Source organism: Aquimarina ulvae, assembly GCF_053613295.3.
The window spans coordinates 230687-288357 of the sequence record NZ_JBSIBP030000004.1 but is presented as its reverse complement, the minus strand read 5'-3'; the positions used below and the strand labels follow the sequence as shown (position 1 = coordinate 288357).

The window sequence follows — 57671 nt, the reverse complement described above, 5'->3', positions numbered from 1 at the left end:
AGCTACTCCTCCTTCAGTAGCAGCTGTAAAGGTTTTAAAAAAGGTATATATAATAATAGGAATAGAGATTATAAGGCTTATAATGTATAATAATATCATAATCACCAGATACGTAGCAAAAGTGATCCAGAATTCACTCTTAATAATTTCAAAACTTTCAGATAATGAATCTCCTATACTTTTATTTCTAAATATCATTATTGCAAAAATAAGATTCATAGGAATGAAAAAATATAAGACAGGAAGAATGCATAAGAATAGGGATGTAGTAACGATGATAAAGCCAACTAGACCAAGGCCAATAATTTTACTGAACTGATCTTTAAATTCGGTCACAACTTTTTGTTCCGAAATGGCCCCACCATTGTCAATATATTCTTTTATTAAAATCATCGTTGCCCCAAAAAAAGAAGAATAAAAAACTCCTGACGTAATAAAAACTAATAAATATGAAAAGAGAATATTTCCAGAACTAAATATGTTAGAATTATAGAAATCAAAGTTGTCAAAAATACTTGAAGCTGCATAGCCCTGATACCCTACGGCTATCAATAATAAAACAAAAGGTATTAAGCAAGTTTTTACCAGTACAGAAAATATGGATTTAAAATTGGTTCTTAAAAAAGCAAATGTATCTGTAAGAATTTCTCCTAATTCTCTTTTCTTTTTAAACTCTATGTAATTATTGTTCATCTGTAGAAATTGATTTTTTATATAGTTGTCTGGGGTATAATACGTAATAGAATAAAATTAGACCTAATGAGCTGGCAATGATCAAAATGGCTAACCAATCCGGCATTTCGGTATGTCGGGTCACAAAACCTTCTAAGAATCCTGCGATAATAAAGAACGGAATCGTGCTTATTACTATTTTCAACCCAGCTTTGACTCCTCTCACAAACGATGTTAGCCGTGTATACGTTTCTGGAAATAAAATGGAGTTACCTACCACTAATCCTGCACATCCCGCAATAATAATAACAGATATTTCAATAGTTCCGTGTATCCAAATAGTTCTGGCACTTTCCCATAGAAGCCCTTTTTCATAAAAGAAATATTGAAACGATCCTAACATGATAAAATTTTGCATCAGCATAAAAATAGTACCTATACCGAGCATAACACCAAATACAAAACAATACAATGCAACTTTTATATTATTAAGAGTAATCCCTAGGAACATATTGGTTTCTTCCATTTTTTTATAAACTGCCATAGGATCACTATTCTCAATATTTTCTAAGGTCATGTTGACGTATCCATCGCCCAGGATTGATCTTACAAAGGCTCCATCGGTTGCAGAAGAATACGCTCCTATTGCTGTAAAAAGAGCAGCAATTAAAAATGTGATCAACAGTTGCCGTTGATATTTATAAAATTCTAAAGGAAATTCTTTAACCCAAAAGGAATAAAACCTGTTTTTCTTTTCCTTTTTTGTCTTATAAATTTTTTGATGTGCATTCGAAGCTAATCCATTTAAATAGTTAAGTGTTTGACTATTAGGATAAAAAGTTCTTGCGTAGCTTAAATGATCGGTAATCTCTATATACAAGCTAGAGAGCTCATCTGGAGTTATTTGTGCATTATTCAGCAGAACACTTTCAAATTTTAACCATTTATCTTTATTTTGCTTCACAAAAGCCGCCTCACGCATGGATCAAAAATTAGGAGCTTCAAAGAAACATAATTAATGGATAATTTTCAAATAGAAACTGCTCAAAATGTGAGTATTCAGCAAAATGCTGCTGGAATAGGTGAACGGATCTTAGCATATTTAATCGATTTGCTGATTATAATAGCTTATTTTATTATAGTATTGTTTGCTATAGGTGCGTTGGATTTGGATGTAGGAGATGAATGGGCTTTCTGGTTGATGGTAGGACTTCCTCCTTTTCTTTATTTTTTATTATGGGAAACTTTTTGGGATGGTAAAACTCCCGGAAAAGCAGCGGTAAAAATCAAGGTAGTACGTGTGGATGGGTCCAGACCAGCTTTTTCAGGATATCTTATTAGGTGGTTATTGCGGTTGATTGACATTACGTTAGCATCAGGCGGAATTGCCGTTGTAGCTATTCTTTTTAAAGGAACGGGACAACGGCTAGGGGATATGGCAGCTGGAACAACCGTAATCAGTGAAAAACAAAAGGTACGATTTCATCAAACAATTTTGGTAGATATTCCAGATGATTATAAACCAGTATATCCTCAGGTAACTGTGTTTAGTGACGAAGAAATTCGTAAAATCAAAGGAATATATCAGGATGCACGAAGAAACGGAAACCACAATGTTATATTACAACTTTCTAATAAGGTAAGCAGTATCATGCAGGTTGTACCTCAGGAAAAACCGATTCAATTCGTGGCGAAGATATTAGAAGATTATAATTATTATACACAAAAGTAATTTCTTGTTAATTTAACGTGGATGCTCGGTATGCTTTTTTCTTCTATCGAATTCACAAAAACTTATTTTGTTTTTTGGGGTAACAATTTTTTATTGTGATTGATATGATAGTATAAATCATAAATCATAATAACATGAAAACTAAAAGTTTTAAGCATTTACAATTACGTAAAGAAACAATCTCACAATTAAAAGGAGGATTGGCACACCCTATGGGAGAATACAAAGACAGAGTAAAATGGTACGTGGGTACCCATAATACGTGTCAATGTGAAACCATAGCAGATCCTTGCTAGGATAAGGTATCATGGCTGTCTAAAAACATACAATAAGTTTTATAAACAGCCATGATCATCTTTATAAGCAGGTATTCGAATTCCCTCTTACTTGATCACTTCTGCTTTTATAAATATATTTTCTTTTGGCCATTCACTGCCATCTACCGGAACATTAGAAATTTTATCGGCAACATTCATCCCTTTTACTACTTTGCCAAAAATAGTGTGTTCTCCATCCAAGTGATGTGCTCCTTGTTTTGCGATAACTATAAAGAATTCAAATGGTGTGGAACGATTTGAAGGATTATCAACCCATTGTTTAGAAAGGGCTACAAAACCACGATCATGTTTGAGTCCATCAATGGGTTCCTGAGGTAAGGTATAGTCACCAATATCGTGTCTCTTTTGAGCCATTTGAGTACGGTCACTGTTGCCTCCCTGAATAACAAATCCTTTAGCCACACGGTAAAAAAAGGTCTCATCAAAATACTTTTGTTTGACTAGATAAATAAAATTTGCACGATGTATTGGTGCTTCTTCAAAGAGTTTGATATGAATATCCCCAAATTTGGTGCTTATGCGAACCATAGTTTCAGGATTTTCTTTACCATATTTCAGTAAAAACTCCTTCATATTTTTATTGGTAAGCTTAAAAAGCTTTTTATCAAACACTTTGGGAACCCCATTTTTTTCTTCTATCGTATCCTTTAGGATGGTATCACCTTGACTTTTAGTATTTTTCTCAGAAATGTGTTTTTCGTTTGTAAGAACCTGCTGTTTAGTTTTTTTAGATTGTGTATCTTCACAACTACAAAACACAACAAAAACAATACAACTATATATAAAAACTACTCTGGTAAATGACATTCGAAACATTTAAAAGTTTGATTCCAAAAATACAGAAAATGTCTGTACCTGGAGCATCTTCTCATTTTATTATGGCTCCCGAAATAAGAAAACAAGAGCTTTATAAAATAAAGATAGAAGAGAGAAATCCTAGGAATGCAGCTGTATTGATGCTTTTTTACCCTAAAGAAAATGGTACCTATCTGGCGCTAATTTTACGGCCTACTTACGAGGGAGTCCATTCTGGGCAGGTAGCATTGCCTGGTGGAAAGGTAGAAACGTTCGACAAAAGCTATAAGTGTGCAGCATTACGAGAGACCTGGGAAGAGATAGGAGTGAAGCCAGATACAATTGATGTGCTAAAAGAGCTTACCAAAGTATATGTACCACCGTCTAATTTTTGGGTACATCCTTTTATAGGGTGTACGTATACGCTTCCTCATTTTATACGTCAGGAGGAAGAAGTAGAGAAAGTAATAGAAGTTTCGATAGATCACCTGCTGGATGAACGTAACGTAGTTTCTAAAAAATTGTCAACCTCTTATGCGAAAAATATTGAAGTACCTTCCTTTGAATTAAATGATTATGTGGTTTGGGGAGCTACAGCAATGATGCTTAGTGAACTTAAAGTGCTGTTAAAAGAAGCTTTCGCCTCATGATTTTGTATATTTGACTCTTGTTTTTTCGAAATTTTCACAAGATTTTATCTAATGTTTTATCGATTATTTAATCATTTGTTATTATTTTCATTGATATTCAGATTTTTAGATTAATAATACCTAGTGACTTTACGAATTGATGTATAACAAATTAATTAAACCAGAACTTATTTATGGGATTGTTTAAAAGAAATCCTTTTGGTCATATACTATTCTTTAAAAAATGGCTTATTCGTATTATGGGTGCTATGACGCATCGTAGATATAGAGGCTTTAACGAACTACAAATAGAAGGGAGTGAAATTTTTAAGGAACTTCCGGATAACAATGTTCTTTTTGTGTCTAACCACCAGACATATTTTGCAGATGTGGTAGCAATGTTTCATGTATTTAATGCGAGTTTAAGTGGTCGTACAGACTCCATCAAAAATATTGGATACTTATGGAACCCTAAGCTAAATCTTTATTATGTAGCTGCAAAAGAGACCATGAATGCAGGTTTGTTAGCCAGAGTATTAGCATATGCAGGAGCGATTACCGTGGAGCGTACGTGGAGAGATAAAGGACAAGATGTAAATCGCCAGGTAAAAATGAGTGATATTACAAACATTAAGCGTGCCTTAGAAGACGGATGGGTAATTACATTTCCGCAGGGAACCACAAAACCGTTTAAACCTATTCGAAAAGGGACAGCGCATATTATCAAACAGTATAAGCCAATTGTGGTACCTATTGTTATTGATGGTTTTAGAAGATCATTTGATAAGAAAGGTATTCGAATTAAAAAAAGAAATATTCTACAGTCTATGGTCATCAAAGAACCGTTGGAGATTGATTATGATAATGATTCTACAGATGAGGTGGTTGCTAAACTAGAGTTTGCTATCGAACAACACCCTTCCTTTTTAAAAGTAATTCCACAAAATGAACTGGAAGCAGAGGAGGAGTTGAATCAAAAAAGACGATGGGAGTATTAGAGTTTAAAAGATATCAATAACAGCTAAAGCCAGGAATTACAACTATATTTCCTGGCTTTTTTATGTGAACTCAATTTGGTGTTAAAGCAACATTACATGATCTGGCAATATCCCCAATGACAGAAGAATTTCTCATGCTCAAATGCGGGTATACCATTTAAAGCACTACAATCCGCATGGCTGTTACATTGCATACCCGTGTTACCTCCATTAATTATTTTTTGCTCTTTTTTATGTAAAACCTGAGCTCCTTTTAATTGCATTAATTTTTTCATGATATTAGAAAATTAATTGATTTACGTATGCAGCAAACATTTTAAGACAGTTGCTGACTTCTGTCTATAGTTTTTTTATCAAAATTCGGTCAGTTCGAGTATCTTGATCTTGTATCGGGATGTATCGGGAACAAGGAATATTTGATGAAAAGGTGATTCTCGATACATTTCGCCTTAGGTCGAAGCACTCGAATGGACGCTTTTTTATAATTTAGTTAAAAGCACATACAGAAAGTGTAACTACATTACCGTTAATCTCTCGATCTACACCACAACTACCAGAACAGCAATCGCTATCCTCTATACATCGCCTGGTAATGTTTTGACATCCATAAGTACCACCGTGAATGAATTTTTGAGATTCTTTTTTGAGTACCGTTACTCCATTTACATAAAGAATTTTTTGAATCATTGTAGTATGTTTTAAATTAAGAAACATGTTGAAAAAAGAGGTTACTAGAAAGCTTTAAACGTAAGAAGTTGTATGTCTGAGCCTGTCCAAGACAATTTGAAAATCAAAATATTAAAAACTTCGACAGGCTTAGTTTGACAATAAGCGCTTATTTTCTAGAGAGCTCCAAAAAGCTATGCTAGTCTATCTGTTCAAAACAACGTCCAAAAGAACAACGTCCACTACAAAGACTAAGACATAGATCTCCGTAGTACGTTCCGGCTTTGATGGTTTGTTTTTCTTTTTTGTTTAATGTTGTTACCCCTTTTAATTTTAAAATGTTATTAAGCATGATGATAAGTTTTAATTACCTACTCTATACTAAGGTTTTCGGTTTCCCCTTGATCAAAATCAATCGTTATTGCTGTTTTGATGCTGATACTAAAGTAGAAGGTAATTAGAAGTATTAAAAGTAGAGATTGACCATTTTAAACAAATTAGTCATAAAAAAAACCTGCAGAATTTGCAGGTTTACTGAGCATATAAAAGTTTGTAAACTTATTTAATTTCATAACAAACATTAGCATTATCCTCGTGTCCTTCTATGGGCTCTGGTTTGGTCTCTGTAAAAACACTAGTTCCTCCTTCTATTTTTTTCATCATACCGGTGCTAATCCTTGCTATGGTTAATTTTTTAAGACTAATGTTTTGTGTTTTGTTTTTTTTCATGGTAAGCTAATTTTGTGATTTTGTTAGTGTTATTCTGAATACTGAAGTTCATCAGTATCAATGAAAATGTATTTCGATAGAAATATATTTGATTTTAGGGTTTTATGATAATTACATATGGCTAAATTGTTCAAAATAGCTATGTCTTATGTAATAAGTTCTGAGTCTGCTTGCTGTTTTTCAAGGCTTTTGATATAATAAGAAGGGTTGATGCCGGTTTTTGCTTTAAAATGCTTCACTAGTGAATAACTACTCTTATATCCAACCTCCGAAGCAATCGATTGAATAGCATAAGATCTAAATTTTTTATCATTCTTTAACCGTTGCAGTACATACTCAATTCGAAGATCATTGATATAATCCGTAAAGTTTTTTTCTTTATGAATATTTATGATTTTGGATAAATAGGTGGCGTTGGTTTTTAATTTTTTTGCCATTGCTCTTAGATTACATTCTGATTTTAGAAAGTATTCCTGCATTTCTAATTTTTCCAGCCCTTTGATAATATTCTGTACTTTATCTTCATCTATACTGAGTTCATAAGTAGATTCTTTTTTGATTGTTGTGGTTTGCTTAGTAGATTCTAAAAGATTGATTTCATTTAGGAGCGTATTGAACAACCTCTTATTATATCGTTGTTTTTTAATGTACATAAAAACTATAGCGATTAACGCTACGGAGATGGATATTAGAATCCAAAATATGTTTCTTTGGATTTTCTTGTCTTCTATTTTTTCCGCTCTAAAGTTGGCTATTTTTGCTTGAAGTTTACTAGTTTCTTTTTCGTGAATAACATCTACCGTTTGATCTTTGTCTTTTTGGTAGGATGCATTCAGTTCTGCATATTTACTATGCCAGAAATTAGCTTTTTGATATTCTTTTTTTTCTTGATAACAGTTGGCAAGTAACAGATGCGAGCGAATTGCTGGAGGTTTAAACAGGTCATTTTGTTCAAAGTTGTTAATACTACCAACCAAAATATCAATTGCTTTATGATATAGGCCTTGCTCATAATAACAACTGCCTATAAAATAATTGGATTTGATTTTAGGGTATGTCCTGTTTTTAATTTTCTCATTAGCAAGAATATCCTTTGCTTTTAATAAATAATTCAGAGATGCATCATATTGTTTTTGATAATAGTATACCATTCCTTTTTTGATATATAGATCCAAAATGCCTTCTTGAAAGCCAATAGATTTACTTATAGCCAATCCTTTATCTGTATAGTATAATACAGAGTCGTACTGTTCCTTATCTATATAAACTTCACTGGTTACGATTAAAATACTTACATGATTTCTTTGATTATAATATTTAGTCTTAGGAATAGCTTTTAACGAACGAAGTGCGACTTCTAATGCTTTGTCTAATCGATTCATTCTTTTTAGAAGAATGACGAACCCAGAATTAGCAATAATTTCTTTTTCTACATTTCCTATTCTTTCATTTATATCCATTGCTTTGGAGCAAGCATCAAAAGCATCTTTGTTTTTACCATTTCGTAGGTGTATATGACTTATTTTAGCATAAACAAAAGATAATACAGAATCATTCTGTAATTTTTTAGCGATCTGTTTTGCTTTGTTATAATACAGCAGGCTTTTTTCGTAATCTTCTGTGTTATAATAGTCTCTAGCTTGTTCTATATAATCTAAAGCATAATTTATGTTATTTTCTTGAGCAGAAAAATAGGTTGGACTTAGCAAAAGAATACATAAAGATAAAAGATGGGGCAAACGTATTAAAAATATGTTTTGAATTGTCATTGCGATTGATCTGTGTACGATCAAAAGTAAGTAATCCTTTTATTTCAGCACAAAAAATGAGGTAAGTTTACATTATTCAAGCCACTCTTTAAAATCTTTTACTCGTTCTCTGGCTACAATAATATCCTGCTCATTAAAGTGATGAAGCTTGATCTGTAATCGCGAATTGGTATATGAAATAATGTCCTTAATCGCATTGATGTTAATAGAAAACTTTCGGTTAACACGATAGAATTGTTGTGGATTTAACTCATCTTCTAGGGATTCTAAGGTCGTATCAATAAGGTAATTTCGGTTTTCGTTGGTATGTAGATACGTTCCTTTATTTTCAGAATAAAAACATTCAATATCTTCTACTGAGAAAATTTTGAGATGTTGTCCTACTCTTGCTGTAAAACGTTTTTTGTATATACGATCCATAGGATTGACCAATAATTTTTTGATATCTTCAAAATCTACTTGTAGAGATGCAGAAGTTGGTATTTGGTCTTTATATTTTTTTATTGCAGCTTCTAGTTCCTCATCGTCTATAGGTTTCAATAGATAGTCGATGCTGTTTAGTTTAAAAGCCTTTAGCGCATATTCGTCGTATGCAGTCGTGAAAATAATAGCACTTTTGATTGTGATGGTATCAAATATTTCAAAAGACAAGCCGTCGCTTAATTGAATATCCAAAAATATGAGATCCGGGTGTTTATTAGTAGTAAACCATTCTATCGATTCACCTACAGAATGAAGCATCATATTTACTTTTATATCCAGATCGTTGAGCATACGACTCAATCTTCTGGCAGCAGGTTTTTCGTCTTCGATTATTATTACATTCATATCTTTTGTTTGCTATTAGGTTTTGGACTGGTTAGATTGTTAGATGGAAAAGGTTATAAGAAACAAGAAGAGATTAAGGATATGAATCTACCGTTCTTATAATCCACTAATTGAACTTACTCCCAAAGCTGTTTCTCTTTATCTTCTTCGTCCATATACTTTCTGATTCTACGTTCTTCCCAATCTTTATCAAACATCGGGTTGATTCTCAAGGCTTTTACTGCGTGGAAAGCTAATCCGATTCCCCACCCAAAAGCTGCCCACAAGAACCAGGCGTAGCTCCATTGATTTACATAATAATTGAGACCTGCAAGAAATCCAATAATTATGACATACGAAAACAGGTTATTATAAAATTTCTTTAGTTCGTCTACACGTTCTTTTGCACGTTCGTATCTTTTTTGTTCTTCAAAATCTTTCATGATGATTGGTTTTATATTGTTCGTTATTGATTGATCTATAATACATCTAGTGTATCATCCTCGTCCATTAGTTTTTTGATTTTACGTTGCTCCCAGTTTTTACCAAAAAAGAAATTCCGTTTAAAAACTTTTAATCCGTGAAATAATAATCCGATTCCCCAAAGCACAGGAGTAATGTGCAAATGCCATTGCCCCCAGTTTTTAAATCCCTGATTTTGAAAATTGGTATTGATAAAAAGTACGATCAAATTAATAACCATATAAAAGGTGAGATGTGTATAAAATCCTCTTTCATCGGCTACTCTTTTTTTAGCTTTGTTATATTCTTTTCCTTTTTCAAAATCTTTCATAACGAATCGTTTTTGATAGTTATTTTCTTGAATTCTAGCCTACACCCGAATCTATTTCTTTCGTAGTAAACTGTATTGAATTTGAAGGATGATCAAAACAAATCCACTGTATCGTCCTTCTCCATAATTTCTTTGATTTTTCGTTTTTCCCATTGCTTGCTAAAAATGATATTCGGGTTAAAAACCTTTACCCAATGAAAAAACAAACCAATTCCCCAAAAAAATGGAGTGATATATAAATTCCATTGTAACCAGTTGTTAAATCCCTCATCTATAAAATCAGAGTTTATAAATAGCAAAAAAATATTTACAATTACATAAGCTGTCAGGTGACTATAAAATCCTTTTTCTTCCTGAACACGTTTCTTTGCGTGTCTATAGTTGTTTTGTTGTTCTAAATTTTCCATTTTTTTTATTATTTTAAAGGTCGTTCTCTTTATTCATGAATTCTTTGATTTTTCGTTCTTCCCATTTTTTGAAAAGTGTAAATTTATTCCCTTTTCTAAATGTCCATAACCCGTGAAATAATAATGGAATTCCCCATAGCACCGGAGTGCTTATCAGATTCAATACAAGGTAATTGTCATAGATATAATCTTTTAGATGTAAGATCACTACAAAAATTATGATATTTATCGCTATGTATACTCCTAGGTGCGTATAAAAAGCGCGCTCTTCTACAACTCTTTTTTTAGCTCTTCTATATGTTTTTAGTTTTTCTGAATTTTCCATTGTTATGTTTTTAGAGATCATCATGCTTATTCATGAACTCTTTAATTTTTTGTTCTTCCCATTTTTTGCTAAAAATAGATCTGTTACACAGTTTTCCTAATCCATTTTTTTCTCTATATGTCCATAGTCCGTGTCCCAGTAAACCTATTCCCCATATTAATGGAGTACTGATTAAATTCCAGGGTAGAAAATTAGTATATCCTTCGTCTTGTATATAATCATCTAATTCTATTTTAAAAATTAGAATGATAATATTCATAACTATATACACTGCTATGTGTGTATAAAAAGATTTTTCTTCTGCTACTCGTTTTTTAGCGCTTTTATAAGCTTTTCTTTTCTCAAGATCATTCATACTTCCCGCTGTTAGATTCACTCATATACTTTCTGATTTTTTTCTTTTCCCAATCTTTACCAAATATGGGGTGACGATCAAAGGCTTCTCCATAATGAAAGATAAGTCCTAATCCCCATCCCGCCATCGGAAAGATTACCCAAGGAAGCTCAAAGCCAGTAGTTTTATAGTTGATGAATATTAAAAATGGTATAACAATACAGTAGGCGGTTAAACTACCGTAAAACTCTTTCATTTTCTTTACACGGTCTTTGGCTCTTTTATATTTAAAATCTTTTGCGATTTCTATGTTTTGTGATGTTGTCATATCGATTGATGTTATTCTTTTTGTTAGTATAGGCAGCTTCGCAATAAAAGTGTTTTCTGTTTTAAACACAGCAAACTCTCGTTTGGTTAGCAATCCGTATCGTTGTTTTACATTTCCTAATCCAACACCGCTACTTTGCCGGATGACCTCTTTGGGCTGTAAGTTATTTTCTACAATCAGAAAACCTTCGTCTTCATATATTTTAATGTGCAATGGTCGGTTGGGCATCACCACATTATGTTTGATGGTGTTTTCTAATAATATCTGCAAAGACAGCGGCACTACTTTTGCTTCAGGATTAGATGATTGCTCAGGTAGTTCAAAAATAATGCTGTCCTCAAACCTTAATTTTAATAAGGTCATGTATGTTTTAGCAAATTTTAATTCTTCATCTATTGTAACCAATTCTTTATCTTTTTGTTCTAAAACATATCGGTATACTTTAGATAAAGAAGTAGTGAACTTCTGAGCCATTCTTGGATTTTCATCTATTAATGATGTCAAAACATTAAGGCTGTTGAACAAAAAGTGAGGATCCAGCTGATTTTTGAGGGCAGCAAATTTAGCGGAAGCGGTTCCTGCAATTATTTTTTGTTCGGTAACCTTTTTTTCCTGCAGTGCTTTATAGAAATACATTGCGTGGAAAAATAAAGAGATCACTGATGTAAATAATAACGGGAATAAATAATCCCTAAAAGATTGATCTGCTAAAAACTCTTCAACAGTTTGTTTTTCTAAAATAATTACAGAGGCAATAAATTCACAAATCGCAAATCCTATCATTGTAATAATGATCGAGCCTCCTGCTCCTACAATGATTCTTTTTGTTCCCTTATTTTTCCATTCAAATTTATAATTGATAAATCTGAAATACACCGTGTTTATATAACACAAGAAGAAACAATACATAAAGTTAATTGCCCACCAGCTAGCGGTAAAGACGCCTTCGAATGTAAACCCGCTAGTTAATAGATTTAGTACAGCAATTACTAACGAAATTACTAAGGAAACGATAACGATAAACTTTATGTCTTTTAGGGTATTCATATATGCTCAATATCTTGTTATTTATGACTTACAATTTTGTTGTATTCTTGCTATTTGATCTTTTCCCCAATGAGGGTAGAATGGTATGTTAGCAGGTTCTTTTTCAAAGTACAAGATAGCTTTTTCTATTTCAGGACAAAAGGCTTTTGGGTCTTTACCCCAGAATTTTGCAGCTCCCATTTGCCATTCTGCGTGATATAATGTAGCTCTTGGGTTTTCGGGTTCGAGTATTTTAGCTTTTTGATATAGTTCTTCCACTTTAGTAGAATGCGTCATTCCATACTTAGCACCGTCATAAACTACATATGCAGTATTTAACATCGCTTCCATAATCAGGATTTCTGCATTGTCTTTAGAAAAGGTTTTGGCTTCGTTCAGGTAATTCTGTGCTTTTGTCAGCCGGGATTCAATCTCCTCTGCATCTTTACTGCTAAAAGTTTTTACAATATGTATTTGTGCGGCATAGTAATAGGGCAACCAGTTGTCTTTTTCGGCTTTTCCAATACGTTCAAATAAATTGGCAGCTTCGTCATTTTTTTGGTTTCCCCAAAGCTCAAAAGCATTGCTCATTCCTTTCTCGTAAGTTGTTTGCGCGTGTATTGCAGTGAGGGTAAACATGCTAAGAATGATAATTATTGTTTTCATTTGTTATGGTTTTTAAAGTTATGATTAGTTGTTATCAGTGTGACAGCACTTCGACAGGCTCAGTGTGACAATTATTTTTGTTTTACAGTGTAAAGATCCTTTAATACTGTGCATTTTGGAAGTATATCTTACCGAATTGTAGTTTATGTAGGATGAATTGTGTTAAAGCTTTATAGATTGTATTACTACATTTTCTGAAACTAAAAATTTAGCATCTTTCCAACTTGGTGGGCCAAATTTTCCTTTAGTATTGTTGCTTGTTCCATAAGGCTCTTTTGGTATCTTAAAAAAGTTGGTATCCAGCTTCTTATTATCATTTTCATCGTGATATAAGGAGATGGCATATTCTCCGGGCGGAATATCTTCTAATGTAGTTTGTAATATCCCTTTTTTGGCTTTTATAGCAACTGATCTGAATATCTTTTCATAGAAATTATGTTCACTATCATAGAGAGCAACCCTAATAGTTCCCTCTGCCGATTGTATATCTGTAATATGAATTTCTATAGTACTGACTTGGTTTTGAGCATGCATTCCGAAAACAGAAAAAAGAGTCAATGTGACGAATGAAATGTACTGTCTTGTTTTCATAAGTTGTTGTTTTTTAAAATAATATAAAATTTGCGATGTCTATAAAAGATGGTGATTTGTTTTAATTAGTAATATTTTTATAATTATATGATTACTTGTATACTGTTGAAACGTTTTAATAGTGAATTGTAGGTTATGAAGGATGAGTTGAGTTACAAATTATCCAATTGATTATCGGTTTTATTTTCACTAATCGTCCAGAAGAACCCCACAATAAAGAATTGGTCTGCAGTTGGTCTGATAGCACGTCTGGCAAAATCACCATTAACAGTAGGCGTGTTAGTGTATTGATAATTAAAGATATTATCAGAATCAAGAACATTAGATACGGATACAAAGAGTATTTTTTGTGGACTGATCAAATATGCCCAACTTACATTCAAAGAATTGAAATTTTTGGTCTTTTCACCTAAAAAGGTAATTGTATTAGGATTCGTATATGGACGACCGGATGCAAAATTATAGGTAGCACTGATCAATGATTTCCAATCTTTAGCCCAGTATTTTCCAACTACTGATAGATTATGTTTTGCGGCAAAATTTGGAGTAGCACGTTCTGGATAATTTCTATAATTTCTCTTTGTATCCAAATATGAGTAACTCGCCCAATATTCGAAATTCTTAATGGATTTATTATCTCTCCAATAAAGATCCAATCCAGCTGCGTATCCATCTCCATTGTTGTTGTAAAAACTGTCAAATTCTGGTAAATCGGTGTCAAATTTGACTAAACTGTTATAGCTTTTATAATATCCCTCTGCTCGTAAGGTTCTTCCATCATTTTGGTATAAATAGTTAAGAATATAATGTGATGATTTTTCTGGATCTAATGAATTATTATGTTTAAGGACATCTTGCTGAGGTGTTTGGTAAAAATCTCCATACGCTAACGAAATTTGAGATTTATCGGCTATTTTATAGGCTAAAGAAGCCCTTGGAGATATCTTAGTAACATCAAGTAAAGCATTGTGAGTACCTCGTAATCCAACCTGCATTGCTAATTTTTTATTGAAGAATACATTAACTTCAGAAAAAGCAGCAGTACTGTTATTTTTAAAACTACTCTGAAAATTCCCAAAGGATTGAGCATTTGCTTCTTCTTTAAAATTACCAAGAAATTGTTCTGCACCAAAACTCAGCTTAAAACGATTACTGAATCTCTTTCTTAGTTTTACCTTTAGATGTGCTGCATTATCATCATTAGCAACGTTAGTTCTTTCAATTTTTATGTCATTGTGATCATTGGCAAAACTTGCTCCAGTAGCTAATGTCCAATCATTCCCTATATCACCTTTGTAGGATGCGTTGAGATATAGATTCCTGTTTTTAAGACCAAAATTAATACCTTCGGGCATATTGATATCTTCTTGTATCAATTGAAAATCAGTATAATTTAATCCTCCGTATAATTTAAATAATCCTTTACTAAATTGATGCCTGTATACAGCTTCTCCGGATAAAGACTCAAACGGTTTGATCCAATCAACACGTTGAGAGATAATTTCCTGATAAGGTTTTAAGTTTAAATAGAATGCATTAATACTCAGCGAATTATTTTTCCATTTTTGTGTATTTCCTACACCTGCACCCACACTGATAAAGGAAAGGTCGGTTTTTTCTTGTTCAGGTTCATCAATGGTATTTAACAGTAAAACACTGGATAGTGCATCTCCATACTCTGCCGAGTATCCACCGGTAGAAAAATTAGTTCCTTTAAACAAGAAAGGGGAGAAGCGACCACGTGTTGGAATATTATTTGCAGTGGCTGCAAAAGGTTGAAAAACACGCAGTCCATCAATATATACATTGGCTTCATTGGCATCACCTCCTCGTACAAATAGCCTGCCGTCTTCTGCTACAGTAGAAGTGCCAGGTAGTGTTTGAAAAGCTCCAATATAATCACCAGCAGCACCTGCAGTGGTTACGATATCTAACGGAGTCAATACGGAGGCTTTGCTATTATCACCTGCAGAGAATGTACCTGCATTGAGAATCACACTACCCAATGAATTGACATCCTCTTTTAAAGCTATTCTTACATCTTTCATTGCTGTTACCGCAGTGTGTAATGAATAGGTTTCAAAAGAAAGAAAAGAAATAACTAGTGTTTGGTCACCAGTTTCAGATGTAGAAAAGCTAAAAGTTCCATCATCAGCAGAAGAAGCGCCATCATAAGTTCCTTCCAGATAAATATTAGCACCTGGAATCGGAACACCCGATGGTTCGGTAACAATTCCTGAAACTGTTGTTTGTGCGTTTAAGAATGAGATAGTAATTAATAGAAGCGTGGTTAGTATTGGTTTCATTTGGTTGTTTTTGATTGATGGCTCAAAATTGAGACAAACAATCAGAGGATAAAATTGAATACTACCGAACTGTAGAAAAAACAGGATGGATTGTGATTAAAGAAGTAGATCTAAAAAATAAACTAAGAAATTAGTTGAATGATTCAACTAATTTCTTAGTTTTATAGCTCTTAATTAGAAGTCAAAAAATGAAACCGCTACTACTGCCTTTAATTATGCTATATTTTTCTGTTGCCAAATCGCAACAGATGACTGTGTTTTACAAAGAAAAAAGAAAGCCTGCTCAGGTATCAACCAGACATGCACAGCCAGATATGGCAGAACTCAATATTTTTATGGCAGAAATTGCCAAAATTAAAGCATCAATAAAAGCAGATAAGGACAGGGATTCACTAGATTATTACAGGAAAAAGATACAAGAACAAGCTAATAAAATATCGTCTCACGTTCGAAATAATCCTCCCAAACCTTTAGATATTCCTGAATATGATTTTATAACGGTGTTAAAAATTGGCGATAAAGAATCGCTATATTACCCTCAAGAAAAAGTAGGTAACGATACTATTTCAGAAACGCGAACTAATAAAAGGGGGCTCGAATTTAAAAGAGAGCGTATTAATTATAATGATTCTGAGATTATTTACATAGACCAATCACAGAAAACAAAGGTTAGCTCAATAAAGGTTCATGAATTTGATAAGAAGGGTAGAGGATTTTTGATAGAAGAAGCATTAGAAAACTTACAATGGTCATTAAGAGAGGAAACTAAACAAATTGATAACTATGTATGCCATAAAGCGATATTGCAAAACTCAGATAAAAAAGTGGTTGCTTGGTATACAAAAGAATTTAACACTAGTGCAGGTCCGAAGGGTTATCATGGATTACCAGGACTCATACTAGAACTTAAAGAGGGTAAAAAAACAGTAAGCTTTCATAAGATTAATTTGCTTTCCGCTCAATCAATGGATATTAACCCACCGACAGAAGGAGAAAAAATAACTCGACAAGAGCTTAATGATTTACCATCAAAATTATTTAATCAGTATTAGTTTTCTTACGAGTATTACACACGTTCTACCGTGTTTTCTTCTTTATTTTTAAAAGACCGAACAATAAGTCTGGCAGCTTTGTCATAGTTAATATAGTTGTACGTCCAGTTAAAAAAAGTTACCAAACGATTTCTAAATCCCACTAAAAACCACAGATGGATAAACATCCATATAAACCAGGCAAAAAAACCTCCAAATCTAAATTTTCTGATGTCTACGACAGCTTTATTACGACCAATTGTGGCCATAGATCCTTTATCAAAGTATTTAAATGGAATCATTGGTTTACCCTGAAGGTGTCGTTTCAGGTTTTTTACCAGATGATTTCCCTGTTGTATGGCTGGTTGCGCTACCATTGGATGTCCTTTTGGATACTCTTCCGTTTTCATCAATGCAATATCTCCTAATGCATAAATATGATCGTATCCTTCGATTTGGTTAAGGGTATTTACTTTATACCGATTAGCTCTTGGTATTAAGGCATCAGCTTGTAGTCCCGCTATGGGAGCACCAGTAACTCCTGCCGACCAAATAAAAGTAGCAGTTTTTAACGTCAAATTTGTATTGGTCGAGACAAGATTGGCTTCATAATTTGTTACCTGAGTGTTTATATGAATATGAACCCCCATTTTCTCCAAGAATTCTGAAGCTTTTTCTGATGCATTTTTACTCATTGGTGGCAAAACCCTGTCAGCACCTTCTATTAAATGAATTTCCATCTCGCTAAAATCCATATCTGGATAGTCACGTGGCAGTACATTAAGTTTTAATTCTGCAATTCCTCCGGCTAATTCTACTCCGGTTGGACCGGCACCTGCTAGAACAAAACGCAACAACTCTTTTCTTTTTTCTGGTTCTGTTGTAATAACAGCCTCTTCCAGGTTTTCTAATAACAAACTTCGCAAATTCAATGCTTGTGGTAGATTTTTCATCCGCATAGCATTTTTTTCTATAGTTTCATTTCCGAAGAAATTAGTCCGTGCTCCTGTTGCAATTACCAGATAGTCATAAGTAATGTTGCCAATGGGCGTGTGCACCTCTTTGTTCGATGGATCAATAGATGTCACTTCTGTCATTCTAAAGTATGCATTTTTACCTCGTTTTATAATTTTTCGAAGTGGATAGGCAATAGAATCCGGTTCTAATGAAGCGGTAGAAACTTGATATAATAAAGGTTGAAATGTGTGATAGTTATGTCTGTCTAATAATACAAGTTGCACATTTTCTTTTGCCATTTTTCTGGCTAGTGCAACTCCCGCAAAACCACCACCGATGATCACTAATCTTGGCAAATTAGTATAAGGAATGTTCATAAATAAAATGTTGTTTTACAAAGATAAAAATGATACTACCATTTTAGACGATATATATATGTTTTTATTAGAGATAATTATTTTTTGGTATCGAATCAAATGGAAACTTCTGGTTATCAAGGGCTAAAGCTTATGTTTCTTAAAAGAAGTTTAAAACTGATAGAAAATTTAATTTTTAATGTGTAACAGATTTGTTTTATTGTCTACATATAAGTGTAACTGACCGAAGTGGATAAAGAATTAGAACATAGTTTTGTAACAAATCTTGAGCAGAATCAAAATATTGTGCACAAAGTCTGTAGGATATATACCAATGATGCAGAGTCACATAATGATTTGTTTCAGGAGATAACAATACAGTTATGGAAAGCGTATCCTAAGTTTAGAGGAGATTCTAAATTTAGTACGTGGATGTATCGAGTATCTTTAAATACGGCGATTACGCTATATCGTAAATCTAAAAGAAGTATTAAAACTACTGATTTTGATACGATAGATTTTAAAATTAAAGCAGAAGAGTATGACGATGAGGTAGAGCAACAGCTTAAGTTAATGTACGCAGCAGTAAAACAATTGAATGATATAGAGAAGGCGTTAGTTTTCTTATATCTGGAAGACAAATCATATAAAGAAATTGCAGAGACGATGGGAATCTCTGAAGTAAATGCAAGAGTGAAGATGAATCGAGTGAAAACAAAATTGAAAAAAATATTAAACCCATAATCATGGATGGATTAGAATTATTAAAAAAAGACTGGAAGAACCAAGAAGAAGGGCTTCCTAAGTTATCTTATAACGAAATCTATAAGATGATCCTAAAGAAATCATCGTCGATAGTAAAATGGATTTTTATCATAAGTATATTGGAGTTTATCTTATGGACATCAATAGACGTTATAATTAGATTGACTGGCAACTATAACGAGTTTGAAGCTTTAGGGATGCAAAATTTCTCTATAGTGTCTTACATTATATCCTATGGAGTCTTTATATATTTTATTATTCGCTTTTACCAGAACTACAAAAAAATTAAAACTACAGATTCTGCAAAAGTGTTAATGCAAAATATTCTAAAAACAAGAAAAACCGTAAAATACTTTGTATGGGTTAACCTAAGTGTTGTAGCCATATTAGTAATTTCTACTACGCTTTATATGTTGTTTTTTACTGACGGATTTGTGAATAGTGCAGATGATAAAGAGGTTCCTATATGGGCTATTTTACTAAGTATTATTATGGTAACACTAGTTTTCATTGCGCTGTTAGCACTAATATACAGATTGGTATATGGTATCTTAACAAGACGACTTAAAAGAAATTATAAAGAGCTGCAAAAACTGGAAATATAATGGAAAGCATGCAGTAATCCCTGTTCATTAGTTACCAGATTGGGTATTTTCTATTTATTATCATTAAAAGCAGATGGCAATAATTGCGGAATGAACTTTATTAATAAAGGCATTAATAAACTTCCTCCTGGCAAAATAAATATAGCCAGAGAAGGTATAGTTTTACAAACATCCAGTAATTGTTGCTTTACTTTTTGCTTTTCTTCTTTAGATAAGTCTCTGACCGCAGACTGTCCCAACAAAATCATTAAATCTTTGCTTTCAGAGATTTCCTTAATAAGTCGCTTCCTGTTCCTAAGAATTAATACACTAACAGTTCTCGAAGTTTGCTTATAAAAGTGATGCGCTGGATTTGAATAATTAAAAAATGAAATTTCTTCTTTATGTTCTTTTACAAATGATTGTACAGAATACAGAGATTCCATCACCCGTGGATTGGATACGTTGAGTTCTGCGCCTAATGCACGAATAAAACCCTGTTCTCCCATATCTATTTCTTTATCATTCCATAAGGCCAGACTGGTGAGATCAAGAATATACCTTTTTTCTAACTCATCAGTATACTGTTCTAGATCAATCTGATCAAAACTGGCATCTTCATCTGTGTTAATTTTCGTATAGCGGACAGAAGAAGCAAACAGTTTGACAAGTAATTCATCATGATTATCTTTTTCAATTTTAGAGTTCAAAGCAAGAAAAACAATATTGGTTAAGCTCTCTTCTAGTGCCGTAGCATACGCAATAGGATTTTTATCGTGGATTAGAAAATGTTCAAAGGCTAATACGTCTATAAATAATAATGCATTGGTTAATAAATGACTAAAATTCTTCTTAAAAATAGATTCATTGGTTTGGATACGCGTATGTAAGATCTTTTCTAACTTTTCACTCGTACTAGTTGTCAATACCTGAATAAAAGAAAAGAAAGATCTTTTTGTATCCAGATATTCGTAAAATTCAATTAGTGCTTTTATACAATCCTTTGGATCTCCATTATCTATGGTTTCGTAATAAGTAACCACCAGTGCTGTAAAAAGGTTAATTTTGGTTTTCTCTTCCTCGGAATAAATAATTTCTGATTGTTGTTTTAGTGCAATATCAATTGACGTTCCATATATAAAACCAATTTCTCTCAGTTTTGGATAGAGCATATCCAAGGAAAATCGAGAAATAACTTCGACATCAAAATCTCTTAGAAACTTATCTATCCAACCAGCGGCTGATGGATTCATTAGGTTGTCTGTTTATGGCAAAGTTAAATCTTAAAAATGATATATCACATTTGATCTGTTATAAAATGTATTTTTCGTTTCTATAGAAATAACATTTCTGATAAAAAAATTAAATCGTAATAAAAAAACTAAAATTTCCCCGTAACTTATGATTGACGCTTTGAATTTTTTATTAACATTTTTTTAACATCATACCGAAAACCATACTATTCTGATTTTCGTAAGTATGATCGTAAACATTAAAATCAAGTAAAATGAACAAGATTAAAAAAACAAGTTTATTTATTATCGGAGGGCTTTTTGGCCTAGGAGTTGTCCTTATGGCAGCAGACCATTTAGACGCGCCTGCTGTCGCGGGAACAACCGCAGATATTACAGATTTTTACGCTTTCGAGGGTGCTAATCCGGATAATACAGTATTTGTAGCTAATGTACAAAGTTCACTGGCACCTGCAGGAAATGCAGCTACTTTTGATGAAAATGTATTAGTAGAAATTAACATAGATAATGATGGAGATTTAGTAGAGGATTTAATTATTCAGGCAATTCCTAGAGATGGAGTTATGTATTTCTTTGGACCTTACGCTCCTTCTCAGACAGGATTGAACAGTACAATTGATGAAAATACACAGTATCAAGGACAAGTAGCTATAAGTACAGGAGCTACAGCTACAACATCTGCAAACAATGGAATTTCTTATTTCGCAGGTGTAAGAGAAGATGCTTTCTTTTTCGATTTTAATCAATTCAACGCAGTAGTTGGAGGAATGGCACCTAATGGATTTAATAATCCTGGGAATGATGATTTTGATGGAACTAATGTGTTATCGATTACTATGGAAGTACCTAATTCCTTATTAGGAAGTACATTTAATCACCCGGCAGGAACAGGTGTACAAGTATTCAATGCTTGGGTAGAAGCCAAAAGAAAGCAATAGAAAAAGGAATAAAAATTTAGAAAAGAATAAAAAAACAGAACATATGAAACGTAATAGTTTAAAATATATAGCAGCAATAGCAACAGTAATTATTGGCTTATCCAGCTGCAGCAGTGATGATGATGGAGGCGTAGTAACCGCAGTAGATTTTAGTGGAACTTTTGCTCAGGAAGACCAAATGGGACGTCCTGGAATCAATACGGTTTTAGGAGGATCTGTAAAAAATAACTTTAATGTTACTATTCCGTCACAACAAGGAGCGGCATTTCAACAATCTTTCTTAGATCAAGCAGTGGCTTTGCATGCAGCCTTTGGTGCAGAATATGAAACTAACATTTTAAATTTAGATGCAACTGCATTGACGACCATTTTGGCTTCAGATGTATTACAAGTAGCACCAAATAACCCAACTTCATATTATGATGGTACGAATGTATTGACTGGAAGAAACCTGACAGATGATGTAATCGATATTTCCTTAATTCTACTGTTTGGTGGTCAAAACGGAGATCGTTTTAACGGTCAGGATGATGGTAACGGTGGTACATTACCAATTTTAGTTACTGATGGTGTTGATGCTTCTGGAGAGACACCTTCAGCTACTTTTCCATACTTAGAGGCACCTCATGCTATGTAAAAATAAATAGTACTCAATTTATAATTTTTATTTGTTCGAGAGTCTGCCTTCATTTTTTACTTATAATAAGTAGCCTTTTTGCCCTAGTCAGCTTTGGCAGACTCGGACAGATAAATTTTACCGAATACGTGAAATATTTATATAGTGAATTTCTACCATCCATTTTTATATAATAATTCATTATAGTTTTTAACAATATTCAAAAACAAAACGATAAACAAATGAAAACCTACAATATTATAAAAATTGTAACGATTAGTTTACTCATTTTTTCTTGTAACAAAACGGAAAAATCGATTACGAATCCAAATGATTATAATGTATACCTAGATCAAGAGCAGAATAATACAGCAGACGCAGCGACAAAGAGACTTCAGTTTTGGAATACGAAGATTAAAGAAGACAGTATACAGATTACAGCATTATCACCAGCGGCTCAAGCATATTCGCAGATGTTTCAATCAACCGGTGATATTCAATATTTAAAAAAAGCAGAAAAAGCACTTCTTCAATCAGCAAAGATAGCAGCTATTGGTAAATCAGGACACTTATTAGCTCTGGCTCGTAATTATATCTCACAGCACAGGTTTAAAGAAGCAGAAAAAGTGGCGAAAAGTGCATACCTTTTGGATGTAAATAAGCAGTCTGCATCTATGGTTCTTTTCGATATTTCGATGGAATTGGGAGCATATGAAAAAGCACATGAATATTTAGAAAAAATAGCAGATCAAAGTGATTATAATTTTTTAATTCGCTTAGCGAAATGGAACGATTATAAAGGAAATCTGGATGCCACCATCAGAAATATGGAAAAAGCTAGAGATATTGCAGAGCAAAGTAAGAAAGCAGGTTTAATGTTATGGTCTTACACAAATCTAGCAGATTATTATGGACACGCAGGTAATATTAAAGAGTCCTATGGTCATTATCTAAAAGCATTAGCAATTGATCCTTCTAATGCATATGCCAAAAAAGGAATCGCCTGGATCGTATATTCGTATGAAAACAATCCTGATGAAGCAATGAGAATCCTCGACTCGGTTACCAAAAATTATCAAAGCCCCGATTATTTTTTATTGAAAGCAGAAATTGCCGAATTTAAAAAAGATAACGTAGCGAAGTTAATAAACTTAAAAAAATATAACAGAGCTGTAGAAGATATTCGGTATGGTGATATGTACAATACGTATAATGCGCTGATATTAGCAGAAGAATATCAAAAGTATGACCAGGCATTGGATATAGCAGAAGAGGAAATTGCCAACCGACCTACTCCGCAATCCTATGACTTAAAAGCTTATATTTTAAATTTAAAAGGAAACCATAAAGAAGCTTTGGACATTGCCGAAAAATATATTATCAATAAGACTTTTGAACCGGTAGCCAATTTTCATATTGCTCAAATTTACAAAGCAAATAATTTACCCAAAAAGGTGTCTCCTATAGTGAAGGAACTAAGAGAGAGTAGTTATGAATTAGGTCCTCTTACCTCACAGAAAATAATGGACCTATAAGATTCCCAAATCTCTAAAAGAACACCCATGAAAAACATACTTGTGTTACTTTCGCTGATATTCGGCTTGCACGCTTACGCTCAAAATCAAACTATAAAAGGTAAAGTGATCGATGGATTTAACACGTCACTACCCGAAGTGTATGTATTTAACAATCGAGCAAAAAGCCATACGCATACCTTAGGAAATGGAACTTTTTTACTTAACGATAGTAGCGTAGGTGATACTTTAACAGTTCGGTTGTTAGGGTACGAAATTAAAAATACTATAGTAACAAAAGAAGATTTTGAGAAGGATAAGGTTATTGTTTTAAATAGTAAAATATTTCAATTAGACGAAACGGTTTTAAAACAAGAAGTAAACCCATTACAACTGATTAATAAAATCGATATGAAAGTAAATCCTGTAAACTCTTCGCAAGAATTGTTGCAAAAAGTTCCGGGTTTATTTATTGGTCAACACGCAGGAGGAGGAAAAGCAGAACAGATTTTCCTGAGAGGTTTTGATGTAGATCACGGAACCGATGTGTCGATTTCTGTGGATGGTATGCCTGTAAATATGGTATCTCACGCACATGGACAAGGATATGCAGATTTACATTTCATAATTCCTGAAACGATTGATAAGATCCGTTTTGGCAAAGGAGCTTATACTGCAGACCAAGGAAATTTTAATACTGCAGGATATGTAGCTTTTCAAACCGAAGAGCGTTTTACCGATAACCTTATTAAAATAGAGGCAGGAGATTTTAATACCTTACGAACTGTAGGATTGTTTAATCTTTTAGACGCTTCGGCTAAAGAAAACGCAACATTGGCTTTGGAATACGTAGAGAGTGACGGTCCTTTTGACTCCCCTCAAAATTTTAATAGAATTAATATTGCTGGTAAATACATTACACAATTATCGGACAATAATAAAGTGTCTGTGGCAGCTTCACATTTTTCAAGTCGATGGGATGCTTCTGGACAAATACCTAATCGAGCAGTGGCTCAAGGATTAATTTCACGTTTTGGCGCCATTGATGATACAGAAGGAGGAAATACATCTCGTACTAATCTTAATGTAACCTATGACAAGTTTATTACTGATAATTCTACCTTTAGGACTCAAGTATTTTATACAATGTATGATTTCGAATTGTATTCTAATTTCACTTTTTTTCTAAATAATCCCGTAAACGGAGATCAGATCAAACAGAAAGAGCGTAGAAAACTATTCGGATTTAATAGTGTTTTTAGTTCTAAAATATATTGGAATCAAGTAGCACTAGAATTTAATGCAGGCATCGGATTACGAAATGATGCAATCGATAACAATGAGTTATCTAGAACAGCAAACAGAAATCAAACCCTGGAAAATGTAAGTCTGGGCAATGTGGATGAAACAAACGCCAATGCTTTTGCAGACCTAACAGTTGATTTTGGTAAATTCAAAATAATACCTGCATTACGGTTGGATTATTTCAAATATATCTATGAGGACGCATTAGTAACGCCCTTTAGAATTCAATCGGAAACGAAATCAATTGTCACCCCAAAACTCCAAATTTCTTACGACCCAACAGAAAATCTAAATATTTTTGTGAAATCAGGAATTGGATTTCACGGTAACGATACCAGAGTAGTTACTGCTCAAAATGGAGAAGAAATATTACCTCAATCATATGGTGTTGATGTAGGGCTGAACTGGAAACCTTTTTCGAATATATTTCTTAATACAACACTATGGTATTTAGGCTTAGAACAAGAGTTCGTATATGTTGGAGATGAAGGAGTTGTAGAACCTAGTGGAAAAACCAGAAGAACCGGAATTGACTTCAGTGGTAGGTATCAAATAAAAGATTGGCTGTTTCTGGACTCTGATCTAACCTACACCCACGCTAGAAGTATAGAAGAACCAGATGGAGAAGATTATATCCCATTGGCACCAAGAGTTACTGCTGCCGGAGGAATAAGTATAGAAAATTTACATAATTTTTCTGGTGGTGTACGCTACAGGTATTTAGGGGATCGTGCTGCCACAGAAGATAATAGTATTGTAGCAGAAGGGTATACTGTATTAGATGTGTCACTGAATTATCGATGGAATCAATTTGATTTTTCTATACGTATTGAAAATTTGTTTGATACGGAGTGGAATGAAACACAATTTGCTACAGAATCCAGATTGGAAAACGAGACACAACCTGTAGAAGAAATACATTTTACTCCGGGAACGCCATTCTTTGCAAAAGCAGGAATAACGTATAGATTTTAAAATATATGTATTGATAAATTAAAGTAAGATAAAAAGTAATTGAGTTAATCGGTTTGTTTTTTGATGTTGTTTGGAAAGAGCTTGTTTGTATGGTAGCAAACAGGCTTTTTTTTGGTTGCTTTCAAAAAAAACACTTATTTTTCAAGAACTAAACGTAGATGTAAACGTGTATGATACGTTTACACGAATTATTTTTGAAAGTACATATGATCATGAACAAATTCATCTTTATATTGTTTGTCCTTTTGACCGGATGTAAATCGGAAAAGAAACAAAAAATGAATTATATAACTAAAAATATTGAAATTAGTGGTGAAACCTATACCATAAAAGTACCAAAAGATGAGATTTTTAAAGAAGCATATTACGAGGAGATACAAGCTTCCAAAATTATTTATCTCAATTTGAATGATAAGCTCAAAGAAAAGATTTCACTTAGTGAATTAGCAACGTTGATTAATTTTCAAGGGGAATATATCGAAAACCAACAAAAAACAAATTCAAATTTCACTGAAATGGATGAATCGAACATAAAGTTTCTTTACGAACGATTAGAATCTGTTGGACCAAATTTATCCAAAGAAGAAATCTTAGAGATTTTTGATGTGGAACTGTTTTATATGAAACTTATAAAAGTTATTGAATAAATAATATACCTCAAACCAAGCGTTTTGCAACCTATAAAATCAATCCACTAAATGATAGGAATTATAGTCATAATTACCATTTCGTGGTTATTATTAAGGTTTATTGAAAATAAGAATATATTAGCTTTAGGATTTCTACCAATAACCAAAAGATTAAAACAATTCTTAATCGGTTTGCTCATTACTACAACCCTTTGTTTTCTAGTCCAATATTTAGAAGCATACTTAAAATCGTCCTCATGGATCTTACATAAAAGCATCGCTAGTGGTGTTGTTTTAGAGGCATTTTGGTGGGATTTTAAATCTGTACTAACAGAGGAGTTAATTTTTCGAGGAGCTTTATTATATATACTTATCCAAAAAATTGGTTCACGAAAAAGTATATTGATTTCTGCAATTGCATTTGGAATATACCATTGGTTCTCTTATGGAGTCTTAGGAAACGTTCTGGCTATGATTTTAGTTTTTATTGGAACTGGGTTGATGGGGTATGCCTGGGCATGGGCATTTTCGAAAACCAACTCTATACTGTTACCTTTCGGCCTTCATTTGGGATGGAATTTTATTTATAATACCGTATTTTCAAAAGGACCTTTGGGTGATTTAGTATTAATTTCTCAAGGTGGAAGTGAATTAACGGATTGGATTTCATTGTTAAATTTTCTAAATGGTTTGGTAATCGTTCCTATTTTTGTGCTTATTTATGTTAGATTTTTTGTTAAAGAAGAAATCGAATGAAAACCAATGACCGAATAAAAGACATCTACTAAAGTATAATGCCATAGTGACTTAGCAAAAATCCAAGGGTTTTTCTATATTTGTTTCACTACAAAGATTTTATGGTAAGAAATTATAATGTCAACTAGAAAATTTTAATAGTCTGGTAACATTTTTGCCTGCTACTGTACATTAAATATTGTGGTATATTTAAATAAAATTCCTAAAAATCAAGAAGACATATTGAAAGGGCAAACTAAAAATATGAAAGACTCTTTAATTCATTTTATATCGCAGTTCGGCAAGTTTACTCAGGAGGAAATCAATGCTATTGTAGAGAACACTCAATTAGAGAGTTTCAAAAAAGGAACAATAATTTTGAGAGAAGGACAAATCTGTACAAAATGCTTTTTTGTAATAAAAGGATGTCTTCGACAATATCAAATAATCAACGGAGAAGAAAAGACAACTGCATTTTTTTGTGAAGGAGAAGCGGCAGTTTTATATTCAAGTTACTTGGAAAAAAGACCTTCAAAATATTATTTATCAGCCATAGAAAATTCCTTGTTAACTACAGGAACTAGAACGGCAGAAAAGCAATTACATACAAAATATCCAAAACTAGAAAATTTGATACAGACATTAATGCCTAACGATTATTTTAAGTCTCAGGAATATATTGAATTGCTTAGTCACTATAGTCCTGAAGACAGATACCAAACAATTTTAAAAAACCGTCCAGAACTTTTTAATAGAATTCCTTTACATTTAATTGCGAGCTATATAGGAGTAACTCCAGAATCACTTAGCAGAATTAGAAAAAGGATTTTGACTAAAGAAAAATCTGAATAAGTTCAATTGCTATTATACCGGTTGGATCTCCTATTTGTAAAATCGTAGCAAAACGAACAGACTTATGAACCCAATAAAAAGCTCGACAAACAGTGCTATTTGAAGTGACTCGCTTGGAAATCCGTCAAACAAGATACTTACTAAACGAGAGAATCCATACGATAGATATAGTAAGCAAGATAACCGAATGGAGTGCACTTTGAGTTTAGAAAAAAATGCTCCCGAAATAATTACTATTCCTCCAATTAGTAGTAATCCACTAGGAGCTCTTATTTCACTTAATAGATTAATATCATCTCCAAGACTGATGCCTGCCGAAGCCTCAAAAGCGACTGGAGAAAATAGTAGACAATACCCAATTACAATCCCTGTAGCTCCAGAGATGATCAATAGTACCTTTGTAAATATGCGCTTCATCATGTTGTTGATTTTATATACATACAAATATCATTACGAACAACAAAAAATACCTTGACTTAAGATAAGAAAGCAAAAAAAACATTACAACAGTGTATGACTTTCATTTCGAGCTTGTAATATGTCTTGAAAAGTTGCAAACCTGATTTCTTTAATTTTTAAGACGAGGTATAGAACGTTTCTTATACGTTTATCATTTGGGATGTGTAGAACTATCAGAATACAAAGTTAATCACCTTATTAGGTACTACTTAAAACGAAATCTCTACATATAATCATTTCACTAAAAATCGTGTGATTTGTTTTTATGACTATATTTACCTTTGAATATTCTATTAGAATTAATCAGTTTATTTAAATAAAATCAATGAAGAAATCCACGATTATCAAATATAATGCAGCGTTTTTACTTTGTGTACTTAGTTCTTGTAATTTTTTAGATGATAAAAAAGAGAAAAAAGTAGAAGAGAAGTATAAAATGGAAGAAGATAGTGGACCTTATTTTGAAGGAGAAATTAAGTTGTCAGAATCCAGAGGTTTTTATGGATCTTTAACCAAAGTACATACAACTTATTTTATTTCAGAAAATAAGATAAAAAGAGAGCAACGATGGGGAGGTGTATATACTGTGTTAGATAATTATGCGGGTATTATTATAGATCTGAAAAAGGATAGTATTGTTATGTATTATTCAGATAAATTTAGTGATAAAAAAAATAAACACACACTAAATATTGATGCTTATAAATCTCACATAAAAACCAAGACGATGCCCCAAGGGGTGCCATCTCCTATAGATCGTACCTTTGAATCATTACCAAATTATAAATTAATCAATCAGGTAAAAGATTCTACCGTTATTAAAGAATTTATCTCGGATTTTACTCGGTATCACGATGATACAGATTTTTTGAAACAAGATGTATTCGATTCTAAAGAGATAAAAGTAAAAAGAGAACTATTAGAAATGATTTTTATTAATCTTCCAGAAGAAATTAATTTTCCTTTAAAATCAGAGGTAAAGACTACCTTCTCAGAAATCAGCAACGATTCTATTATTAAAGGGCAACAAACTAAAGCTATTGATCAATTAGCCAGAAACATATTACGTAAAAATGATTCTACTATAAAAAAGGAGACAGATTTAGAGAAATTATCTAAAAATAAGTGGCTTAATATGGGGTTGAAAATTTTGAAAAAGGGGGTAGATCTTAATATCCATATCACTTTAGATGTTTCAAATTTTTCTACTAGAAAGCTTAGCGATATTGACATATCCATACCATCAGGAGATTTTTCTGAGATTTCTGATTTTGATGAGTTTTTAAGCACTCTTCCCCAAGGTGGAGATATAGATTTTGATGACTAAAAGAAAATAGTTTAATTTTTAATTAATTCTACCAATTAAAAACCAATAAATGATTATGATAGATTTTTGTGTGGTAAAAAAGATCAATAAGCTAATACAAGCTATACTAAATAGTAGAAATCAGTAACAAATCGTTAGTAGAAAATATGTAAAGATAATTCAGCTGAAAATTATATTGCTAAATAATTCCTTGGGCAAGAATTATTTCTGACACCTGAAGGATTATCATACGATCCATAAAACCTATTATTCTTTTTGCGAGTGATAGGTCTTATTTTTTTATTGTATAACAATCCATTACTCCCATTATTAAGATTCTACCACACCTAGGGTGTATAATTGTTCCAGCGTTGGAGATGCACTACCTCCTTCTGGTTCTAATGTTATCCCAAATGCTTCGGATTCATTTGTATTTGTGAGAGAGAAGATTTTAGTTTCTTCCTCAGTAAATTTATCAAGTATACCTAAACTAGTTGGAGTAAGCGGATCTAATTTTAAAGACCACACCTGATATACTTTTCCAGGTGGAGGAGTAGGTAGTCCTGCTACATCAATATAAGCAGTTTGCTTTTCTTTATCCCAATACACAGCTGCATATGCCGTTGGGTCTACTTCCTGTGCCTGTAATGGAATTTGGAGTATGTCTTTATCACGAAGGACACTTAACAATGTTTTAGCTTTAGATAAATCTTCTTCGGCTACATTCATTTTTCCTTCTAACAAACTTTGTTCTATTTGTGATTCTACAACTTGTTGGCGCAATTCTTTATTCTTATTGAATTGTATAAACAGTCCAAGTAATAAGGCTACCGATGCAGCCCATCCGATATATGCAGGCCAATTTGTACGTTTTCTATTTATTGGAATTACATCTACATCATCATCGGTAAAGCTTAATTTTTCTTTAATACGATTAAAAACAGACTCAGGGTTGTAAGGAGCTGTGGCTGCAGACAATTGCATTAGAGACTTTTCTATCTCTGATACTTCTGCTTCTATTTCTGGATGTTCTTTAAGTACCTTATATACTTCAACATTTTCTTTCTCTGATAATGCGCCGTATACATAAAGTTCTAATATTCCTGTTGCTATGTATTGCTTTATATCCATAATTATACTGCTAAAACTTCTCTTAATTTATTAATACAAATTCTATTCCGAGTTTTAATTGTTCCTAACGGAATGTCTAATTCTTCTGAAGCCTCTTTTTGCGTGAACCCTTTAAAAAACAATAAATCAATTACCTTTTTACAAATCGGTTCTAGTACATTTATATATTTTTTTATACCGATGGCATCAATCTTACTGGAAAAATTACTTTTCTCTTCTAGTATATCTACGAAATAATCAGCAGTTTGGTTTTGTTTTGAGTTTTTATATGCTACAGACCTTGTTTTATCTATGGCGGCATTACGTGCAATATTTAACATCCAGGTAAAAAAACGCCCTTTTTTTTCTGAATAGGAATCCGCTTTGTTCCAAATTTTTATAAATACATCTTGCTGCACTTCTTCTGATAAAGTTTCATCTCTCAAAATATTATAAATTACACCATAAATATTTTCGGCATACATCTCATAGATGCGTTGAAAAGCTTTTTCGTTTTTTTGTTGTAATTGAGCAATTAATTCTTTGGGTTGCATATAAAACGGGTTATAGTGTACTACTAAAGTACTGCTTTCTTTTTAAAAAAATAGAAAGAGTATATCATTAACATGAGTATACTCTTTCTAATATAGTTGGACTATGTTTTTATTGAATAATTCCTCCGCAACTAACTCTACTACCAGCGGCACCAGAAGGTTGCGAGGTGTAATCATCAGTACCTTGATGAACGATAATGGCTTTACCCACAATATCCTTTTTATCATCGCCACATCCGATACACCATTCATTAGTGGCAAAAGTAATTGAGCCTTTTCCATCAGCGTTAGTGTTAAAATTACCAATATCTCCTTTGTGATATCCTTCTGTAGCTCCCCATTTTCCATGCGGTTCCATAGTAGGATTCCAATGCCCACCAGTTGATTTACCATCAGGAGAGGAACAATCAGCTTTTTCATGGATGTGGATAGCGTGTTCACCTTCTGATAAACCATTTAAATAAGCTACCATAGTAACCATTCCACCATTTTCGGTAAAGGTTACATTACCAGACACTTCGCTTTCACTTTTTGGTGTCAAAGAAATAGCTAATGTTTTTGTTTTATCAACTTGTTGTTTTTCTTCGGTAATTTCTTCGGTAATTTTTTCATTTACCTTGTCTTCATATTCTTTTCCTGCTTTCTTATCACCTTTGCATCCGATAACGGCAACAGATAGAAAAGTAATTGCCAATAGGTTTAGAGTTTTCATAATATAATGATTTGTTACGTTTGTTTAAACTAATATAGGGCAGTTTTAGCTTAAAGCAAAAGGATTTAAGAGGTTTTTAGAAGTTGTTATATATTAATTGTGCTTAATTCTGTAATACTCACCCCAGAATCTGTGTTTGGTATTAGTCTGTATTGATACAATCCTGTTTCGCCTACGGCAATTAATAGATCGTCAGAAATAATTACATCAAAAGCACTTTGATTTACTGAAGTCACTAAGCTGGATTCTGAAGGATTCGATATATCAAACACTTTAATCTCATCATCACAAACTATTAAAAAATCACCATATAAACCAAGACCTCTAGGAAAAGTAAGATTTCTGGAATTAATTAAGATAGGTTCTGTAATTGTAGTGACATCGTATATTTCTAATACATTAATATTGTTTCCGCAAAATGTATCAGAGTGTAATGTCACAAAAGCATGAGTGCCGTTTGCGACAACGGGGTCACAAGCTGTAAAATGCTCAACCTGAGAAAGTTTTTCTGGAAATTCAGGATTTGTTAGTCCGTATATAAACATTCCGTTTCTGGATCCTATGTATAAATAGTCCTTATAACTAAACAAAGTTTCAATATTAAAGCCAATAGGTATCGTATTTACTTGTACAGGATCCTGAATATCTGTAATGTTGAATATCGTAAGGTCTGTATTGTCCACGGTGTACAGGTAATCTCCTGTTAGAGTAAAAGTTGCCAGAGATCCTCCTTGACCATCTGTATTAGGAGTAACGAATTCATTGTTTGTATCAGAGTCACAACTAAATAGTATGAAAGAAGTGAGAATCGTATATATTATTTTTTTCATAACTTTTCGTTTAGTTTATAAGTGTCCAGCCAATGACCACATTGTTGTCTGGTATATCAAAAGGTAAAAAACCATCAGGTGAGCGTAATTCAGGAAATACCTTAATCACTCTTTTTGTAAGCGTAATTTCGTTCGTACTATTATTAAAGGCTATGGCGATTAAATCGGTAGCTTGGTTAATATAGATCATATGGTTCCGAATTGCAAGATCCGTAGATCCAGGAGCTTTTAAAAATTTTATTGGAGTCGGTAATGTCGGATCAGAATTGTCGTAGATGTGAAATCCTTTATGGACTTCATTAATGAAAAGTAAATTGTCTTTGACATATATTTTCCCAGATGTTTCAATAGCTATGGGATTAGAAAGAGAAACAGAGTTTTCAAAATCGTTACGATCCAATAAAACAGGCTCGTATTGAGAAAACCTGGGCTCTATTGGGAAATCATCATCATTGTTTTCGCAATCTGCCAGTAAAGGACAGCAGTTCTGTAAGCAAATTATGAGCATACCTAGTAGAACTAATTTTATTTTTTTCATCTTGTGACATTTTGATTAAAAGATGAAAAGAATTTAATAAGGTTGCGTTGAACATCAAAATCTTCTAGTAGTTTTGCATTCTGAAAATAACTTTTACTCGTCCTTAATTCCCTGAATTTTCGTAATATCACTTTCGATAGGAGAAATAACGATGTCAGAAGAGTTTTCTATAGTATATCTAATATAGAAACTAAAGATAATTACTGCAGCAAAAATAGATTTCATCCCTTTTAAGTGTAATAACATTTTATCATACTTCTCTTTGCCTTCTTTAGTAAGCATTTTTTCCTTCTTTTTATTGAGTTTTTCGGATCCCAATAAACAATCAGATAGATTACCGTAGTAAAACCGATAATTGATAAAGGGGCGGAAATTCCGTTAGTGAAAATGATAACCGGACTTAACAAAACATTCAAAAATATTAGAGTAACTGATAATGTTAATACCGATGAATCCGTAAAAAATAGAATTGCTTACTTCTTCCAGAAGCAATTTTTACTTTGTTATAAAAATTAATTTTATTTTTTTTTGATCAATTGTTTTTTGTCTTTAATACCCATTTTTAGATTTTCGGTGATGATTAAAGCCTTATCTAATCTTGTCTGAGAGTTTTTGAAACCAAGTACATAATAAATTAGACTTCTTTTCATTCCATCTGTAAAAGACTCAAAGATTTCTGAAGCCTCAGGATCGCTTTCTAGCACAGCTTCGAGTTCTTCGGGTATTTCTACTCCATACTTAGAGGTATCCTCTACTAATTGAACTCTAAAATAATCATTTGGAAAAACACCTAATTGTTGCTGCTTTTTTTTACTAAACATGAAAGAGAATTGATCTTTTCTTTTTAGCAAAGCTGCGTGAAATCGAATAGATACATCCTGAAATTGAATTTTAATAACCACTCTTTTATGATTTTGAGTTATAAATGGCTCGGCAATCATTATTGGAACTAATATACTATGTGTTTTATATAAGGAAGTTTCAAAAACCGGACTTTTCAAGTGTCTCTTTTGATCTTTAGGTAAGGTAATTTAATGCGCTATTTACTACAAGCAAATCAATATTAAAAACTTTTCAATATTGGGATGTCAATTCAAAAGTATAGAATTATTTTAAGTAAGGATATCAAAAGGTTAGAATAAGTTGTTTAACGATTTTTTTTATTTGTTAATCAAAATAGGGTAAATGAGCATTAGAAGTTTGGTTTTTTTAAAAAAAGTTAAAAAAAATACTACAGGTATACCGTAATAAGGAAAAGGGATAGTTATTATTCTGATTGTCAGTGATTGTAGGGAATTGATAAAACAATTTATTCTAAACTCTAGTATCTATGTAGGCTAACTAACGATTGGTAGTCACGATACTATTAATTATTTTTTATCATGAATAAAACTTATTGAAAGAGTGAAATTGTTAAACTTTATTCAGTGATAGTGTGTTTGTGTAATAGATGCTTTGGATTTTGTTAATTTTAGTTAACACAAACTTAATATTTATATATATGAAAAAAATGTACTCGTTTGTCTTATTTACCTTTTTGATAGGACAAGCAATGTTTGCACAAAACATTATGGATGGTATTGTAAAGAATCATCTCAACAACACGACAGAAAAATCAGCTTTGACTACAGAAGATGTATCAGAGTGGAAAGTAACAAACGTAGTTCCTTCATTGAACCCTGCAATACAGCACATTTACGTGCAGCAGTACTATCAGGGAATTCCTATACAGTACGCAACGTATAAGTTGACTGTAAAGAATAACGAGAAAGTAACTTGGGAAATTGATCAATTCGTAAAGGATATCAAGTCTAAAGTAACTTCTGCAAAAGCATCACTTTCTCCTGAAAATGCGATTATGAATGTAGCAAGAGCTCATAAGTTACAATCGCCACAATTAGTAAGGTCTAAGAGCGCATCTGATGGATCTTTGGTTTTTGAAAATTCTGGTATTACTTTAGAGCCTATTGAGGCAAAACAAGTTTATCTTAAGCAGGACGATAAGTTAATACTGACCTGGAGAGTAAGCTTATATCAGAAAGATGGTCAGCATTGGTGGAATGCAAATGTGGATGCCACATCTGGTAAAATTTTATATACTGAGGACTGGGTGATCTCTTGTAATTTTGGAACGCCTGATCACGAATCTCACAATCATGGAGAATCTGTTTTAGTAGATAAGGCAGTACCAACGGTACCTACAGAAGCAGAGGCAACAGCAGCGCTTGCTCCGGATTCATATAATGTATACGCAATGCCTGTAGAAAGTCCAAGTCACGGAAATCGTTCGATAGTAACAGATCCTGCAGATGCTACAGCGTCTCCTTTTGGATGGCACGATACTAATGGTAGTGCAGGAGCAGAATTTACCATTACCAGAGGTAATAATGTGTGGGCTCAGGAAGATAGAAACGGAAATAATGGTACAGGTTTTTCTCCGAGTGGAGGCGCGAGTCTGGATTTTAATTTTCCGATAGATCTTAGTCAAGGACCAACTACTTATGACGATGCAGCGATCACAAATCTCTTTTACTGGAACAATATTATGCACGACGTATTTTATCAATATGGTTTTGATGAAGCTAGTGGTAACTTTCAGGAAAATAATTATGGAAGAGGTGGAGCAGGTAGCGACTCTGTAAATGCGGATGCACAAGATGGTAGTGGAAGTAATAATGCAAACTTCGCAACACCAGGTGATGGTGGTAATCCTAGAATGCAAATGTTCTTATGGACAAGTCCAAATCCTGATAGAGACGGAGATTTAGATAACGGAATAATTGCTCACGAATATGGACACGGTATTTCTATTAGATTAGTAGGAGGACCGTCTTCTAATAACTTAGGAGGTTCTGAACAAATGGGAGAAGGATGGTCTGATTGGTTTGGGTTAATGTTAACAATGAGAGCGGGAGATACAGGTACAGATTCAAGAGGAATAGGTACATATGCCCTAAACCAACCGACTAGTGGGAATGGTATTCGTCCGACTCCTTACTCTATTGACAGATCGGTAAACAACACTGATTATGCAGATATAGGAGGATTGGCAAGACCACACGGAGTTGGATATGCATTTGCTACTATATTATGGGATATGACTTGGGGATTGATCGATGCAGAAGGATTTGATCCAGATTTTTATAACGGAACTGGTGGTAACAATATCGCTATGGCTTTAGTAATAGAGGGATTAAAAAATACCGCAAACAACCCAGGATTCGTTTCTGGTAGAGATGGTATTCTTCAAGCGGATCAGGATTTATATGGAGGACAATACGAATGTATTATTTGGAAGGCCTTTGCTGAACGTGGTGTTGGTCAGGATGCCAATGAAAATAATAATGGCGGTACTAACGGACAAACAGATCAAACAGTATCATTTGTTAATCCTTGTGATGGTGGTGGACCTGGACCAGGTGGAGATGAGTGTTCTGGTGATATAGATACATTCCCTTATAACGAAAGCTTTGAAGGAAATATTGGTGACTGGTCACAAGACTCTGGAGATGATTTAGATTGGACCGTGGATTCTAATGGAACTCCATCAAATGGAACGGGACCAAGCGGTGCAGTTGATGGTACTTCATATATCTATGTTGAGGCCTCAGGAAACGGTGCGGGATTCCCTAATAAAAGAGCAATCCTTAATTCACCTTGTTTGGATTTCAGTGAATTAACTTCTCCGACATTGAGCTTCCAATATCATATGGTCGGTAATGCAGTAGGAACTTTTGATGTAGAAGCCAGAACCGATAATACCGGAGATTGGACAAGTGTGTTTAGCAGGTCTGGAGCCCAAGGAACTGACTGGAATACTGCAGAAGTTGATTTATCTGCATATGCAGGAAATGGGAGCGTACAACTACGATTGAATACGGTTACAGGATCAAGCTGGCAAGGAGATGTTACCATCGATGATTTAAGTATTGGAGAAGATACAGGAGGACCAGACCCAGACACCTGTGATGCAATCAATTTTAATGATTTCTCAATTAATCCATTCGCTAATCAGGATGCTTCAGGTAATTTCTCAATAGTAAATGGTGGAGCAGGATTATCGATGTCTAATAACACTTGGAAATATATTCCACTGGGCTATACAGTGACTTCTAATACGGTGATAGAATTTGATTTTAGCAGCACTTCTCAAGGAGAAATTCATGGAGTTGCTTTTGAAAATGATAATACATTGACTTCTACAAGGGTTTTCAAAGTTCACGGTGTCCAGAATTATGGGATCACTAATTTTGATAACTATTCAGGAGGAACTACTACGTATGTGATTCCTGTTGGAAACTTCTATACAGGAAATATGGATCGGTTGGTATTTATTAATGATAATGATGCCGGATCAGGAAATAATTCGATCTTCTCTAATGTTAAGATTTATGAAGGATCTTGTGGATCTTCAGTTGTAGTAGCAGATTTCGGACCTACAACTCCTATATTAGGAAATGAAGACGAAGAAAGCATTTCTAAATTCACTATTGCACCTAATCCGCTGAAAAGAGGAGGAATATTGCAAGTTTCAATGAAAGAAGCAAAGAATGATAATAATCCGTACACTATTATTAATGTAGTAGGACAGATTGTTGGACAAGGTACTATCAATGGTAGTAAAACAATCAATGTAGGTAATCTTGAAACAGGCATGTATTTGCTAAAAGTTCAAGGCGAAACACAAAGATTTGTAATTAAATAGATTTATTATTTATAAATTTTATTAAGAAGGCTGCCTTATAAAGGCAGTCTTCTTTGTTTTATGACCTTTGTGGTTTTTAATAAAATAAATCACAAGTAAAGGAGTCAATCCGTGTGGAAGCCTATATAATACTTCATACAAATGTTGATGTATGGATTGTAAAGGAAAGTCCCAATAGAAATTAGCTGCAATTCTTGCTAGAGCAGTTAATAATCCCCATATAACAGCATACCACAGAGCATACATCTGAACACCGGGTAGAAAAATTAAAAGCGCAAGGATAAAATCCAAGATACCGGCTACACGTAAGAACATAATAGCGTTAGTCTCAGAAAATCCAAGAATGTGAATGGTCATATCCACAAATTTTCCTGGAACCGGATAAAACCCGAGAGCATATAATCCGTGTGAGAAAAAGGTAAAAGCTATTAATAGCTTAAGTATAAACACCAATCGTGCTGGGATAAGGTTGTTAGAATAACTAAATAACAAAACAAAGGGTAATCCAAATTGGATACTGTGCTCAAAAAATTGAGCAGTGTGATAAAATTTCTCTTTTGTCATTAGTAAGGTCAGTAATACCAAACTTATACCACCTAATAGTATAGGAATCCGAAGCCACTTAAAGTTCTTTTGATGTATAGCCAAGGATGAGACCGAAGCTATAAGGTATATGAATCCATTGATTTTGATTCCACGTTGAATAATTTGATCAGTCCTTTTGCTCGTTGCATATTCTTGCCAAGGAGTGTTAAATAATCCTTCTACGAAATTCGTTAAAAGGGATTCATCCCAAAAGAACGTTCGATATGGAGCATCCCAAAAGATATGCTGCCATGCTCTACCAAGGAAAATTAAAAATACACAGAACTTGAGGAGTAGTTGTAATTGATCACTTTTCATCATACAAATAAACAGAATGACGTGTTAATTGATTGTAAAGCAAAGGTTATGCTTTTTCTAATGTTAAGGCATCGAAATTAAGTAATAATTAAGATTCTATAATACTAGTTTTTTTGATTATGATATGTTCTAAATTTGACAAAGCTAACCTAATCATCAACGCTAATGAAACAAATTATTACACTACTTTTAATCGCTTTGGGATCCCAACTTTATGGCTCCAACGATAAATATAGACTTACCTTGCGCGATAATCCCGCAACTTCTGTAGTCATCGGATGGAATCAAATATCTGGATCTAATCCTACAGTATATTACGGAACTACTGATTATGGTACGGACCACAGTAATTACCCTAATTCTAAATCACCTGATAGAACTGTTTCTTATAAAGGAATGAATAATACGTTTGCCAGACTTACCGGATTGCAACCAGATACCGCTTATTATTTTGTGGTTAAAGACAGTCAGGGCACTAGTGATCGGTTTTGGTTTAAAACTGCACCTGCTGATAAAAGTAGACTTTCATTTATAGCAGGAGGGGATTCTAGAAATAATAGAACACCTAGACAAAATGCAAATCGTTTGGTAGCTAAATTAAAGCCACATGCCGTTTTATTTGGTGGAGATATGACAGATAATGATACCAATAGTCAATGGCAAACTTGGTTTAATGATTGGCAATTAACAACAGCTCCAGATGGCAGAATGTTTCCTGTTGTGGCAACAAGAGGAAATCACGAGGATAATAATAACAGCGTGTATAACTTATTTGATACGCCATCATCCAGTGTATATTATGCCCTGACTTTTGGTGATGACCTAATTAGAACCTATACCTTAAATACCGAAATCTCTATCTCCGGAAATCAAACTACATGGTTGCAAAATGATTTGAATGCAAATACTGGTGTGATTTGGAAAATAGCGCAATACCACAAACCAATGCGCCCACACGTATCTTATAAATCAGAAGGTAATAGTCAGTACAATAATTGGGCTCAGCTATTTTATGACAAGGGTGTCAAATTAGTAATAGAGTGCGATGCCCACACCGTAAAAACTACATGGCCAGTTCGACCTGGTACAGGATCAGGAAGTGATGAAGGCTTTATACGAGATGATCAAAATGGAACTGTTTATGCAGGAGAAGGGTGTTGGGGCGCGCCATTGCGATCTAATAATGATAACAAAACCTGGACCAGAAATTCAGCTAGGTTTAATCAATTTAAGTGGATCTTCGTGGATGAAGATAAAATCGAAACCAGAACCATCAAAGTAGATAATGCACCACAAGTGGGTTCAGTATCCAATAATAATGTCTTTCAGATTCCATCCAATCTGGATATATGGAATCCCTCTAATGGAAGCGTAGTTACGATTAATAAAGGAACTACTGTAGATCCGGATCCCGATAACGGAAGTATCGAAGTTTCAATATCTACTGGTAGTGATGATGTAGAAGAGCGACAAAATGGGGATTTATATACCAATAGTAGTGACCTGGAATTAGTTTATGACAGTTATAGCAGCGCTGGATTTCAAACAATAGGTCTTAGGTTTAGATCTTTGGCATTGCCAAAAGATGCGATTATCACAAATGCATACCTTCAATTTACCGCAGATGAAAGTAACAGTGCAAATACTGAGATCGAAATAGCATTACATGACAATAGCAACTCTCCGGCCTTTAGCAATGCTAATAAAGTTTCTAACAGAAGCACTTTTTCTAGTAAAGTAACATGGAATCCATCGTCTTGGTCTAGTGGTCAAAATGGAAATGCACAACGTTCGCCTAATTTAAAAAATATGATGCAAAGCCTTGTAAATAAAAATGGGTGGACATCGGGTAATAATGCCAGTTTTATTATTCGCGGAAAAGGAGTAAGTCTTACCAGTACATCTGCAAAAAGAGTGGCTGATTCATATGAGGGTGGCGCTAATAATGCCGCAAGATTGATTGTTACTTATACTACTGGTGGTGGAACCTTAACAGATATTTGTGAAGGTGTTGCTTCCTGGCAAAATAATGTTAGTTATACGGCTGGCGATAAAGTTACTTATGCGGGGTATTTATATGAACGTACATCGTCTGGCTGGATAAATTTGGGAGCTTGCGGAACCATAAGAGTACATACGGATCTATCTAAAATACAATCACCTCCAATAGAAGAATTACCTAAAAAAATACTTTTCGATATATATCCCAATCCATTTACGGATGAACTAACAATTGTAACCTCGATAAAATCAGATAAATTGCATAAAGTTGTACTTTATAATCTACAAGGTAAAATTCTGTATCATCAAGTTTTACCATCCATTTCCTCTGGAAAAACCAGGATAATCTTGGATGGTTTACAACAATCGGGTATTATTTTATTATCAATTGAGGATAACAATGGAAACACAATAGAAACAAAACGCTTGGTAAAGCAGTAGAAGCACTATTAGTGAAAGCATTTTGGGGGTAAAATGCTTCAATAGCCGTTAATCTATTTTAGATTAGCGGTTTTTTTCTTCTAAAAATAGAAATAACAGTTTGGTAATCATTACATAATAAATTTGAAGAGATTTATTTAGATATTTATATTTTAACTCTTAAACCTAATGCTATGATGAAATTTATGAAAAAATTCATACTCTTATTTATAATCTTTTTGTCTTTCTCTTGTGAGAAAGATATGGATATTGAACAAGGTAACAGCGTTACTATTGAAGAAAAAAGCCAAGTACGATTTGATGTTGTGATTAAGTTAATAGATGAATGGTCTGGTCAGGAGATTCCAGCAAATACATTACCAGGCTATGGGGCTACAAATTTAGAAACAGGAGAAGTTTATTTCGATTCTCGATATGAAGTAGGGCTTTTTGAAAGCCTTCCAACGGGAACATACAGGTTTGATACACGCGACGGTTATTTTGATGGAGCATCTTCTGCAATTATCGAGGTGAATTCTGAAAATGAAACACCAGAAGGCTGGATCGAAGTAATACTAAAATATTGGTCTGAGTAAGATAATAAAATTTTATACTTTTCATAATGATAAAAGGGAAGCGTAAGTCCTGTATTGCTTCCCTTTTTGATACATATGTAACTCAAGAAATCAATTTGGTGAGTACCTGTGTTTCTGAATGAAGTGTTTTATGTACTGGACATTTATCTGCAATTTGTAGAATTCTCTGGATTTGTTTTTCATCCAGATTACCTTCCAGTTTAATTGCTCTTTCGAATGTGTCTATTTTCGCTGCTGGATCCTCACAGTTTTCGCAGTCTTCCATATGCTTTTTATCATAGCTGGTATGCACTTCTACATTTTGAAGATCCCAATTTTTTCTGGCCATATACATTTTTATAGTCATAGCGGTACAGGCTGATAACCCGGCAGAAACAAGTTCATATGGAGAAGGTCCAAAATCGTTACCACCTACGCTTTCTGGTTCATCAGAAACCATATAATGGTTTCCAACTTTCATTTGTGTTGTATACCCTTCTTCATCTCCAAGGCTGGCAACCACGTGATGTTGACTTTTTAACGTCGGTTCTTCAGGAATATCTACATACCTAGATGACCAACCAGCAATCACCTTTCCTGCATATATAGAATCTTCTTTTCGCATTAATAAATGGTCTGCACCATCCAGTGTCACGAAACTTTTTGGATGTCTAGCAGCATGATATATTTCTTCCGCATTTTTGATACCGACTGTAGTATCTTGTGGTGAGTGCAACACTAACAATGCTTTATCTAGATTTTTAGCTACGGTAAATAATGATTTGGTTTCTAGGTCTTCTAAAAATTGTTTTTTAATGGTAAAATCCCTTCCGCTGAGGTTTACCACAGCTTTACCATTTGCTTGTATTTCTTCCAATCTACTTCTTAACAAATGTTGTACATGAGTAGGGTCGGATGGAGCTCCTATAGTAGCTACTGCTTTTATGGAATTAATTTTGGCAGCAGCAAAAATAGCGGCGGCACCACCAAGAGAGTGGCCAATAAGTAGGGAAGGGGCTTGATGTTCTGTTTCCAAAAAATCAGCCGCTGCAATGAGATCTTCTACATTTCCTGAAAAATTAGTATCGGCAAAATCACCCTCACTTTCTCCTAACCCTGTAAAATCAAAACGTAACACACCAAATCCCTGAGAAGTAAGGGCACGACTTATATTACGTACGGCTCCCAGGTTTTTATTACACGTAAAACAATGCGCAAATAGTGCAAAATTATGCGGGTATTGATCTGCTGGTAACTCTAAACGACCCGAAAGTGTTTGACCTTCTGCATTGGTAAAAGAAATTTTGGAAAGACTCATGATACGAATATTGTTTTTACTAAATGTCGTTTTTTTTGAGCTTTTCTAACTTTTTTATTGGGTTAAAAATGTGTTAAAGAAAAGGATTAATTTTCTAAAGAAGACTACGAGCTGTATTTGTTTTCCAGCTGATCATACTATCCTGTTCATTACAGCTATTTAATTCTTCGGATTATTCTTTGCACCTGCAATAAACATCCAGAGACAAATTCCAATTTCTCCAATAGCAGCAGGAATGCCGATATAGGATCCAATGCCAAGATCATAATAGCCATCAATCATAAATCCACCAATAAACTCTATGATGTTGCCAAGAGCACCCAACATTAAAAAGATACCGAAAAACTTTGGTAAAATTCCGGATGTATAAACCAGATACCCAAAAGGAAATAACCACAACCCCCAGAATACTTGTGCAATTATAATCCCATTATTATATGCATTCAGCGATAACATAACGTGCGCTTGTAATTCTTCGGGACTAAAAACGTTAAGGTATGCTGCTCCGTTTGTTAAAGTAAGTACATCAAATTTATGGCCAATATTATATAACGAAACAGGGATGCTAATTAAAGCAAAAGCTACCATTAAAATGGCGTGTGACTTATGCACATGAGCTAAGAGTTTATAAAGAATTAGGGGTAATACTAAAAACGTGCTATAACATATCAATCCACCTATGATACTCCATCGGAATAATGTAGTGCCATTTGTAATGTTTCGTACAGTGGTCGCGGGATCATCATAAACGATTAATTCAGAAGGGACATATAGTAAGCTAAACATACCACTAATAATGAGAATCAAGTAAATAAGTCCCGCTAATCTGGCAGTTTTTTTATTAGAATTCATATGTTATGTTTTCTAATCGACGAATGATTTTAGGGTTTGTTACATTGATAAAGAAAACTTGATAGCAAGAAGAATTCTGCAAAACTAATTCTTTTAGAGTTTCAATAATGATATTAATTCTAAGGTTAGATTTTGTAGAAGCAATACAAACGCTAACAAAATGTTCTATGCAAAAGAAGATCAGCATCAACCTCTTGTAGTTCCTTTCTTTTTCAGCTTCGTAAATCTTACTAATATAAAGATTAGGAGATCTACTAATTCCATTAAACAAATTGTATTCCAGTTATTTCTGGCACGACCTAATATAGTTTTTCCCTTACTATATAGTTTACTGATTAATTATGCACCAAATCAAATTATACCGTCGCAAAGCGTTGCTTAAACTTTTCTCTTAAATACACAAAACTATCCTCTATATTTTCAAACAGATCATCTTCAGGAACAAGATCTGGGATGAGGTCTACAGCCTTCAACATATCCTTTGGTTGTTCTTTAAGACCTACGAGTATAACCTCAATGCCCTGTTCACGTAAGTCAAAAATTGTATCTTCCAAGGTGTAGATGCCTGATTGATCGATATAGGGTACCCGATCCATTCTTAAAATAACTGCTTTTACGTCTTTTTGTAATGCCTTAATTTGATCTTTAAAGTACGAAGTAAAACCAAAGAATAAAGGCCCATACAAATGCTTAATGATCACTTTATCCTTATAGGTGTCGTAGAATTCAATCTCATCCTGCCAAGGTTTTGAACCATCAAAATCAGCAATATTTCCAACCTCCATTCCTTGTTCGCTTAGATCTCCAGCCTTTTTCATAAACAGTAAACAAGCTAATGCAACACCAATACCAACAGCTTGTATAAGACTCCCAAATGTCGTAATAAACAATACCAAAATAAGTACTATAGCATCAGCTCTTGGTACTTTTAATAAATGTTTTAAACCTTTAAAATCTACAATTTTAAACCCTATCGGTATCAGCAAACCTGCTAATACACAAAGAGGGATATGGGCTGCAAGCTTTCCGAGGCCTAATAATACAGTAAGTAAAAACAACCCATGTAGTACTCCAGATAGTCTGGTCCTTCCGCCTGCATTGATGTTAACGACAGTTCCTTTGGTAGCTCCTGCACCTGGGATACCCCCGATGGCGGCAGCAATCATATTGCCAATTCCCTGACCAATGAGTTCACGATTGCTATTATGACGGGTTTTGGTCATATTATCAGCAACTACAGAGGTTAACAAAGAATCAATACTTCCAAGCACAGCAAATACTACTGCATATTCTATAATCATTGCCAAAGCACCGGAATCGATTGCAAAAACCCCATCCAGCTGAAGCGTAGGTAACCCAGAAGGAATCTCACCGATTAAAGGAACATCCATTTTAGTGAAATAAGCTATTAACGAGGCAGCTATCAAGGCAACCAAAGCACTAGGAATAGCTTTTGTTATTTTAGGAAAGATATAATAAACGGCAATAGTAATTACCCCTAATAATAGTGCATATGGGTTAGCATCAGAAAAAAGCCTTGGTATATCCTGAATAACTGCCGTGGTAGACTTCGCAGAACTTAAACCTGCAAACGGGAAGAGTTGTAAGATAACAATAATTAGACCTACACCACTCATAAACCCTGATACTACCGGATACGGGAAGTATTTTACATAACTGGCAATATTTAAAAAACCAAACAATATCTGAAAGAGTCCGCCCAACAAGAAAGTAAGTACAATAATACTCATAGCATTATCCAGAGATCCGTTCATTTCTATTGCAGCAGCAACCAATGTGGCAGATACCACGGTCATTGGACCAGTAGGGCCACTCGCCTGAGTTTGGGTACCTCCAAATAAAGCGGCAAAAATACCAACAGCTATTGCGCCATATAATCCTGCAGTAGCACCCATTCCTGATTGTACTCCAAAGGCTAATGCAAGTGGTAGGGCAACTACACCTGCAACAAGTCCACCTGTAAAATCCCCTTTTAAATTTTTTATGTCATAGAATTTAGAGAACATAAGCTTACGATATTTTATGAAGGGTTAAATATACTTTATTTACCTAAAAAGTGGGTGCTTTTTTGATGTAGGTTTATCTTTTTAAAGAATGTGCAGTAAACAGTTCAATAAATAATAATAAAACTGTTGGTATTGTTCAACTACTTAATGAGTCATATTGTATAGACTCCACATTTCCATTATTAAAATGAACGGTAATAGAAGCGTTCCTATCCGGCGGATCTACAGAAATCAAAGTGCCGTCGGGTAATTTAATCTGAAAATCAAGGATTTCCTTCGATATTTGTTTTGGTCTCAGTTTTGCAATGATCCACTTTACAGAATTTGTGGTGGTATCATCGACGAGTTTTTTAGCCAATGTTTCTCCGACATACTTGAGCCCTGGAACGACAACATTAGTAAAGGCTGCCGTTCCCACGATTCCTAAAATGATTTCAACGAACTCATGAGGTTCAGTATCTTTGGCTTCTCCCCAACCCTCTACATGTAAGTTTTTCTTATTCTCAAATACATCAATCAAGGCTCGTTTTCTAATGTTGTGGAGTGCCAGTTCTGCCTCTTCGTCAGTAGTATGTGTTACCAAACTATGATCGAACCTTCTAAAAACCCCTATAACCAATTTGTGATCCATATTATCTGTTTTTATGTTATCTAAAATAAGCTACGTTGCCTGTACGATATTACAATGACGGTATGCTAAATGTATTTTCAGCATTAATTTGGGGATTAGGGATCAATTCTGAATCGGTCTCAGGAAGAGATAGGTTTCTTTTGGGGGTATTCAATATTAATAAATCAAATCTAATTTAATGATTCTTTTCTTGACTATCTAAAATTGTTTTCCATAACCATTCGTTGGGGATCATATCAATCGTAAAATTTACCCGTTCTGTAGTGCCAAGGTTTTCAATTTTGTGAGGATCTGTAAGACGTAAATACCAACATTCTCCTGATAACATTTTTACAGCTGTATTATTTAGATAAAAAGTAACATCGTCACTATATGTGATCGGAATTGTTAACCGGACAACAGATCGCTCTATTTCCAAACCCAAGGTGGGGTCCGTATGTTCTTTCACGATGGCACCTGGTGCCAAACGTAATAAACGTACCAAAGTTACCTTGGTATGTTTACGAAAAAAATCAACTACGCTGGTTAGGTAAGGAGATTGTTGCAGTGCTTTTGTATCCAACCAATCCGTCCAAGAACCATCAGCATAATCATCTGCAGGAGGAGGAAAAGGAAGCGAAGTATCAACCTGGTGTGCAGGAGCACGAAGTGGAATCACGTTATAATATTCAAAATGCTCTGGAGTAAAAGATTTAAACTCTTCAATCATTTTTTCTGCATCAAAAGAGAACGGTAATTTTATTCGGTCGTTGGTTTGTGAGGTTGTTACAGACATTTGTTATTATCTTTTGGTTAGTACAAGGAGATACAAGTACTAAGATATATAATAATTTAGGAATAAAACCAGGGGTTTTTACTCCATTTTATTAGTGCACTCCCAGTAATTTCATCAGCCTAACTTTATATGACTGCCCGATAGAAAGTTTATGGTTTTTAATGGTAATTGCTTGAGAATCAAATGCCGAAACATGATCTAGATTAATGATAGTAGATTTATGAATTTGTATAAAACGATTTCCTAATACCAGTAAAGCTTCTTTAATCGATTGTCTGGCTAAGATAGTTTTACCAGTTGTTATATAACTGATATAGTTGCCGTCTTTTTGAAGATATAGTACATCTTGAAGCGTTGTTTTATACTGCTGTTGTCCACTTTTTATATAAATAATAGAATTGTTTTCTTCTTTAGATATGGTGCTTTCAATAGTGTGCTGGATCTTTAACAAGGCTTTTAAAAAACGCTCAAATGAAATTGGTTTCAAAAGATAATCTGCCACCTGATACTCATAGCTTTCTACTGCATATTCTGAATAGGCTGTCGTTAGAATAATGTGAGGTGAATTTTCTAATGTTTTTATAAATGATATCCCTGATAATTGTGGCATATTGATATCCAGAAATATCAAATCCACTGTACTTTCTTTAAGATATATCAAGGCTTCAATTGGATTTCTAAAACTTTCAACGCACGATATAAAAGGTAGCTTTTCGATATACCCTTTTAGCAACTCGATAGCATTTGGTTCATCATCTATAATTACCGAAGAGATCATTTAGTGAGATTGATAGTTAATTGCACATAAAAGGTATGCTCATCTTCGTTAATATCCAAATGATGTTGATTAGGATATAAAAGCTTTAGTCTTTTTTTTACGTTGTCTAAACCGATACCAGAGTATTTTTTATCAAATTCTGTTTTCTGAACTTGATGTTTAGAATTTTTAATTGCAAAATAAAGGCGCTGATTTTTAAACTCCAGTTTGATGTCTATAAACGATTTTTCTTGGATATTAAGCCCATGTTTAAATGCGTTTTCGACAAAAGGAATCAGTAAAGTTGGAGAAATTTTAGGATTTTGATCATTGAAAGCTACCGTAAACATAATCTCAAAAGGATCTTCAGTACTGTATTTTAGCTTTTGTAGTGAAATAAAGTTTTCAATAAACTCAATCTCTTTAGAAAGTAACACACGTTCAGATTGTGTGTCATAGATCATAAATCGTAATAAATCTGATAACTTGGTGATTCCCGACGAAGTTTCCGGATTATGGGATCTTTCAGAAATGGCGAGTAAATTATTTAATGCATTGAACATAAAATGCGGATTGATTTGTGATTGCAGTAATCGCAACTCTGCATTTATTTTTTCTTTTTCCAGCAGTTGTTGTCTTCCCTCCATTCTGAATTGATGCCTTACAATACCATATATAATAGCAATAGTCATAAAGAAAAGATTATAAAACAAGAAGAATCTAAGAATTTCTGGACGAAAAGGAGTTTCCTGAAAATAAATAATGAGCAATTCTACAGCTGTTACACACGCTAACCCCAAAAGAAAAAAGCTTATAAAAGAAGTGTATTTTTTAACAGCATAATATTCGGGAACTAAATAAAAAGTAGTAAAATAAAAAAGAGGGATAATGCCAAGCATCCCTGTCAGATTTGGCAATACAAACAAACTCATTTCGATGGTTTCTTCTATTACCCTTCCATTCACATCCTCTATGATGTTTTCTACCATTCCTGTTTCTGTAGTTAATAACAGCAAGGTTATAGATACTGCCCAAAAAATAACATTTAATAAAACCTCTACCCAACGTTGTAATCTCATATATTCCATATATTAATCATCCAAAAATATAGATAAAAGCTAAATAGTTCTCCAAAATGTGATGTAATGGATTTTTTTGTTATAAATACAGCAGATGCAGTTATAAAAGCTAGTTATACCAACAAATTGTATAAACATAACTTAATTTTTACCTAGATACCATTTAGTTGTAAACCTTTTGAAACCAATGTATTATTGGCTTTCAAAAAACAAATAATTATGATTAAAATTTTAAAACTAGCACTGATTATAAGTATTCTTATATCCTGCAAACAACAACCGGTAACCGCACAAGCAGCCAAAGAAAAAACAGAAACATTGATTAAAGATAAGCTTACTCAGTATCTTAACCGGCTAGAAGATGCAGGCTTCTCTGGTAGTATATTAGTGGCACAAAACGGAAAAATTCTTTTGGAAAATGGCTACGGATATGCTGATCGTGAAAATAGAATCAATTATACTGCAAAAACCGTTTCTACCACCGGATCGATAACGAAACAGTTTACCGGTGCTGCTATTCTAAAATTGGAAATGCAGGGAAAACTATCTGTTGAGGATAAGGTATCTAAGTATTTTGATCATGTTCCTGATGATAAGAGAGAGATGACCTTACACCATTTGTTAACACATTCATCTGGTTTGCCTCCTGCAATTGGAGATGATTACCAAAAAATTTCTACGGATGAGTTTGTACAAGACGCTTTTGGTAGAAAGTTACTGTTTGCGCCAGGCACTCAATATGAATACTCGAATGTTGGGTATAGCATATTAGGGATTATTATCGAGAAACTTTCGGGAGTGACTTATGAAGCGTATCTGTTAGAGCATCTTTGGAAACCAGCGGGAATGTCTCAAACAGGATATCAAATCCCTTCTTTTGGTCATATTGCGATTGGTTACAAAACGGACCGCAATTGGGGAAGAACAACAGAAAAAGAATGGGCAAATGATGGTCCTTACTGGCATCTGAGAGCAAATGGTGGTGTGTTATCAACCGTAAAGGACATGTATAAATGGCACCAGGCTTTAGTAGGCGATCACATTCTTAATGCAGAGGCCAAAAATAAATTTTATGGCAAACATATCGAAGAAGGTGAAGATGCTGGATCTTATTACGGATATGGTTGGGCAATTTTTCCAACACCCAGAAATACAGAACTAATAGCCCACAATGGCGGAAACGGAATTTTCTTTGCAGATTTCTGGCGCTATCTAGAAGAAGATATTACCATTATTATGATGACCAATGCTATGAAACGTTCTTACGAAAATATAGCATCTCAAATAGCAGGTGTTTTATTAAAACCGGATTTCACTCCCGAAGTAGCTACAGCTGGTTCTATAAATCCAATCACAGGCGAAATGGCAGATCAGTTGGTCAAGGATTTTATGAGTACTATAAAAAGGAATAATAAAGATGACTGGTACTCTTTTTTGAAGCGTAACACGGTATCTTCCTTTCTGAACGCCTTCTCAATGGAACAGCATATGACGTTTTTTAAGGAGTTTCATGAAAATCTGAAAAATGGCAAGATTTTAGAAATAAGGCTTATGGACGATGAGGTTCTATTGACTGCAGAAGCTATAGACGGACCACAAATAATAAGATTCAATGTGGTGTTGGTTTCTGATGACATATTAAAGATCAACGGAATAAAAAAGATATAAACAGAAGCATTCTTCAAAATATAAGAAAATCTGCTTCTCCCTTCGAAAGAGAAGCAGATTTATTTTTTAATTGTATAAACGAGTAATTCTTCATTATCATTTGGGAGCGTGGTGGTTCCTGATAATCTCAAACCTAGTTTTTCTAAAAGCTTTTGAGAAGCCTTATTATCTTTAGTGGTGATGGCACTGATGCTTTCGATATTGAATAACGTACATGCAGCATTTTTGATGGTATCTGCAGCTTCAAAAGCAAGACCTTGTTTTTCGTACTTAGGCAGAAATGCAAAACCGATATCAATTCCATCCAATCCATCTCGATCATATAAACCACAGGTTCCTACTTTTTGTTGATCTTGTTTGTTGATCAACGTATAATTGGAATACCCTAGTTTGGTCAGTTGTGGCGTTATTTTAGAACGAATATATTCTTTAGCATCTTCTACGGACTTCACATTTCGATCTCCAATATATTTGAACCACTTGGGGGTGTTTACAAGTTCAAAGATAAATGCTGCGTCATCCTCAGTAGTGGGTCGGATATACAATCGCTCGGTTTCAAAGGTTTTATATTCCATGTACTTTTTTTATATTCCAGTACGAATATAATAATATCTCTGATGCATCCGGTTGCACGTGATATACTAATTATTTCTCGAAAATAAAATATTCCTACATCGAAATCATAGCGCTGTGAACCTTGATAAACGGTATTTTGATATTTTAATCGTTCGAATACCAAATTACTTAGGCTATGGTCTTTGATGCAAAACTATTTATCAACGATCAGGGGCGCAATGCCCTGGATCGTTCCTTTTTATACCTGCAACTCGGATACGAGAATGGTCGCACCTAAAACTACGATACAGAATGGCGGAATTAATTTATTGATTGAGTCCACCAGGAATGATGATCCTAGCTCTGTAAGGTCTCCCGACTTTGCGAAGCGAGGAATTTGTAAATGGACACAAGTTGAATAAAAAAGGTAACTTTGATGCGAGACTAAAAATAAGTTACATTGAAAAACCTACTCATACTATCAGCTTTCATTCTTCTTATTTCCTGCAATTCCAAATCCCAGCAGAAAGATGTTGTAGAAGCAGGAATTACGATTTTAGCAGATGGTTCTAAAGTAGAAAGCGCAGTAGAGGCTATTCCTGAAAAAGTAGAAGATGCCGTAGAGACTATAGAAAAGCCATCAGAAGTGCAGAAAACGATGGATAATAACCAAGAAGTCTTTAAGCGGTTACCGTTTATTACCAAAATCTTAGAACAATTGGGTGTGCAACCCCTACAGGTGTATGAAGGATTTGTAGTTCAGAAGGTATTGCCTTATGATACCACTAGCACTGTCGTAGTGATCCCAACCATCGCCAATTTAGAATATGATGGCGATGTTTTCGTACTAAACAGTTATGTTTTGGTAGTAGATTCTGAAACAGCAGCCATCAAACATCAGTTTTATGAACCCGAAAGTTGGTATTCTGATGCTATACGTCTTACAGAGGTATCTATTGATACTGCAAATTACAGGTTAGCTGATGGCAAACGTGCTTTTGGAATTTCTCTTTATTATATTGGTGCTTCCAGACCGAATCCCTATAGTTCTACAACATTATCCCTTTTTATTCAGGAAAATGATAAACTAGTACGCGTGCTGAATTCTTTCGAAACCCAATCACATTGGGGTGAATGGGATATGCAATGTACAGGAGAGTTTATAGATGTTAAAAAGATTTTGATTATCGATACCAAATCGTCTGAAGGATACTACGATATGTCGGTCAGTGTAGAAACTACTACGATGGATACTTTTGAGAAAGGAGAGGATGACTGTGATGAAAAAAAAGCCACTCAAAAATCCAAACAACTATTAAGATATACAAATGGTAGCTATCAACTGCATAAAAAAACATATACGTTAGAAACCGATTCTCGTTGTAAGCTGATGCTCACATTACAGGACGATCAGTATTATTTAAAAACGACTAAAAGAGAACATTCTGGAAAATTTGTGATTAAAGATGGAAGTATCATTTTCAAAGGTTTGCTTACCGATGAACCGAAAGTTGAAGTTCAGGGAGCATATTACAATGATGTAATTGAGATACAGAATTATGGCAATGCAATGAACTCGTTTACTGTGTTCGGTGAATGCGGAGATCAGAAGTTTTTACGTTTGGTTAAAGAGGAATAATTCATTCTAAAACCTGAAAATAAGTAATAAAGCAGTACTACCCAATACGCTCCACAAACTCCAAAAAGATATTTTTATGAAGTGCCAGATCCATATCCGGAGAAAGCGCGACACGAACAATATAATCCTTATCACCTTCTTTAGTAGTTCCTTGAGTAGAGGTAGCAGGGATCGTCCAATAACATCCCTTTAACTGTCCATAACTCACACAGAACTTACTTTCATGAGGAATTTTGTTAATCATCAAATTGATTAATTTCAGATTTAATGCTCTTTTATAGAATTCTTTTTCCTCATCCGTTGCACCTTTCGTGGGGAGATCTAGTGAAAATACGGAGGGCGTAAACCCTTTTTCTGCTAATGCAGAAGAAACAAAATTGATTTTCGCCGCTGGAAGTGTATCTTCTATAAAGGTTACAAATTCACGCGTATGCTGATACGCATCCTGAATGCGCTGGTTCATAGACGGTAATTGTGTTGCTAATATTTCCAGCTGCAGATCGGTAGCCTCATTATCACAAAGGCTTAAGTGTAAGGCGATCTTTTCCATAAGCGCCTCAGATTGTTTATTAGCTACACAATAGCCTGCAGTACATCGGCCACCACTAGGAAATTTAGATCCACTTACATATGCAATAGCTTTAACAGAAGAAAGCATCTTATCCTCACCCAGAAAATGCACATTAGGACAAAATGTTTGATCCAAAATAAAAACTGGATCGATAGCAATAGCACCGTTTGGAGTGGTACGCTGCTTACTTAAAACCGCTTTTAATTGTAGAAGGTCCGGAACTTCTACTCTGGGGTTAGTCGGAATTTCTGCGATGATATAAGGCACAGCATCTTCCTGAGCAATGTGATCCAACACCTTGTTAATACTTTGTACCATATCGTGATCTCCATCAACAGGTAAATCCATAATCTCCACACGATCAATACAGGCAGCAACGCGTCTTGCCTGATCGTTCGTACCGCCATAACAATTTGGCGGAACCACAATTTTTATCGATTTTCCTTTATGGTTTTCTATAGCATCGTCAATCAAGCCCATCATAATGGCATATTGTATAGAGAGTCCGCTAGACCCAACAAGTGGTGTGGTATGCGTACCTGTAATCTCTTTGATGCATTCAACAACCTGTTTTTTATTTTGCTCAACATTCTTGATTGGTTCACCAACAGGAGATTGCGATACGAGTTGTTGTAAGGCAACCAGTGTATTGGCCGGTGTCATAGCAATGGTTTCCCTTCTTCTTACGTGCTGAATTTCGGAAATATAACTTTTATTGTATTCACCATGAGCTACTAAAACACTACCTAAATTCGCATGAATATTAATATAAAAGTCAACTTTTGGATCGAGTTCGATATGAGAAAGATTATCCGGTTGCGAAATGAAAATCGTACTACCATCAAACTCAGGAATGTCAGATATGTTCGCTACCTGCTTCATATCAAATGCGTATCCATATACACCTTGTATAAGTTCAGCATCAAAAATAGCTGGTAAAGCATCGGTATACACGATTTGGGTATTCTTGTGAAGTAATAAATTCTTTCTTAATACTGCCAAAACAGGAACCGTCTTTGATGAAAAACTGATGACCTCTGCTGGATCTATATCGTGTGTTTTAGCAATGAACCATTCCAGTACACAAGACAAGGGATGCCCTAATCGAATATAATCAAAAGCAGTCGGTAATGCACTTAGTGCAGATGATTGAGAATTGTTTTTTTGAAACAGCTGTTCCAGCTTAGTTAAAAACTGAGTTTTTGCCATCGCTTCATCATAAATATCTAACCGGTGGGTTGTTAAGCCTACCCAATCATCAGGCATATTGTTAAGCACTTCCTTTATATATGAGTGTATGGTATTATATTGCATTAGTTGAACTTTTGAATGGGGCGAATATACATTATTTAGATTTTTTTTTCGAGTATATAGACGTTTGATTGCCGCGTTCCTAACAACTTTTTACAGGAATAGCTTAGCGGTTTTTGTTGTGTTTTCGTTTTTTAATACTATCGTTTAATAAATTGAACACTAGTAGAAGTATTCTTACCCAAACAGATAAAATATAATCCATTGGATAAGTTAGAAATATTTAGTCCTTCTTGATCAGAGACTAGGTATTTCTTAATCAATTGTCCATTAACATCAAAAATTTGAATTTCTGTATTATCCAATTCTTTTAATTTTATGGTAATAATGTCTGAAGCTGGGTTTGGATAAAATGAAAAATTATTTTCTAATGCAAGGTCATCAATACTTAGTGTGCTATCAAAAGATACAGTTTGGGATAAATTGTTATACCCTGTTTCAGATTCCCAAATATTTTGATTTGCAAGTTGGATACTGTAATCAGAATTTGATTCTAAATTAGTTTCAATATCAGGCATCCAGAGGTATAATTGAAATGTTCCTGTTAGTCCTAAATCAAAATTTTGCGTGATGGAAACAGAAGACTCCCAAGTTCTTATATCTGTGTCGATTAATACCTTGGTAACTTCATTGGTTCCCATATTTTTCAAAATTAAATATACATTTCTCTTCTTAAAGGGTCTTGCATATCCAACATTTGATATATCTAGTGTTAGGTCAAAATTGTCATTGTTTGATGTTATTGATGATGAATTTAAAACAAATCTATACCCAATGTTTTTTACAATCTCCTCATAATGACCTGAATTAATTGCCTGAGTCCAAAAGGGTATGTAGTAATCTCTATTAATAGTGGTCCAGTTGGTTAAATTCAATTCATTTAGTGCATTAGAACCGCTAGTTCTAAAACCACTATCACAAGCATTTAACCCATTAGTTTCCCCAGTCATAGGTAAGTATTTTGTTTCATTGGCAATATAATTGTATTCAGCCGTTCCCACTGGATTAGTACATTGAGAAGATACACTATACGTTCCTTGATCGCCATAATCGTTCAGGAAAGCATCATTATAGAATCCAATTCTGGCATGTTCTGTATTTTGATATGCCGTTTGTTCATTTAGTTGCATATTTCCATACATTTTAGTTTTTATACCAGCATATCTAACCTGAATAGGGATTTCTGTGGGTGTTGCAGCCAGCATTGCATCTATGATCTCTTTACGATTTTCCCATTGAGTTTCAGAGATAGCACCATCTGTTCCAAATTCTGTAGAGTTCGTATAATACCATTCTCCCCAAGTGCCAATAAAACCGGCCTGAAGCGAAAAAATAACATCTTTATTAGTATTTAGTACGCTAGAAAGTTGAGAAATATGTGTTAATATTTGAGATTTAATTGGCTGTTGCGCTGTGGTTCCCTGGGCATTAGAATATGAAAACCGTACAATGATTTTAAGACCTGCAGTTCTAACATTATCAAAATCGGTTTGAATATTCTCTAAAAAGGTGGTGTTGATATCTGAATTTAGGGATGCATCCAACAAAAAATATCGATATACAACAGTTACTTTATCAGCACTGGTTTTCCAATTGTTTAAAGTTGTAACAGAAAGGTTATTAGAATTTGGAGTCGTTGCATAATTGCTAGATGTTATAGAATATTTTTGTAATCCTCTCTCGGGATTTGCAATAATTTCTGTAGATGGGGTATACGTTACAGATTGCCCAAATAGTAATGCATTACCAATTAAAAGAAGTATCAATAGAGATAATTTTTTTAGAAGACAGATTGTGTTAGAAGTTTTCATACTTAGGTAGGTTTGTGTTTTTTGGTTTTCTTAATTAACGTATAATCTATACGATATATTTGGTTCAGGAATTAAAAGTTTTTATTCGATAGCAACGTACAAATGTTTATTTATTTTTAATCTAAATTCGACGTGAAATATAT

General features: G+C 33.9%; 60 protein-coding genes (1 of these 60 cut by a window edge). 21 read left to right on the top strand and 39 right to left on the bottom strand.

Annotation, left to right across the window (positions count from 1 at the left end; all coding sequences use genetic code 11):
* Nucleotides 1-693, bottom strand: partial view of a hypothetical protein gene (locus ACWGOQ_RS11035; protein ID WP_452058144.1) — the 5' portion only. The gene continues 180 nt to the left of window position 1, outside the view; 693 of the gene's 873 nt are visible here — the first part of the coding sequence; its start codon is at nt 691-693; the stop codon falls past the left edge of the window.
* Nucleotides 683-1654, bottom strand: a complete 972-nt coding sequence (locus ACWGOQ_RS11030) for a stage II sporulation protein M (protein WP_452058145.1) — start codon at nt 1652-1654, stop codon at nt 683-685. The genes ACWGOQ_RS11035 and ACWGOQ_RS11030 overlap by 11 nt, the downstream gene beginning before the upstream one ends.
* 36 nt (nt 1655-1690) lie before the next feature.
* Here ACWGOQ_RS11030 and ACWGOQ_RS11025 point away from each other — a divergent pair, with 36 nt between their 5' ends.
* Nucleotides 1691-2404 (top strand): RDD family protein, encoded by a 714-nt coding sequence (locus ACWGOQ_RS11025; protein ID WP_452058146.1) that lies wholly within the window; start codon nt 1691-1693, stop codon nt 2402-2404.
* Between the two features lie 134 nt (nt 2405-2538).
* A complete protein-coding gene (locus tag ACWGOQ_RS11020; RefSeq protein WP_452058147.1) occupies nt 2539-2700 on the top strand; it encodes a hypothetical protein in 162 nt (53 codons plus the stop codon).
* 87 nt (nt 2701-2787) lie between these two features.
* On the opposite strand, the gene ACWGOQ_RS11015 is transcribed toward ACWGOQ_RS11020, so the two are convergent.
* On the bottom strand, nt 2788-3549 hold the full coding sequence (locus ACWGOQ_RS11015; RefSeq protein ID WP_452058148.1) for a peptidylprolyl isomerase: 762 nt from the start codon (nt 3547-3549) through the stop codon (nt 2788-2790).
* On the opposite strand from ACWGOQ_RS11015, the gene ACWGOQ_RS11010 reads away from it, so the two are divergent.
* Nucleotides 3543-4187 carry an NUDIX hydrolase gene (locus tag ACWGOQ_RS11010; protein ID WP_452058149.1) on the top strand — a complete coding sequence of 215 codons (645 nt, stop codon included), beginning with the start codon at nt 3543-3545 and terminating at the stop codon, nt 4185-4187. The two genes, ACWGOQ_RS11015 and ACWGOQ_RS11010, sit on opposite strands and share 7 nt — an antisense overlap.
* A gap of 173 nt (nt 4188-4360) precedes the next feature.
* The gene (locus ACWGOQ_RS11005; protein WP_452058150.1) at nt 4361-5164 is read left to right on the top strand and encodes a lysophospholipid acyltransferase family protein; all 804 of its coding nucleotides are present in this window, start codon (nt 4361-4363) and stop codon (nt 5162-5164) included.
* Nucleotides 5165-5256: 92 nt separating this feature from the next.
* Here the strand turns inward: ACWGOQ_RS11005 and ACWGOQ_RS11000 are convergent, their stop codons facing one another.
* The 15 genes from ACWGOQ_RS11000 to ACWGOQ_RS10930 form a co-directional block, all read right to left on the bottom strand.
* Entirely contained in the window at nt 5257-5439 is a 183-nt protein-coding gene (locus tag ACWGOQ_RS11000; protein ID WP_452058151.1) for a hypothetical protein, read from the bottom strand.
* Nucleotides 5440-5650: 211 nt separating this feature from the next.
* Entirely contained in the window at nt 5651-5851 is a 201-nt protein-coding gene (locus ACWGOQ_RS10995; RefSeq protein ID WP_452058152.1) for a hypothetical protein, read from the bottom strand.
* A 178-nt stretch (nt 5852-6029) separates the two neighbouring features.
* Nucleotides 6030-6182: a hypothetical protein gene (locus ACWGOQ_RS10990; protein ID WP_452058153.1), complete on the bottom strand. Its 153-nt coding sequence runs from the start codon at nt 6180-6182 to the stop codon at nt 6030-6032.
* Between the two features lie 206 nt (nt 6183-6388).
* Complete coding sequence (locus ACWGOQ_RS10985; RefSeq protein ID WP_452058154.1) at nt 6389-6559, bottom strand: hypothetical protein; 171 nt, start codon at nt 6557-6559, stop codon at nt 6389-6391.
* Between the two features lie 146 nt (nt 6560-6705).
* Nucleotides 6706-8298, bottom strand: a complete 1593-nt coding sequence (locus tag ACWGOQ_RS10980; protein ID WP_452058155.1) for a helix-turn-helix domain-containing protein — start codon at nt 8296-8298, stop codon at nt 6706-6708.
* Nucleotides 8299-8400: 102 nt separating this feature from the next.
* The gene (locus ACWGOQ_RS10975; protein WP_452058156.1) at nt 8401-9156 is read right to left on the bottom strand and encodes a LytR/AlgR family response regulator transcription factor; all 756 of its coding nucleotides are present in this window, start codon (nt 9154-9156) and stop codon (nt 8401-8403) included.
* Nucleotides 9157-9272: 116 nt separating this feature from the next.
* A complete protein-coding gene (locus ACWGOQ_RS10970; RefSeq protein WP_452058157.1) occupies nt 9273-9578 on the bottom strand; it encodes a 2TM domain-containing protein in 306 nt (101 codons plus the stop codon).
* A gap of 35 nt (nt 9579-9613) precedes the next feature.
* Complete coding sequence (locus tag ACWGOQ_RS10965; RefSeq protein WP_452058158.1) at nt 9614-9928, bottom strand: 2TM domain-containing protein; 315 nt, start codon at nt 9926-9928, stop codon at nt 9614-9616.
* 92 nt (nt 9929-10020) lie between these two features.
* On the bottom strand, nt 10021-10335 hold the full coding sequence (locus ACWGOQ_RS10960) for a 2TM domain-containing protein (RefSeq protein ID WP_452058159.1): 315 nt from the start codon (nt 10333-10335) through the stop codon (nt 10021-10023).
* A gap of 13 nt (nt 10336-10348) precedes the next feature.
* Nucleotides 10349-10660 carry a 2TM domain-containing protein gene (locus tag ACWGOQ_RS10955; protein WP_452058160.1) on the bottom strand — a complete coding sequence of 104 codons (312 nt, stop codon included), beginning with the start codon at nt 10658-10660 and terminating at the stop codon, nt 10349-10351.
* Nucleotides 10661-10670: 10 nt separating this feature from the next.
* Entirely contained in the window at nt 10671-11015 is a 345-nt protein-coding gene (locus ACWGOQ_RS10950) for a 2TM domain-containing protein (protein WP_452058161.1), read from the bottom strand.
* Entirely contained in the window at nt 11008-12369 is a 1362-nt protein-coding gene (locus ACWGOQ_RS10945) for a 2TM domain-containing protein (protein ID WP_452058162.1), read from the bottom strand. Before ACWGOQ_RS10945 ends, ACWGOQ_RS10950 begins: the two co-directional genes overlap by 8 nt.
* A gap of 21 nt (nt 12370-12390) precedes the next feature.
* On the bottom strand, nt 12391-13014 hold the full coding sequence (locus tag ACWGOQ_RS10940; protein WP_452058163.1) for a hypothetical protein: 624 nt from the start codon (nt 13012-13014) through the stop codon (nt 12391-12393).
* 162 nt (nt 13015-13176) lie between these two features.
* The gene (locus ACWGOQ_RS10935) at nt 13177-13605 is read right to left on the bottom strand and encodes a DUF2141 domain-containing protein (protein WP_452058164.1); all 429 of its coding nucleotides are present in this window, start codon (nt 13603-13605) and stop codon (nt 13177-13179) included.
* A gap of 152 nt (nt 13606-13757) precedes the next feature.
* Nucleotides 13758-15911, bottom strand: a complete 2154-nt coding sequence (locus ACWGOQ_RS10930; protein ID WP_452058165.1) for a TonB-dependent receptor — start codon at nt 15909-15911, stop codon at nt 13758-13760.
* A gap of 188 nt (nt 15912-16099) precedes the next feature.
* On the opposite strand from ACWGOQ_RS10930, the gene ACWGOQ_RS10925 reads away from it, so the two are divergent.
* Complete coding sequence (locus ACWGOQ_RS10925) at nt 16100-16963, top strand: GLPGLI family protein (protein WP_452058166.1); 864 nt, start codon at nt 16100-16102, stop codon at nt 16961-16963.
* 14 nt (nt 16964-16977) lie between these two features.
* On the opposite strand, the gene ACWGOQ_RS10920 is transcribed toward ACWGOQ_RS10925, so the two are convergent.
* Nucleotides 16978-18276 (bottom strand): NAD(P)/FAD-dependent oxidoreductase, encoded by a 1299-nt coding sequence (locus ACWGOQ_RS10920; RefSeq protein ID WP_452058167.1) that lies wholly within the window; start codon nt 18274-18276, stop codon nt 16978-16980.
* 228 nt (nt 18277-18504) lie between these two features.
* Here ACWGOQ_RS10920 and ACWGOQ_RS10915 point away from each other — a divergent pair, with 228 nt between their 5' ends.
* Entirely contained in the window at nt 18505-18999 is a 495-nt protein-coding gene (locus ACWGOQ_RS10915; protein WP_452058168.1) for an RNA polymerase sigma factor, read from the top strand.
* Nucleotides 19000-19001: 2 nt separating this feature from the next.
* Nucleotides 19002-19625 carry a DUF8845 family protein gene (locus ACWGOQ_RS10910; RefSeq protein ID WP_452058169.1) on the top strand — a complete coding sequence of 208 codons (624 nt, stop codon included), beginning with the start codon at nt 19002-19004 and terminating at the stop codon, nt 19623-19625.
* A 50-nt stretch (nt 19626-19675) separates the two neighbouring features.
* Here the strand turns inward: ACWGOQ_RS10910 and ACWGOQ_RS10905 are convergent, their stop codons facing one another.
* Entirely contained in the window at nt 19676-20857 is a 1182-nt protein-coding gene (locus ACWGOQ_RS10905; RefSeq protein ID WP_452058170.1) for an LETM1-related biofilm-associated protein, read from the bottom strand.
* Nucleotides 20858-21120: 263 nt separating this feature from the next.
* Here ACWGOQ_RS10905 and ACWGOQ_RS10900 point away from each other — a divergent pair, with 263 nt between their 5' ends.
* From ACWGOQ_RS10900 to ACWGOQ_RS10870, 7 genes are all read left to right on the top strand, one after another.
* Complete coding sequence (locus ACWGOQ_RS10900; protein WP_452058384.1) at nt 21121-21795, top strand: DUF4331 family protein; 675 nt, start codon at nt 21121-21123, stop codon at nt 21793-21795.
* Nucleotides 21796-21838: 43 nt separating this feature from the next.
* A complete protein-coding gene (locus tag ACWGOQ_RS10895; RefSeq protein WP_452058171.1) occupies nt 21839-22432 on the top strand; it encodes a DUF4331 family protein in 594 nt (197 codons plus the stop codon).
* A gap of 221 nt (nt 22433-22653) precedes the next feature.
* On the top strand, nt 22654-23946 hold the full coding sequence (locus tag ACWGOQ_RS10890) for a tetratricopeptide repeat protein (RefSeq protein WP_452058172.1): 1293 nt from the start codon (nt 22654-22656) through the stop codon (nt 23944-23946).
* Between the two features lie 27 nt (nt 23947-23973).
* Nucleotides 23974-26205 (top strand): TonB-dependent receptor, encoded by a 2232-nt coding sequence (locus ACWGOQ_RS10885; protein ID WP_452058173.1) that lies wholly within the window; start codon nt 23974-23976, stop codon nt 26203-26205.
* 278 nt (nt 26206-26483) lie between these two features.
* On the top strand, nt 26484-26852 hold the full coding sequence (locus ACWGOQ_RS10880; protein WP_452058174.1) for a hypothetical protein: 369 nt from the start codon (nt 26484-26486) through the stop codon (nt 26850-26852).
* A 51-nt stretch (nt 26853-26903) separates the two neighbouring features.
* The gene (locus tag ACWGOQ_RS10875) at nt 26904-27590 is read left to right on the top strand and encodes a CPBP family intramembrane glutamic endopeptidase (RefSeq protein WP_452058175.1); all 687 of its coding nucleotides are present in this window, start codon (nt 26904-26906) and stop codon (nt 27588-27590) included.
* Nucleotides 27591-27833: 243 nt separating this feature from the next.
* Nucleotides 27834-28421, top strand: a complete 588-nt coding sequence (locus ACWGOQ_RS10870; RefSeq protein ID WP_452058176.1) for a Crp/Fnr family transcriptional regulator — start codon at nt 27834-27836, stop codon at nt 28419-28421.
* Between the two features lie 30 nt (nt 28422-28451).
* Here ACWGOQ_RS10870 and ACWGOQ_RS10865 read toward each other — a convergent pair whose 3' ends face one another.
* The gene (locus ACWGOQ_RS10865) at nt 28452-28841 is read right to left on the bottom strand and encodes a DUF4345 domain-containing protein (protein ID WP_452058177.1); all 390 of its coding nucleotides are present in this window, start codon (nt 28839-28841) and stop codon (nt 28452-28454) included.
* Nucleotides 28842-29205: 364 nt separating this feature from the next.
* Here ACWGOQ_RS10865 and ACWGOQ_RS10860 point away from each other — a divergent pair, with 364 nt between their 5' ends.
* Entirely contained in the window at nt 29206-30207 is a 1002-nt protein-coding gene (locus tag ACWGOQ_RS10860; RefSeq protein ID WP_452058178.1) for a hypothetical protein, read from the top strand.
* 309 nt (nt 30208-30516) lie between these two features.
* Here the strand turns inward: ACWGOQ_RS10860 and ACWGOQ_RS10855 are convergent, their stop codons facing one another.
* From ACWGOQ_RS10855 to ACWGOQ_RS10825, 7 genes are all read right to left on the bottom strand, one after another.
* Entirely contained in the window at nt 30517-31317 is an 801-nt protein-coding gene (locus ACWGOQ_RS10855) for an anti-sigma factor (protein ID WP_452058179.1), read from the bottom strand.
* A gap of 2 nt (nt 31318-31319) precedes the next feature.
* Nucleotides 31320-31850: an RNA polymerase sigma factor gene (locus tag ACWGOQ_RS10850; protein ID WP_452058180.1), complete on the bottom strand. Its 531-nt coding sequence runs from the start codon at nt 31848-31850 to the stop codon at nt 31320-31322.
* A gap of 109 nt (nt 31851-31959) precedes the next feature.
* Nucleotides 31960-32562, bottom strand: coding sequence for a superoxide dismutase family protein (locus ACWGOQ_RS10845; protein ID WP_452058181.1), 603 nt, complete (start codon nt 32560-32562; stop codon nt 31960-31962).
* 86 nt (nt 32563-32648) lie between these two features.
* A complete protein-coding gene (locus ACWGOQ_RS10840) occupies nt 32649-33392 on the bottom strand; it encodes an LVIVD repeat-containing protein (protein WP_452058182.1) in 744 nt (247 codons plus the stop codon).
* A gap of 10 nt (nt 33393-33402) precedes the next feature.
* Entirely contained in the window at nt 33403-33930 is a 528-nt protein-coding gene (locus ACWGOQ_RS10835) for a hypothetical protein (protein ID WP_452058183.1), read from the bottom strand.
* Between the two features lie 93 nt (nt 33931-34023).
* Entirely contained in the window at nt 34024-34212 is a 189-nt protein-coding gene (locus ACWGOQ_RS10830) for a hypothetical protein (RefSeq protein ID WP_452058184.1), read from the bottom strand.
* 236 nt (nt 34213-34448) lie between these two features.
* Complete coding sequence (locus tag ACWGOQ_RS10825) at nt 34449-34832, bottom strand: YdeI/OmpD-associated family protein (protein WP_458202748.1); 384 nt, start codon at nt 34830-34832, stop codon at nt 34449-34451.
* Nucleotides 34833-35431: 599 nt separating this feature from the next.
* On the opposite strand from ACWGOQ_RS10825, the gene ACWGOQ_RS10820 reads away from it, so the two are divergent.
* Complete coding sequence (locus ACWGOQ_RS10820; protein ID WP_452058186.1) at nt 35432-38635, top strand: M36 family metallopeptidase; 3204 nt, start codon at nt 35432-35434, stop codon at nt 38633-38635.
* A gap of 21 nt (nt 38636-38656) precedes the next feature.
* Here ACWGOQ_RS10820 and ACWGOQ_RS10815 read toward each other — a convergent pair whose 3' ends face one another.
* Nucleotides 38657-39541, bottom strand: coding sequence for a hypothetical protein (locus ACWGOQ_RS10815; RefSeq protein WP_452058187.1), 885 nt, complete (start codon nt 39539-39541; stop codon nt 38657-38659).
* 162 nt (nt 39542-39703) lie between these two features.
* Between ACWGOQ_RS10815 and ACWGOQ_RS10810 the strand changes: the two genes are divergently transcribed.
* Nucleotides 39704-41980 (top strand): fibronectin type III domain-containing protein, encoded by a 2277-nt coding sequence (locus tag ACWGOQ_RS10810; protein WP_452058188.1) that lies wholly within the window; start codon nt 39704-39706, stop codon nt 41978-41980.
* Nucleotides 41981-42153: 173 nt separating this feature from the next.
* Nucleotides 42154-42555 (top strand): hypothetical protein, encoded by a 402-nt coding sequence (locus tag ACWGOQ_RS10805; RefSeq protein WP_452058189.1) that lies wholly within the window; start codon nt 42154-42156, stop codon nt 42553-42555.
* An 82-nt stretch (nt 42556-42637) separates the two neighbouring features.
* Here the strand turns inward: ACWGOQ_RS10805 and ACWGOQ_RS10800 are convergent, their stop codons facing one another.
* The 7 genes from ACWGOQ_RS10800 to ACWGOQ_RS10770 form a co-directional block, all read right to left on the bottom strand.
* Nucleotides 42638-43852 (bottom strand): bifunctional alpha/beta hydrolase/OsmC family protein, encoded by a 1215-nt coding sequence (locus tag ACWGOQ_RS10800; RefSeq protein ID WP_452058190.1) that lies wholly within the window; start codon nt 43850-43852, stop codon nt 42638-42640.
* A gap of 159 nt (nt 43853-44011) precedes the next feature.
* Nucleotides 44012-44704 (bottom strand): DUF4386 domain-containing protein, encoded by a 693-nt coding sequence (locus ACWGOQ_RS10795; RefSeq protein ID WP_452058191.1) that lies wholly within the window; start codon nt 44702-44704, stop codon nt 44012-44014.
* 356 nt (nt 44705-45060) lie between these two features.
* Nucleotides 45061-46731, bottom strand: a complete 1671-nt coding sequence (locus ACWGOQ_RS10790; protein WP_452058192.1) for a SulP family inorganic anion transporter — start codon at nt 46729-46731, stop codon at nt 45061-45063.
* A gap of 136 nt (nt 46732-46867) precedes the next feature.
* Nucleotides 46868-47362 carry a hypothetical protein gene (locus ACWGOQ_RS10785; protein WP_452058193.1) on the bottom strand — a complete coding sequence of 165 codons (495 nt, stop codon included), beginning with the start codon at nt 47360-47362 and terminating at the stop codon, nt 46868-46870.
* Between the two features lie 175 nt (nt 47363-47537).
* Nucleotides 47538-48137 carry an aspartyl/asparaginyl beta-hydroxylase domain-containing protein gene (locus ACWGOQ_RS10780; protein WP_452058194.1) on the bottom strand — a complete coding sequence of 200 codons (600 nt, stop codon included), beginning with the start codon at nt 48135-48137 and terminating at the stop codon, nt 47538-47540.
* A 91-nt stretch (nt 48138-48228) separates the two neighbouring features.
* A complete protein-coding gene (locus ACWGOQ_RS10775; protein ID WP_452058195.1) occupies nt 48229-48915 on the bottom strand; it encodes a LytR/AlgR family response regulator transcription factor in 687 nt (228 codons plus the stop codon).
* On the bottom strand, nt 48912-49973 hold the full coding sequence (locus ACWGOQ_RS10770; RefSeq protein WP_452058196.1) for a sensor histidine kinase: 1062 nt from the start codon (nt 49971-49973) through the stop codon (nt 48912-48914). Before ACWGOQ_RS10770 ends, ACWGOQ_RS10775 begins: the two co-directional genes overlap by 4 nt.
* A gap of 219 nt (nt 49974-50192) precedes the next feature.
* On the opposite strand from ACWGOQ_RS10770, the gene ACWGOQ_RS10765 reads away from it, so the two are divergent.
* A complete protein-coding gene (locus tag ACWGOQ_RS10765) occupies nt 50193-51641 on the top strand; it encodes a serine hydrolase domain-containing protein (protein WP_452058197.1) in 1449 nt (482 codons plus the stop codon).
* Between the two features lie 59 nt (nt 51642-51700).
* On the opposite strand, the gene ACWGOQ_RS10760 is transcribed toward ACWGOQ_RS10765, so the two are convergent.
* Nucleotides 51701-52216, bottom strand: coding sequence for a GNAT family N-acetyltransferase (locus tag ACWGOQ_RS10760; RefSeq protein WP_452058198.1), 516 nt, complete (start codon nt 52214-52216; stop codon nt 51701-51703).
* A gap of 186 nt (nt 52217-52402) precedes the next feature.
* On the opposite strand from ACWGOQ_RS10760, the gene ACWGOQ_RS10755 reads away from it, so the two are divergent.
* On the top strand, nt 52403-52618 hold the full coding sequence (locus tag ACWGOQ_RS10755) for a hypothetical protein (protein ID WP_452058199.1): 216 nt from the start codon (nt 52403-52405) through the stop codon (nt 52616-52618).
* Between the two features lie 38 nt (nt 52619-52656).
* A complete protein-coding gene (locus tag ACWGOQ_RS10750; RefSeq protein WP_452058200.1) occupies nt 52657-53835 on the top strand; it encodes a PA3715 family protein in 1179 nt (392 codons plus the stop codon).
* A 37-nt stretch (nt 53836-53872) separates the two neighbouring features.
* On the opposite strand, the gene ACWGOQ_RS10745 is transcribed toward ACWGOQ_RS10750, so the two are convergent.
* On the bottom strand, nt 53873-55720 hold the full coding sequence (locus tag ACWGOQ_RS10745) for a PLP-dependent aminotransferase family protein (protein ID WP_452058201.1): 1848 nt from the start codon (nt 55718-55720) through the stop codon (nt 53873-53875).
* A gap of 137 nt (nt 55721-55857) precedes the next feature.
* Nucleotides 55858-57528: a T9SS type A sorting domain-containing protein gene (locus ACWGOQ_RS10740; protein ID WP_452058202.1), complete on the bottom strand. Its 1671-nt coding sequence runs from the start codon at nt 57526-57528 to the stop codon at nt 55858-55860.
* Nucleotides 57529-57671: the final 143 nt, after the last annotated feature.

What these genes read in the sequence shown, in the direction of transcription:
- ACWGOQ_RS11030 (WP_452058145.1), bottom strand. Translation starts at nt 1,654, where the DNA reads ATGCGTGAGGCGGCTTTTGTGAAGCAAAATAAAGATAAATGGTTAAAA.
- ACWGOQ_RS11025 (WP_452058146.1), top strand. Translation starts at nt 1,691, where the DNA reads ATGGATAATTTTCAAATAGAAACTGCTCAAAATGTGAGTATTCAGCAA.
- ACWGOQ_RS11020 (WP_452058147.1), top strand. Translation starts at nt 2,539, where the DNA reads ATGAAAACTAAAAGTTTTAAGCATTTACAATTACGTAAAGAAACAATC.
- ACWGOQ_RS11010 (WP_452058149.1), top strand. Translation starts at nt 3,543, where the DNA reads ATGACATTCGAAACATTTAAAAGTTTGATTCCAAAAATACAGAAAATG.
- ACWGOQ_RS11015 (WP_452058148.1), bottom strand. Translation starts at nt 3,549, where the DNA reads ATGTCATTTACCAGAGTAGTTTTTATATATAGTTGTATTGTTTTTGTT.
- ACWGOQ_RS11005 (WP_452058150.1), top strand. Translation starts at nt 4,361, where the DNA reads ATGGGATTGTTTAAAAGAAATCCTTTTGGTCATATACTATTCTTTAAA.
- ACWGOQ_RS11000 (WP_452058151.1), bottom strand. Translation starts at nt 5,439, where the DNA reads ATGAAAAAATTAATGCAATTAAAAGGAGCTCAGGTTTTACATAAAAAA.
- ACWGOQ_RS10995 (WP_452058152.1), bottom strand. Translation starts at nt 5,851, where the DNA reads ATGATTCAAAAAATTCTTTATGTAAATGGAGTAACGGTACTCAAAAAA.
- ACWGOQ_RS10990 (WP_452058153.1), bottom strand. Translation starts at nt 6,182, where the DNA reads ATGCTTAATAACATTTTAAAATTAAAAGGGGTAACAACATTAAACAAA.
- ACWGOQ_RS10985 (WP_452058154.1), bottom strand. Translation starts at nt 6,559, where the DNA reads ATGAAAAAAAACAAAACACAAAACATTAGTCTTAAAAAATTAACCATA.
- ACWGOQ_RS10975 (WP_452058156.1), bottom strand. Translation starts at nt 9,156, where the DNA reads ATGAATGTAATAATAATCGAAGACGAAAAACCTGCTGCCAGAAGATTG.
- ACWGOQ_RS10970 (WP_452058157.1), bottom strand. Translation starts at nt 9,578, where the DNA reads ATGAAAGATTTTGAAGAACAAAAAAGATACGAACGTGCAAAAGAACGT.
- ACWGOQ_RS10965 (WP_452058158.1), bottom strand. Translation starts at nt 9,928, where the DNA reads ATGAAAGATTTTGAAAAAGGAAAAGAATATAACAAAGCTAAAAAAAGA.
- ACWGOQ_RS10960 (WP_452058159.1), bottom strand. Translation starts at nt 10,335, where the DNA reads ATGGAAAATTTAGAACAACAAAACAACTATAGACACGCAAAGAAACGT.
- ACWGOQ_RS10955 (WP_452058160.1), bottom strand. Translation starts at nt 10,660, where the DNA reads ATGGAAAATTCAGAAAAACTAAAAACATATAGAAGAGCTAAAAAAAGA.
- ACWGOQ_RS10950 (WP_452058161.1), bottom strand. Translation starts at nt 11,015, where the DNA reads ATGAATGATCTTGAGAAAAGAAAAGCTTATAAAAGCGCTAAAAAACGA.
- ACWGOQ_RS10945 (WP_452058162.1), bottom strand. Translation starts at nt 12,369, where the DNA reads ATGAATACCCTAAAAGACATAAAGTTTATCGTTATCGTTTCCTTAGTA.
- ACWGOQ_RS10940 (WP_452058163.1), bottom strand. Translation starts at nt 13,014, where the DNA reads ATGAAAACAATAATTATCATTCTTAGCATGTTTACCCTCACTGCAATA.
- ACWGOQ_RS10935 (WP_452058164.1), bottom strand. Translation starts at nt 13,605, where the DNA reads ATGAAAACAAGACAGTACATTTCATTCGTCACATTGACTCTTTTTTCT.
- ACWGOQ_RS10930 (WP_452058165.1), bottom strand. Translation starts at nt 15,911, where the DNA reads ATGAAACCAATACTAACCACGCTTCTATTAATTACTATCTCATTCTTA.
- ACWGOQ_RS10925 (WP_452058166.1), top strand. Translation starts at nt 16,100, where the DNA reads ATGAAACCGCTACTACTGCCTTTAATTATGCTATATTTTTCTGTTGCC.
- ACWGOQ_RS10920 (WP_452058167.1), bottom strand. Translation starts at nt 18,276, where the DNA reads ATGAACATTCCTTATACTAATTTGCCAAGATTAGTGATCATCGGTGGT.
- ACWGOQ_RS10910 (WP_452058169.1), top strand. Translation starts at nt 19,002, where the DNA reads ATGGATGGATTAGAATTATTAAAAAAAGACTGGAAGAACCAAGAAGAA.
- ACWGOQ_RS10905 (WP_452058170.1), bottom strand. Translation starts at nt 20,857, where the DNA reads ATGAATCCATCAGCCGCTGGTTGGATAGATAAGTTTCTAAGAGATTTT.
- ACWGOQ_RS10895 (WP_452058171.1), top strand. Translation starts at nt 21,839, where the DNA reads ATGAAACGTAATAGTTTAAAATATATAGCAGCAATAGCAACAGTAATT.
- ACWGOQ_RS10890 (WP_452058172.1), top strand. Translation starts at nt 22,654, where the DNA reads ATGAAAACCTACAATATTATAAAAATTGTAACGATTAGTTTACTCATT.
- ACWGOQ_RS10885 (WP_452058173.1), top strand. Translation starts at nt 23,974, where the DNA reads ATGAAAAACATACTTGTGTTACTTTCGCTGATATTCGGCTTGCACGCT.
- ACWGOQ_RS10880 (WP_452058174.1), top strand. Translation starts at nt 26,484, where the DNA reads ATGAATTATATAACTAAAAATATTGAAATTAGTGGTGAAACCTATACC.
- ACWGOQ_RS10875 (WP_452058175.1), top strand. Translation starts at nt 26,904, where the DNA reads ATGATAGGAATTATAGTCATAATTACCATTTCGTGGTTATTATTAAGG.
- ACWGOQ_RS10870 (WP_452058176.1), top strand. Translation starts at nt 27,834, where the DNA reads ATGAAAGACTCTTTAATTCATTTTATATCGCAGTTCGGCAAGTTTACT.
- ACWGOQ_RS10865 (WP_452058177.1), bottom strand. Translation starts at nt 28,841, where the DNA reads ATGATGAAGCGCATATTTACAAAGGTACTATTGATCATCTCTGGAGCT.
- ACWGOQ_RS10860 (WP_452058178.1), top strand. Translation starts at nt 29,206, where the DNA reads ATGAAGAAATCCACGATTATCAAATATAATGCAGCGTTTTTACTTTGT.
- ACWGOQ_RS10855 (WP_452058179.1), bottom strand. Translation starts at nt 31,317, where the DNA reads ATGGATATAAAGCAATACATAGCAACAGGAATATTAGAACTTTATGTA.
- ACWGOQ_RS10850 (WP_452058180.1), bottom strand. Translation starts at nt 31,850, where the DNA reads ATGCAACCCAAAGAATTAATTGCTCAATTACAACAAAAAAACGAAAAA.
- ACWGOQ_RS10845 (WP_452058181.1), bottom strand. Translation starts at nt 32,562, where the DNA reads ATGAAAACTCTAAACCTATTGGCAATTACTTTTCTATCTGTTGCCGTT.
- ACWGOQ_RS10840 (WP_452058182.1), bottom strand. Translation starts at nt 33,392, where the DNA reads ATGAAAAAAATAATATATACGATTCTCACTTCTTTCATACTATTTAGT.
- ACWGOQ_RS10835 (WP_452058183.1), bottom strand. Translation starts at nt 33,930, where the DNA reads ATGAAAAAAATAAAATTAGTTCTACTAGGTATGCTCATAATTTGCTTA.
- ACWGOQ_RS10830 (WP_452058184.1), bottom strand. Translation starts at nt 34,212, where the DNA reads ATGCTTACTAAAGAAGGCAAAGAGAAGTATGATAAAATGTTATTACAC.
- ACWGOQ_RS10820 (WP_452058186.1), top strand. Translation starts at nt 35,432, where the DNA reads ATGAAAAAAATGTACTCGTTTGTCTTATTTACCTTTTTGATAGGACAA.
- ACWGOQ_RS10815 (WP_452058187.1), bottom strand. Translation starts at nt 39,541, where the DNA reads ATGATGAAAAGTGATCAATTACAACTACTCCTCAAGTTCTGTGTATTT.
- ACWGOQ_RS10810 (WP_452058188.1), top strand. Translation starts at nt 39,704, where the DNA reads ATGAAACAAATTATTACACTACTTTTAATCGCTTTGGGATCCCAACTT.
- ACWGOQ_RS10805 (WP_452058189.1), top strand. Translation starts at nt 42,154, where the DNA reads ATGATGAAATTTATGAAAAAATTCATACTCTTATTTATAATCTTTTTG.
- ACWGOQ_RS10800 (WP_452058190.1), bottom strand. Translation starts at nt 43,852, where the DNA reads ATGAGTCTTTCCAAAATTTCTTTTACCAATGCAGAAGGTCAAACACTT.
- ACWGOQ_RS10795 (WP_452058191.1), bottom strand. Translation starts at nt 44,704, where the DNA reads ATGAATTCTAATAAAAAAACTGCCAGATTAGCGGGACTTATTTACTTG.
- ACWGOQ_RS10790 (WP_452058192.1), bottom strand. Translation starts at nt 46,731, where the DNA reads ATGTTCTCTAAATTCTATGACATAAAAAATTTAAAAGGGGATTTTACA.
- ACWGOQ_RS10785 (WP_452058193.1), bottom strand. Translation starts at nt 47,362, where the DNA reads ATGGATCACAAATTGGTTATAGGGGTTTTTAGAAGGTTCGATCATAGT.
- ACWGOQ_RS10780 (WP_452058194.1), bottom strand. Translation starts at nt 48,137, where the DNA reads ATGTCTGTAACAACCTCACAAACCAACGACCGAATAAAATTACCGTTC.
- ACWGOQ_RS10775 (WP_452058195.1), bottom strand. Translation starts at nt 48,915, where the DNA reads ATGATCTCTTCGGTAATTATAGATGATGAACCAAATGCTATCGAGTTG.
- ACWGOQ_RS10770 (WP_452058196.1), bottom strand. Translation starts at nt 49,973, where the DNA reads ATGAGATTACAACGTTGGGTAGAGGTTTTATTAAATGTTATTTTTTGG.
- ACWGOQ_RS10765 (WP_452058197.1), top strand. Translation starts at nt 50,193, where the DNA reads ATGATTAAAATTTTAAAACTAGCACTGATTATAAGTATTCTTATATCC.
- ACWGOQ_RS10760 (WP_452058198.1), bottom strand. Translation starts at nt 52,216, where the DNA reads ATGGAATATAAAACCTTTGAAACCGAGCGATTGTATATCCGACCCACT.
- ACWGOQ_RS10755 (WP_452058199.1), top strand. Translation starts at nt 52,403, where the DNA reads ATGCAAAACTATTTATCAACGATCAGGGGCGCAATGCCCTGGATCGTT.
- ACWGOQ_RS10745 (WP_452058201.1), bottom strand. Translation starts at nt 55,720, where the DNA reads ATGCAATATAATACCATACACTCATATATAAAGGAAGTGCTTAACAAT.
- ACWGOQ_RS10740 (WP_452058202.1), bottom strand. Translation starts at nt 57,528, where the DNA reads ATGAAAACTTCTAACACAATCTGTCTTCTAAAAAAATTATCTCTATTG.